Here is a 55,848-nt window from a genome sequence, read left to right on the forward strand (position 1 = left end):
AGAGGCGGATATTCGTTCCCTCAGCCAGGCCGGGGGCGTATCCGTGCGTACGTTGACGGCGAGATCGGTCAGATCCCGGCCGCGTACCTCCGCGTCACCGTGATGCCGCAGATCGTGCCCGCCCGCGCTGTTCACGTCGGGACTCTCAGTGGGAGTGTGCATGACTTCCAGGGGGGTGTGGGGGGCGAGTTGATGACCGTGGGTGGAGCGACAGCAGGACGACTATGTGCCCGCCACCGGGCTCCACGCAACGGTCGGATCCGGATGCGCGTGCTACGCCCGCCGGGCCACCGCACACGTCACCTTCCCCGTCCGCCCCCGGGGGGTCGACTTCCGCTTCGGTACGAGCAGTTCGTCCGCGCCGACGAGAGCCGCCGCCTCCGCGACCGACGGCGTGCCGACCGCTGCGAGCGACACACCCGACGGATTCGGCACCACGACCGCGGCCAGCTCGTCCGCTCGGTAGGCACGCACCGGTACGCCCAGCCGCGCCGCAGCGCCGACGATCCCCGGCTCGTCCGCCTTGGCGTCGACGGTCGCCAACTCCACGACGCTGCAGGGCGGGAGACCGGCCTCGCGCAGTACGGAAAGGACGAGCCCCAGCACTTCGTCGGCCGTCACACCGCTGCCCGCCCCGACCCCGACGACCAGCAGAGTCATGGGAGAGATCCTTTCGCGAACTCGAGGGACGGGACGGGTCAGGGGACGCGGGCAGCGGGGCCGATCGGCCGACAGGAGTCCGTGGCGGTGTTCGTCGCGCTCGGCGCGTTCCTGATGACCTCGGCGGGCGGCCGGGTCGCCCGTCGCGTCACCGGCCGTCGCCACCGTGGGCATCGCGGACCGACGGTGTCATCCCGCGGCCCGCTCGACGAACCGCCGGGCGATGCCCGGTGCCGAAGCCCAGTGCGTATGCAGATAGCTGGCATGGACGCCCTGTTGCACGAAGCCCTCGACACGCCGCTCCGGCAGATGCATGCCCCATGCGGGCGCGGAACCGGCACCCGGCTCCAGCACCGTCCGGTGGAACTCGTGCCCACGCAGCCGTGTGCCGACCGCGGCCAGCGCACTGTCGGTGATCGCGACGGCCTCCCGGTAACCGAGCGTCAGCCGCTTCGACATCCGGCCGTCGGCGTCGAGCACCCCGCACATCGGCAGTCCGTCGAGCGAACGCGACAGATAGAGCAGCCCGGCGCACTCGGCGGCGACGGGTGCCCCGGCGGCCGCGAGATCGGCAACGGCCTTGCGGAGCGGCTCGTTGGCGGACAGCTCGGGGGCGTACACCTCCGGGAACCCGCCGCCGATCACAAGCCCCCGGGTGCCCTCGGGCAGAGCCACGTCCCGCAGCGGATCGAACGTCACGACCTCCGCCCCGGCGGCGGCGAGGAGCTCGCTGTGCTCCGCGTAGGAGAAGGTGAACGCGGGCCCCCCGGCCACGGCGATGACGGGGCGGCCACGACCGGGCCCGTCCGGGCCACCACCCTCCGGCTCGTCCGGCGTCCGAGAACCGGGGCCGGGGGCGGAGCCCCGGTTCCGGGAGGGGCCGGGGAGGGGAACAGTCGTGTCGCGGGCATCCCCGCCCCCCACCGCACCCCGCACGGCCTCCACCGGGTCCCACGCCCCGGAGCCCGCAGGCGACCGGGGGGCCGACCGCGCCAACGCCATCAACGCATCCAGATCGCACCCGCCGCTCACCTGCGCGCCCATGGCCGCGACTGCGGCCACCGCGTCGCCCCGCCGCTCGGCCACCGGCACCAGTCCCAGATGCCGCGAGGGCGTGGCCACCTGCTCGGCCCGCCGCAGCACACCCATCACCGGCACACCGGACTCGTCGAGCGCATCCCGGAGCAGCATCTCGTGCCGGTCCGAGCCGACCTTGTTGAGGATCACCCCGCTGATCCGTACCTCCGGATCCCACGAGGCGAAGCCGTGCACCAGCGCGGCGACCGACCGCGACTGCGCCGACGCGTCCACGACCAGCACCACCGGCGCCTGCAGCAACTTCGCGACATGGGCGGTCGACGCCAACTCGCCCTGCCCAGCCCGTCGCCCGCCACCACCCTGCCTGAGCACTTCGCGCCCTGTTTGGATTCCAGCCCCGTCGTACAGCCCCATCACGCCCTCGATGATCGCCAGGTCGCACCCACGCGCCCCGTGCGCGAACAACGGAGCGACCAGCTCCGGCCCGCACATGTACGCGTCGAGGTTGCGCCCCGCCCGCCCGGTGGCCAGCGAGTGATAGCCGGGGTCGATGTAGTCGGGTCCGACCTTGTGCGGCGACACGGCGAGACCGCGCCGGGTGAAGGCCGCCATCAGACCTGTCGCCACGGTGGTCTTGCCGCTGCCGGAGGCCGGCGCGGCAATCACCAGTCGCGGAATCGTCACCACTCGATGCCCCTCTGGCCCTTCTGCCCGGCGTCCATCGGGTGCTTCACCTTCGACATGTCGGTCACCAGATCGGCGGCCTCGACGAGCTTCTCCGGGGCATTGCGCCCGGTGATCACCACATGCTGCGTGCCTGGGCGGTTGCGCATCACCTCGACCACCTCGTCGGTGTCGATCCAGCCCCAGTGCATCGGGTACGCGAACTCGTCGAGGACATACAGCTTGTACGTCTCGGCAGCCAGGTCACGCTTGACCTGCTCCCAGCCCTCCCGGGCCTTCTCCTCGTTGTCCGCGTTGTCGCCGTGCAGGCCGCGCTGCACCCACGACCAGCCCTCGCCCATCTTGTGCCAGGCGACCGTGCCGCCCTCACCGCTCGCGCCGAGCACCTTCAGCGCGTTCTCCTCGCCGACCTTCCACTTCGCCGACTTGACGAACTGGAACACCCCGATCGGCCAGCCCTGGTTCCAGGCACGCAGCGCGAGTCCGAACGCGGCCGTCGACTTGCCCTTGCCGATACCGGTGTGGACGAAGAGCAGCGGACGGTTGCGGCGCTGGCGAGTCGTCAGCCCGTCGTCCGGCACGGTGGTCGGCTGTCCTTGCGGCATCAAGCTGCCCTCCTGTTGGATCCGTTGGATCCCTTGGTTCCCTGGGTTCCCTGAACGTCCCTGACGAGTCCGGCGATCGAGTCGGCCCGCAGCTCGTCGAGCGTGACCGCGGTGCCGCCGAGATCGCGCGCCAACCGGCCGGCCAGCCCGAGCCGCACGACCCCCGACTCGCAGTCCACGACGACGGACGCCGTGCCCTCCGCCTCGTGCAACCGCGCGGCCCGCGCGGCCAGTGCCACCGGGTCCGGGCCACCGGTCGCCCGCCCGTCCGTCACCACGACCAGCAGCGGCCGCCGCGACGGATCGCGCAGCCGTTCCACCCGCAGCACGTCATGGGCCTTCAGCAGCCCGGCCGCGAGGGGGGTACGCCCACCGGTCGGCAGCGTCTCCAGGCGTGCGGCGGCCGTGTCCACGGACGACGTCGGCGGCAGCGCCACTTCGGCGCCCTTGCCCCGGAAGGTGATCAGACCGACCTTGTCCCGCCGCTGGTACGCGTCCAGCAGCAGCGACAGCACCGCGCCCTTCACGGCGCCCATGCGCTGCCGGGCGGCCATCGACCCGGATCCGTCCACGACGAAGAGCACCAGGTTCCCCTCGCGCCCCTCCCGGGTGGCCTGCCGCAGATCATCGCGCCGCACCACGAGGCCGCGCCCGGTGCGTCCGCGCGCGTGCTGGTGCGGGGCGGCGGCCTGCACGGTCGCCGTGAGATGCAGCTTGGTCAGCAGCCCCTCGGGCCGCCGCGCACCGGTCGTGCGACCGTGCTCGGTACGCGCCCGGGACCGCCGCCCCGCCGCACCCTCGCCGATCCCCGGCACGCTGAGCATCTTCGTCCGGAACGGCTCGGCAGCTCGTACGGGCTGCTGCTCACCGCCCCCGGCCGGGCGGCCCTGCGAGGGGAGTCCGGGCGTGTCGCCGTCCCCCGCCTCGGGCTGCGGCGGCGTGTCGGGCCCGTCCTCCCGCGGCGGCTGCCCACCCCCACCAGGCCCGTCCGGATCGGGGTCGTCCCCGCCGCCGTCCCCTTCACCGCTGTTCTGCTCCAGCGTGTCGTCGAGCTTGTCCTCGTCGAGACCGGGCGCGTCGAACGGGTTGCGGCGGCGCCGGTGCGGGAGCGCGAGGAGCGCTGCCTGCCGGACGTCCTCGGCGAGCACATCGGTACGTTCCGCCCACGCGGCAAGTGCGGTCGCGGTGCGGGCCATCACGATGTCGGCGCGCATCCCGTCGACCTCGAAGGCCGCACAGGTGGCGGCGATCTGCCGCAGGGCACGGTCCCCGAGGGTCACCTGAGGAAGCAGCGCCCGCGCGGCGACGATCCGCTCCCGCAACGTCCCTTCCTCGTCGGCCCACCGGGCGGCGAACCCGGCCGGATCGTCGTCGTACGCGAGCCGACGCCGCACCACCTCGACCCGCTGGTCGGTCTCGCGCGACGCCGCGACCTCGACGGTCAGCCCGAACCGGTCGAGCAACTGCGGCCGCAGTTCGCCCTCTTCGGGGTTCATCGTCCCGACGAGCAGGAACCGCGCGGCATGCCGTACGGAGACCCCTTCGCGCTCCACGTACGAGGCGCCCATGGCCGCCGCATCCAGCAGCAGGTCCACCAGGTGGTCGTGGAGCAGGTTGACCTCGTCGACGTACAGGATTCCGCGATGTGCATCGGCGAGGAGCCCCGGCTCGAACGCCTTGACCCCCTCGGCGAGCGCCCGCTCGATGTCGAGCGCCCCGACGAGCCGGTCCTCGGACGCGCCCACCGGCAGCTCCACGGTCCGAGCCGCCCGCGACACGCCGCCCCCGGCCTCGTGAGGCCCATCGGGACACGCGGGATCGGGCGACGCCGGGTCGCACGAGAACCGGCACCCGGAGACGACATCGACCTCGGGCATGAGCGCGGCAAGTGCCCGCACGGCGGTGGACTTGGCGGTGCCCTTCTCCCCACGCACGAGCACACCACCGACAGCGGGCGATACGGCGTTCAGCAACAATCCGAGCCGCAGATCGTCCTGCCCGACGATGGCAGTAAAGGGATACGGGGTACTCACAAAGCCTCCTTGACGACGTCATCCATCCACGGACCGCATTCCAGCCCGTCCGGCGTTCGAGGACCGGGGTCCGGGGCGGAGCCCCGGTTACGGGAAGGGGCGGGGCGGGGAGGAAAGCCCGCCGCAGGCGTTCCCTTCACGCCAACCCCCCAGGCACCCCGGGCTCGTCAGCGCCACGCGCACCAGCCACAACACCGCCCCCTCGGGCCGCCGGCACCTCCGGGGCGCCGGGGCCCACGAACGGCAGTCCTTCCGGCACCCCCGCCTCGATCAGCCGCATCAGCGCCCCCGTATCCGCATGCTCCTCGATCAAGTCCCCCAGCCGGTCCAACTGTTCCTCCCGCAGCGCCCCGAAACTCGTGTCCGGCGCCGGCACGAACCGCCGCCCGGCAGCCGCCGCGACCTCCATCAGGAACCGCCGCCGGAAGCCGTCGCTCTCCAGCGAGCCGTGCCAGTGCGTCCCCCACACCGCCCCCACCCGGCACCCGTCCAGGAACGGCTCGCCGCCCCGCACATCGGCGACCCCGTGATGGATCTCGTACCCCTCCACCGGCTCCCCGAGCGCCGAACCGACCGGCCGGGCCAGGGTCTTCTCCCGGTCGAACCGGATCCGTACCGGAAGCAGCCCGAGCCCTTCGACCTGCCCGGCCCGCGACTCCACCTCGTCCTCGATGCGCTCGCCGAGCACCTGGAACCCGCCGCAGATACCGAGCACCGGACGCCCCTGGGCAGCCCGCCGCAGCAGCGCGTCGGCCAGCCCGCGTTCGCGCAGCCAGGCCAGCGCCTTCACCGTGCCGCGCGTGCCGGGCACGATCACCAGGTCCGCGTCGGCGAGCTCCTCCGCCCGGTCCACGAACCGCACCACCACACCCGGTTCGGCGGCCAGCGCGTCCACATCGGTGAAGTTCGACATGAGCGGCACCGCGCACACCGCGACCCGCAGCACGTCCTCGCCGTGCGGCGGCGCGACGACCGATTCGCGTACGGCCCCGCGCAGCGAGACCCGCAGTCCGTCCTCCTCGTCGATGCCCAGGCCATGGGCGAACGGCAGCACCCCGTAGGTCGGCCGCCCGGTGAGCCCGTGCAGCATGTCGAGCCCCGGCTCCAGCAGCGACACGTCGCCGCGGAACTTGTTGACCAGATAGCCCGCGATCAGCGCCTGGTCCTCGGCGCTGAGCAGCGCCGTCGTACCGAAGAAGGAGGCGAAGACACCGCCACGGTCGATGTCGCCGACGACGACCACCGGGAACCGCGCGGCCCGCGCGATCCCCATGTTCACGATGTCGGTGCGGCGCAGATTGATCTCGGCCGGGCTGCCCGCCCCTTCGCAGATCACCGCGTCATACGTGCCCCGAAGCTGCTCCAGACAGTCCACGACCGTGGAGAGCAGCGACTCCTGCCGCCCCCCGTGGTAGCCGCGTGCACTCATCTCGCCCACCGGCCTGCCCATCAGGACGACCTGGCTGGAGCGGTCGCTGCCGGGCTTGAGCAGTACCGGGTTCATCAGCGCGGTCGGCTCCACCCGGGCTGCCTGGGCCTGCATCGCCTGCGCACGTCCGATCTCCGCGCCCTCGCGGGTGACGAACGAGTTCAGCGACATGTTCTGCGCCTTGAACGGCGCGACCTTCACTCCCTGGCGCACCAGCCAGCGGCAGATGCCTGCCGTGACGACGCTCTTGCCCGCGTCCGACGTGGTTCCGGCGACCAGCAGTCCGCCGCTCATTTTCCGCTCCGTCCCGCGGCCGGGCGCCGCCCCGTGGCCGACCGCCGTCCCGCGATCAGCCGGCCCGCCGCGCACACGCCGAGGGCCAGCACCCCCACCCGGCGCGACAGCCGCACCGCGCGCTCGATGTCCTCGGTCCGCACCGCACGGCCGGCCGCGCCGTTCAGCACCGGCCGGTGCTCGACTCGGCCGGCGTACGCGAGGGTCCCGCCCAGCCGTACGCCGAGCGCGCCCGCGAACGAGGCCTCCACCGGCCCCGCGTTGGGGCTCGGGTGCTTGCCGGCGTCGGCCCGCCAGGCCCGTACCGCCCGACGTGGATGCCCGCCGGCAACCACGGCGAGCACGGCCGTGAGCCGGGCACCGGGCCAGCCCACGACATCGTCCAGCCGGGCCGAGGCCCAGCCGTAGCGCAGATGGCGCGGTGATTTGTGTCCGACCATGGCGTCGAGGGTGTTGACGGCCCGGAAGGCGACGAGTCCGGGCACGCCGCCCACCGCGCCCCACACCAGCGCGCCGACCACCGCGTCGGAGGTGTTCTCGGCGACGGACTCCACCACGGCGCGTGCGATCTGCGGCCCGTCGAGGGAGTGCGGGTCGCGGCCGCACAGATGGGGGAGCCGCTCACGGGCCAGTGCGATGTCACCGGCGGCCAGCGCGCCGCCGATGGCGCGGGCCTCCCGCCCCAGCGATGTGCCGCCGACGACCGACCAGGTCGCGGCCGCGGTGAGGGCGACGGATGCGGCGGGATGACGGCGTACGGCACGGGCGGCCAGCGCGGCTCCGGCCGCGGCACCTCCGGCGCAGACCAGGGTGTGCAGCGCGCCCCACCCGCGGTGGTCGCGCCACAGGCGGCGCTCGACGGCCGCGGCGGCCCGTCCGAACGCGGCGACCGGATGCCGTCGGCGGGGATCACCGAGCAGCTGATCGCCGATCAGACCGGCCGTGGCGCCGTACGCGAAGATGCGGTCGGCTCGCACGGCTCAGCCGGCCGTTGCGCCTCGAAGGACCTTCGTACAGCCGGCTCCCGGTGGGAGCGGCACAGAAACGGACGACGACGCACGGCAGCCGGGCATGGCGATATGTCCTCACTCAGGGTCCGCGCCCTGGTTCGACGTGACCGGCGGCGAGAGTCTCCTGGCTCCCGGATCCGCAGTTCCCCCGGCCTTCCAGCCCGCCTGCGCGAGCCGTGACTTCCGGTGTGGGGGACTGCTCCCCGGTGACAGTGGCGGGACCGCGCCGGATTCGCACCGGCTTCCTCTGCTGTCGCCGTAAATGGCTCCGGCAGTCCACCACGCTCCGCGAATGCCCGTCAACCTGGCCTTGACCTGCGGCGGCGCAGTGTGCGCGGACGCACATCGGGCCGGCCACACGCGAGGTGTGTCCGGCCCGATGGAACCCCGATGACGGAGTGCGGCCAGGTGCTCAGGCGACGATCAGATAGATCCCGTACGCGACCGCGGCCGCGCAGAGCCCGAAGCAGAGGTACGCGCCGGTGCGGGCGAGTGCCAGGGAGCCTGAGGCGGAGCCGCCCTGCGCAGCCGGTTCCGGCTGCTTGGAGAGGCCGACGATGCCCAGGGTGAAGAGGCCCACCAGCGCCACGGTGACGACGAGGGAGACGCCGAAGACGGAGCCGAGAGCTGCCCAGTCGATGTTCATGGTGATCTGTCCTTACACCGTGGCGGGCCGCGCCGGATCGGCGACGGTTCCGGCCGGGGCCGGGATGGTGGTCTTGAGGTCCGTGGCTGCGGTCGCGTCCGCCGTGGTGGCCGGAGCCGCGGCCCCGGTGGGCGGCGGGGTGACGGCCGCGATGGCGGTGGTGATGACACCCGCCGGTTCGGCGGCGGGAGCGACATCGCCGTGACCGACCGGCTTGCGGCGGGACAGCAGCCAGATGGCGGCGGACCCGCCGATCAGCAGCATGGCGACGACGACGACACCCCAGGTGCCCTGCTTGGTGAGGAACTCCGCGCCCGCACCGACCAGACCGGCGGCCGGCAGGGTCAGACCCCAGGCGACGAACATCCGGGTCGCGGTGGACCAGCGGACCACACCGCCCCGGCGGCCCAGCCCCGCACCCATCACGGCGCCGGAGCACGACTGGGTGGTGGAGAGGGAGAAGCCGAGGTGCGAGGAGGCCAGGATGACCGTGGCCGCGCTGGTCTGGGCGGCGAAGCCCTGCGGCGGCTTGAGTTCGGTGAGGCCACTGCCCATGGTGCGGATGATGCGCCAGCCACCGAGGTAGGTGCCGAGCGCGATGGCCATGCCCGCGGAGACGATGACCCAGACCGGCGGGTTGGAGCCGGGGGACAGGACGCCGCCGGTGACCAGGGCCAGGGTGATGATGCCCATGGTCTTCTGCGCGTCGTTGGTGCCGTGGGCGAGCGAGACCAGTCCGGCCGAGGCGATCTGGCCGGCGCGGTAGCCCTTCGCGGTGGCCTTCTCCTGGGCGTCGTTACGGACCTTGCCGCCGATCCGGTACGTCAGCCTGGTCGCCAGCAGTGCGGCGAGACCGGCGACGACCGGGGCGGCGACCGCGGGGAGCAGCACCTTGGTGACGACGGTGCCGCCGTCGACCGAGGACCAGCCCGCCGACATCACCGCGGCGCCGATGAGACCGCCGAAGAGGGCGTGGGAGGAACTGGACGGCAGGCCGACCAGCCAGGTCAGCAGATTCCACAGAATGGCGCCGACGAGGGCCGCGAAGATGACTTCTGTCCGCAGCCCGTTCTCGTTGATGATCCCGCCGGAGATCGTTTTGGCGACCTCGACCGAGAGGAACGCGCCGACCAGGTTGAGAGCGGCGGACATGGCCACCGCTGTCTTGGGTTTGAGAGCGCCGGTCGAGATGGTGGTCGCCATCGCGTTGGCGGTGTCATGGAAACCGTTCGTGAAATCGAACACTAGAGCTGTCACGATCACAATCGCGAGGAGCAGCGTGATGTGTTCCATTTACCCAGGCAATCGTTCGACGTCATTGGCTCGTGGACCGTAGGCAACCTGGGTGAACGGAAGATGAACTGGACGGGGCTCTGTGGTGACTCAAAACGGAGTGGCGTTGATCGTTTCGTCCGCCACGCGACAGTCGGAGGCCACCGCAGGGCGTGCGGTGGCCGGAATCCCTCGCGGCGCCGCGTCCCGTGGACCGCCGATTCCGAGGGCGAATCCGCTGGAAAATCCGACAAAGAGATGTCGGTCACCCGACGCCCTCCTGCCGCACCCGCCCCGCTGACAGGATTGCCCCATGAGCGATCGGGATGAGGACGGAAGCGGCGCAACAGCCGCGCAGGACACACAGGATGCACACGCCGCACATGATGCACAGGACGCCGTCGAGCAGGCCTGGCACGGCGTCGTCGCCACCGCTCGCAGGACCGCGGCGGAGGGCCTGGTCGTCGGGACCTCGGGCAATGTGTCGGCGAGGGTCGGCGACCTCGTCCTGGTCACGCCGAGCGGTGTGCCCTACGACCGGCTCGGCCCCGGCGACGCCGTCGCCGTCGACCTGGAGGGCCGTCAGGTCCTCGGCGAACTGGCCCCGACCAGCGAACTCCCGCTCCACCTGGCGGTCTACCGCAACAGCGACGCGGCCGCCGTCGTGCACACCCACGCCGTACACGCCACGGCCGTCTCCACCCTCGTCCACGAGGTCCCGCTCGTGCACTACGCCGCCGCCATGCTCGGCGGCCCCGTCCGTACCGCGGCCTACGCGCGGTACGGAACGCAGGAGCTGGCCGACAACATGCTGGGCGCCCTGCGTGACCGCACCGGCTGTCTGCTCCGGAACCATGGGACCGTCACCTACGGATCCACCCTCGACGAGGCCTACGACCGCACCGCCCAGCTCGAATGGATGTGCAGGCTCTGGCTCACCTCCGTCTCCGTCCCCGGCCGTTCCCCGTCCCTGCTCACCCGGGCCCAGCTGGACGAGGTGCAGGACGCCCTGAAGGGATACGGACAGCCAGGCTGACCGGGAGGGGTGTACCGCACCCTGCCACCGGACGGCCCCCGCCCACTGGCAGGGTGCGGTACACCCCCCGACACTGAAGCGGTGCGCCCGGCTACAGCGACGGCAGCAGCCGTCATCACCGTCCTCGGCGTCGGCGCGGCAGTGGTCGCGGCCGGCCGGTACGCCAGCGACGCCGCCCTCAGGGTGCCGTCCGGCCGTCCCCTCCCCGCCGACCGCAAGCTCACCGTGCACGCCACAGCGGCCGGACAGGTCACGCTCACCCGCTCCTTCGCCGCGCTCCGGCCCGGTACGTACGGACTGATGGGCGACGGCGTCCACGCCGTCGTCGGCCCGGTGATCGAACAGGCGCCGCACGCCGCCGACGCCGTCGTGCGCCGACTGGAACGCGTCAACAGCGGCAGCCTGGAACCCGGCACCCAGGTCCGGATCACCCCCGCGCTGCACAGCGGCGACCCGAGCACCGCCCTCGGCCTCGACCACCAGGACGTCGAGATCCCGGGCGAGCTCGGCTCCATGCCCGCCTGGTTCCTGCCCGGCCCCCGGGACACCTGGGTCATCACCGTGCACGGCCTCGGCACCACCCGCGAACACCCCATGAATGTCATGGAATGCCTGCACGGGCTGCGGCTCCCGGTGCTCGACCCGGCCTATCGCGGGGACCCCGGAGCCCCACGTTCCCCGGACGGCCTCGCCCACCTCGGCGAGTCCGAATGGCGAGACCTGGACGCGGCGATCCGTTTCGCCGTGCGGTACGGCGCCGAGAAGGTCGTCCTGCACGGCTGGTCCACCGGCGCCTCGATGGCCCTGCACGCGGCCGTCAACTCCGCGCTCCGCGACCGGATCTGCGGCCTCGTCCTGGACTCCCCGGTGCTCGACTGGGCCACCACCCTGCGCGCCCTGGCCACCGCCCGCGGCGTCCCGTCCGCACTGATGCCGCTCGCCGTCCGCGCCGCCCAGGGCCAGACCGGACTGCACGGAGCCAGGCTCCTCGATACCTCCCTCCCGCTGGCTCTGCAGGTCCCGACGCTGATCTTCCACGGCCCCGACGACACCCTGGCCCCCTGGCAGCCGTCCCGCGATCTTGCCGCGCGCCGCCCCGATCTGGTCGCCCTGCACCCCGTACCGCAGGCTCCGCATGCGGCAATGTGGAATGCCGGCCCGGCCCGCTACGAAGAGGCCATGCGGCGCTTCCTCACGCCCCTGATGTGACCTGATGCGATGGATCAACCGGTTGGTCCGGCCCGGTCCACCGCCCCTTCCCTCGCGAATTCGGGTTCCGTTTGGGCTTTCGGGCCGTCAGAGGCAAGACTGCTCCCGTGACGTCCCGTACCCCGCGCGACTCCAGGCTGCGACTTGTCCGCCCGCGACCCCTTGCCACCGCCCGCAAGGTCGTGACGACCCGGCGCACCAGGCCGGCCCCCCGCCCGCCCGAGGGCACCCCGCCCCGTGCGGAACTGGCCCGCCAGGCCAGGGCCGCGCTGGCCGACGCCGTGCGGATCGCCCGCTGGGCCGCCGACGGCGCGAGCCCCGGCACGGCCCTGCTCGCCGCCCACGCTCTCGAACGGGCCGCGGCCGCACTGGAATTGTCCCCGGCACAGGTGCGCTCCGGCTGGGACCGGGCCCGCCTGGCCGGCCTCGTGGAGCTGCACGGCGATACCGCACGCCCGGGCTGGCGACTGCGCGCCTGGGACCGCGACGACTCCGCGGTGCTCCGCGGCTGGGTGGCGCTCTTCGACGCCTGGTCGCTCGTCCACCCGGCGCCCGAGGACATCGAGGCCACCGCGGTCGCCGAAGCCGTCGAGGCCGTGCCCCAGGTGCTCTCCCTCCTCCAGCTCTCGGCAGGCCCGGTCACCGTGCCCGCCCTGCTGGATCTTCTCGGCCAGCGCGTCGCGGAACTCCACGAGGAGCGCTGCGAGGTGCCGTACGGGCCGCAGGCGCCGCCCGAACCCGCCGAACCGGCCCCCACCGCACACCCCGCCGCCCTGGTGGCGCGCCTCCTCGACTGGGCCCTGGAGGGGCTGGCAGCCGTCGGCGCTCTCACGCTCGGCGTCGGCCACGCCACCCTCACCCCGCTCGGCAACTGGGCGGTCTGGGTCAAGCTGGAACAGATCTGCGTCGCCGCCCAGAGCCCGGCCGGGAACATCGAGCAGTCCGCCGCCGACATGCTGCTCGGCTGCGCCCGGCTCACCCCGGGGCCGGCCCGCGCCGAGTACCGTGCCTGGCTCGCCGCCCGCCCCGTCGGCAGCGCCGTCGCCGAACTGCTCGCCGTCGCCCGCGGTGAGGACGCACTGCTGCGCGGACTCGCCTTCGAAGCGCTCCGGGTCGTCGGCGCCCCCGCCGAGCCCGTCGTGCGTTCCGTCGTCACCGATGCGTCGCTGCGCCCGTACGCACTGATCTGGCTGGCCGAGTACGACGGAGCCGACCCCGAGGACGCCCAGGAGGTCCTCAGCCGCGAGGAATCCACCTGGCTCTGGGTCGACACCGCGGCGGCCGTCGCCGACCACGGCGAGACCGCGCTGCTGGTCCGACACCTCGACTCGGCCGTCCAGGGCACCGTCCCGGCACTGCTCGAAGAGGTACGGGCCGTCGGCCACCCGCGCACGGTCCAGGTGCTGGTGGCGCTGGCCGCCGCCCACCCGGATCCGGCGCTGGCCAAAGCCGTCCGCCGGGCGGCGTTCCAGGTGCACACCGGCGGTGCCTGACCGACCCGCAGCAGGCCGTCCGGGGACGCGGACGCGTCAGCGCCTGTCCTCGGCCGCGGGCCGGGCCGAGGACACAGGTGCTCAGTCCGCGGACCCCGGGGCGTACGTCCCGAAGCTCCACACATTGCCCTCCGTGTCCCGCGCCATGTAGTCGCGCGAGCCGTAGTCCTGGTCCGTGGGCGGCATCAGGATCTCCACCCCGTGCTCCACGGCCCGGGCATGGTGCGCATCGACCTCGTCCACCACGACGTACACACCGCTCGGCCCCGCGCTCGCCATCGCCTTGGCGAAGACCCCTTCGCGGCCCTTCGACCCCAGCATCACCCTGCCGTTGCCGCAGGACAGCTCCGCGTGCAGCACCGTGCCGTTCTTGCCCTCGTACACCGCCTCCTCGGTGAACCCGAGGCCCTCCGTGAGCGTCTTGATCGCGGCCTTCGCGTCGTCGTACAGAATCGTCGGATAGATCGTCGGAACCCCGGCCGATGCGCCTGCCATGGCGCTCACCCCATTTCGCACTCCGCTTGACCCTCTGCTGTGATCTGCGTCTCAGTCTTTCATCGGCCACTGACAACGGCCCGGACCGGCTCAGCGGAAGGTGTTGCAGTCGGCCATGTCGCCGCTGCGGAAGCCGGTGGTGAACCACTGCTGGCGCTGCGCTGCCGAGCCGTGCGTCCAGGACTCGGGGGTGACGCGGCCCTGGAACCTCTCCTGGATCCGGTCGTCGCCCACCGCCGCGGCCGCGTCGAGCCCGTCCCGGATGTCCGTCGGCGTCAGCGACGTGATCAGCGGCCGACCGGTCAACTCGTCCGGCGTGGTCGTCGCGTGGTGCGCCCAGACCCCGGCGTAGCAGTCGGCCTGCAGCTCCACCTTCACCGCGTTGCTGTTCGAGCCCGTCCGGCCGTCCTGCGACCGGCTCAGCGTCCCCATCTGGTCCTGCACATGGTGGCCGTACTCGTGCGCGACGACGTACGCCTCGGCGAACGGGCCGCCGCTCGATCCGAACTTCGTCCGCAGATCGTCGAAGAACCCCAGGTCCAGATAGACCTGCCGGTCGCCCGGACAGTAGAACGGCCCGACCGCCGAGGTCGCGGCACCACAGGCGGTGCCGATCCGGTCGGTGAACAGAACCGTCTTCGCGTCCGCGTACCGCGCGCCCCGCCGGGCGAACTCCCGGCGCCAGAAGTCCTGCACGCTGTTGACCACCGCGACGGTCCGGCAGTCGTCCCGGGTGTTCGCGTCCTGGCCGGTCCGGCAGCTCTGCTCGACCTGCGCCGCCGAGGACGCGGTCGCCGTGGTGCCCGAGTCGCCCGACGAAAGGCCCAGCTGGTCGGGGCCGACACCGAAGAACAGTCCCAGGAGCAGCGCGATGACACCGATGAGGCCGCCGCCCACCGTCGCCTTGCCGCCCGGGATCCGGCTGCCTCGAACATCCCGGACCTCGGACGTGTCCAGATCGGCGTCGTCGTCGAACTGCATGGGACACCACTCTCCGCTCCGGCCGCGGCTGCCTCACCGCCGTGCGCCGAGTATCGGACAGTTCATCCGCACCTGCCCCTTTTTGGTAACAGGGTGCAGTGGGCCGGCCGCACTGGGCGAGCGACCGGCGAGCCCGGCGTGAGCACGCGGAAAAGCAGTTGCACACCGCCAGTAGACTGACCCCTATGGCAATTCTCCTTGTGCACTAGACGGCGTCGAGATAACTCCGCCCGTCGTCCCGCCCGCCGTCCATACCGCCCTGGAGTTTTACCCGTGATCACCGCTTCCGGCATCGAGCTGCGCGCCGGCGCCCGCATCCTCATCGAGTCCGCCTCCTTCCGTATCGCCAAGGGCGACCGCATCGGTCTCGTCGGCCGCAACGGGGCGGGCAAGACCACCCTCACCAAGTGCCTCGCCGGCGAAGGCGTGCCCGCCGGCGGCACCATCACCCGGTCCGGCGAGGTCGGCTACCTCCCGCAGGACCCGCGCACCGGCGACCTCGAAGTCCTCGCCCGCGACCGCATCCTCTCCGCCCGCGGTCTCGACGAGATCCTGCGCAAGATGCGTGAGAACGAGGAGCGGATGGCGAACGGCAAGGGCGCCACCCGCGAAAAGGCCATGAAGAAGTACGAGCGGCTGGAGACGGAGTTCCTCACCAAGGGCGGTTATGCCGCCGAGGCCGAGGCCGCCACCATCGCCGCCGCGCTCAGCCTGCCCGACCGGGTGCTCGCACAGCCGCTCCACACGCTCTCCGGCGGTCAGCGCCGCCGTGTCGAGCTGGCACGCATTCTCTTCTCGGACGCCGACACCCTGCTCCTCGACGAGCCGACCAACCACCTCGACGCCGACTCGATCGTCTGGCTGCGCGACTACCTGAAGAGCTACCGCGGCGGCTTCATCGTGATCTCCCACGATGTCGACCTCGTCGAGACGGTCGTCAACAAGGTCTTCTACCTCGACGCCAACCGCTCGCAGATCGACGTCTACAACATGGGCTGGAAGCTCTACCAGCAGCAGCGCGAGGCCGACGAGAAGCGCCGCAAGCGCGAGCGCCAGAACGCCGAGAAGAAGGCCGCGGCCCTCAACTCGCAGGCCGACAAGATGCGCGCCAAGGCCACCAAGACCGTCGCCGCGCAGAACATGGCCAAGCGCGCCGAGCGGCTGCTCTCCGGCCTGGAGGCCGTCCGGGTCTCCGACAAGGTCGCCAAGCTGCGCTTCCCCGAGCCCTCGCCGTGCGGCAAGACCCCCCTGATGGCGGAGGGGCTGTCCAAGTCCTACGGCTCGCTGGAAATCTTCACCGACGTGGATCTCGCCATCGACAAGGGCTCCCGCGTCGTCATCCTCGGTCTCAACGGTGCGGGCAAGACCACCCTGCTCCGGCTCCTCGGCGGCGCCGAGAAGCCGGACACCGGCGAGGTCATCGAGGGCCACGGGCTCAAGCTCGGTTACTACGCACAGGAGCACGAGACCCTCGACCCGGAGCGCTCCGTCCTGGAGAACATGCGCTCCGCCGCCCCGGACCTCGACCTCGTCGAGGTCCGCAAGACGCTGGGTTCGTTCCTCTTCTCCGGCGACGACGTCGACAAGCCGGCCGGGGTGCTCTCCGGCGGTGAGAAGACCCGCCTCGCGCTGGCGACCCTGGTGGTGTCCTCCGCGAATGTGCTGCTCCTCGACGAGCCGACGAACAACCTCGACCCGGCCAGCCGCGAGGAGATCCTCGGCGCGCTGCGCACGTACAAGGGCGCGGTCGTTCTCGTCACGCACGACGAGGGTGCGGTCGAGGCACTCCAGCCCGAGCGGATCATCCTGCTGCCGGACGGCGTCGAGGACCTGTGGGGCGCGGACTACCGGGACCTGGTCGCGCTGGCCTGATCCACTTCGACTGGATCATTCGGCCCAGACGTGATCCATCATCTGTGTGAGGACCTCTCATACCTCGGCGCGGCGCCCGGCAGATACCTGCCGGGCGCACCCATGTGGGGCCGAAGCCCCCCGTACGGCCCTGACCTGGCCGTTCATCTCGGACCCGCGGCCACTCGCCCCCATCGCCCTACGGAATGCCGGATTCCGTTTGTGATGGCGTATTCCCGGGGCGCCAAACCGGTTGTACGGACCTTGCCGAATGGGTGGCCAGGAAGCCCGCGAGGGGTGATCATGAGAGTCCAGAGCGCACTTCCCATGAGGAGGCACGGGTGGCCGAGACTCTGAAGAAGGGCAGCCGGGTAACCGGCGCCGCGCGCGACAAGCTCGCGGCAGACCTGAAGAAGAAGTACGACTCCGGTGCGAGCATCCGGGCGTTGGCCGAAGAGACCGGCCGCTCCTACGGATTCGTCCACCGGATGCTCAGCGAGTCCGGAGTCACGCTGCGAGGGCGTGGCGGAGCGACACGAGGCAAGAAGGCCGCCGCGGCCTGACGGCCGTCGGCGGATCGGGACACGTCGCTGGACGGACGCGTTCCGAGGGCTCACCGGTTTCGGCGGTGGCCACCCGGTAGATCGCGTGATCGACCGGGTGGTTACTGTTCAGTCACTTAGCTCGATCTGCTGACTGCACCCGATCCCGGAGGCGCCCCATGACCTCGCTCGACTCTGTGCTCGACCAGGACGGCGTACGACTCACCGTCGATGACGCGGTTGCCACGGTGTCCCTGACCAACCCGGCCAAGCGCAACGCTCAGTCCCCCGCTCTGTGGCGGGCGTTGTCGGCGGCCGGAAGGGCACTGCCAGGCAGCGTGCGGGTCGTCGTGCTGCGCGGCGAAGGGAAATCCTTCTCCGCCGGCCTCGACCGGCAGGCGTTCACCCCTGAGGGGTTCGACGGTGAGCCGTCGTTCCTGGACCTGGCGCGCGGTTCGGAGTCCGACCTCGACGCGACCATCGCCGAGTACCAGGAGGCGTTCACCTGGTGGCGCCGCAATGACATCGTGTCGATCGCGGCCGTGCAGGGACATGCCATCGGTGCCGGCTTCCAACTCGCCCTCGCCTGCGATCTGCGGATCGTCGCCGAGGACGTGCAGTTCGCCATGCGCGAGACCAGCCTGGGCCTGGTCCCGGACCTCACCGGCACGCACCCTCTGGTGAACCTGGTGGGGTATGCCCGTGCGCTCGAAATCTGCGCCACCGGCCGCTTCGTGCACGCGGAGGAGGCCGAGCGCACCGGTCTCGCCAACCTTGTCGTCCCCGCCGACCAACTCGACGAGGCGGCCCGGGACCTGTCCGCAGCACTGCTGGCGGCCCCGCGCGACGCCGTCATCGAGACCAAGGCGCTGCTGAGCGGTGCCGTCTCGCGCACGTACGAGGACCAGCGCACCGCCGAACGCGCGGCGCAGGGCCGCCGGTTGCGTGACCTGGCGGGCGTCACCGACTGAGAGCACGGCACCGGCCGGGCGACGAGCCGCCCGGCCGCCCCTCTCAGTCCTGCTCAGTCCTGCTCCACCACGGCGGTGACCAGCACGGTGACCGGCGGGTGCCCGTGCACGGCTTCCGACACCGCGGTGCGCACCGCCAGCGCCACGTCGAGTGCCCGGTGATCCCCGGACGTCGCCAGTTCGACCCGCACATGGTCCGGGGCCGTATGCACCGCGCTCCCCAGCACCCGGGTCAGTGTCGCGACGCCGGGGACCCCGGCGGCCGCGGTCCCCGCCAGGCCCTCCGGCTCCGCTCCACGCACCGCGGACGACTCCGGTGCCGACCGTTCGGGGGCCGTGTCCAGCAACTCCGTCACCCGTAGGTCCACCTCGCCGACCACCAGGCCCAGCCGTTGAGCGGCGGCTGTCAGCAGCGCCGAGCGCAGTGCGGCAGCGGCGGTGGGCAGCGGCCGGTCGGCCGTTGCCGACATCGTCGCCTCGATCCGCAGCGGCCCGGGCGGCAGCGCACTGGGCGGGGACGGCAGCGCCGGCTCCGGTGCGGAGTCGGGATCCGCCACCGCGATCCGTACCTCACCGAGCACCGGGCCGGGCCCGGGCGTGTCCGCCGTCCTGCGCAGCACCGCGACGGCGGCCCGCTCGGAGATCCACGCGCCGTCCGCCGGACCGCCCAGAGGGAGCAATCGGCCCAGGCCGAGCCTCTGCCGTACCGCAGCTGTCCATCCGTCGGCCCTGTGCGGGCTGTCAGCCGTCGTCATTGCCCCAGCCTGCCGCATCCGCGGCGCGAGATGGGGCAAGCGCACTTAATGTGGGCAGCGAAGTCCGACCCTGCCCTGAAGGGAAGTGTGGCGATGACCGACACCCCACAGCGGAACCGGCCCGAGAACCCCGACCAGGCGACGGGGGACGACAGCAGAAGGAGCCCGCTGACCAAGCGCGGTGGGGGAGATCCCGCCACCCGTGGCCGTACCACCATCGCCGACGGTGTGGTCGAGAAGATCGCCGGCATGGCGGCGCGCGACGTGATCGGTGTCCATGCGATGGGAAGCGGCCTCTCCCGTACCTTCGGCGCGGTGCGTGACCGGGTCCCGGGCGGCGGCAAGTCCGTGACCCGCGGCGTGAAGGCGGAGGTCGGCGAGTCGCAGACCGCCCTCGACCTGGAGATCGTCGTCGACTACGGCGTCTCGATCTCCGATGTCGCCCGTGATGTTCGGGAGAACGTCATTGCGGCGGTGGAACGTATGACCGGCCTCGAGGTCGTCGAGGTCAATATCGCGGTCAGCGATGTGAAGCTGCCCGACGAGGAGGACGACGACCAGTCCGAGCCACGTCTCCAGTAGGCCTCCCACCCGAGGCAGTTGAGGAGCGCACGATGAGCATGGCTGTGGTCGGCCTGGTGGCCGGCATGGCGCTCGGGTTCGCCGGGTACTTCGGCGGATTTGGGGCCTTTCTGCTGGTCGCGGCGTTGGGAGCGGTCGGCTTCATCGCCGGTCGTTTCCTCGACGGCGATCTGGAACCCGGCGACTTCTTCCGGAGTCGCGAGCGCGGCGACCGACGGCGGTGACGGCGTTGTCGGGGGTACTCGGCCGGATCCCCGCCGCGGAACGCGGGGAGACCAGGATCGCCGACCGGGTGGTCGCGAAGATCGCCGCACAGGCGGCGAAGGAGACGATCGACGAGCCGCCGAAGGAGGGTGCGTCCCCGCGTGCCACCGTCACGGTGCACCGTGACACCGCACGGGTACGGGTCAGTCTGGAGCTCGGATACCCCACCGACATCGGCCGCCAGTGCGGTGCCGTGCGTCGGCGGGTCATCGAACGGGTAAGGGCGTTGGCGGGGATGGAAGTGCCCGAAGTGGCCGTACAGGTCGAGCGTCTGCACCCCGCGGGAGCGAGCGCCGCGGCACAGGGGAGGATCCGATGACCGAACCCCAGGACCCGGGGAACAGCACGGGGCGCCTGCCCACCGACGACCGTGCGGAACACGGCGGGGCAGTCGCCCTGGACCAGTCGGCCTCCGCCGCCTCGTACGACCCGGCGCCGACGAAGGAAGGCGGCGGCAGTGCCGGCCGCTTCTGGTCCGCGCGCCGGATCCCCGCCGGTCTCGTCGCGCTGGTGGTCCTCGGCGGCGCCGGCCTGCTGCTGTACGACGTGGCGGCGGTACGGGCCGACCATCCGGCGATGCGGTGGCGCCGCTCGCTCGCCGACGAACTGGCGCAACGCCCGCTGAACGACGTGTGGGTGCTGGCCGGAGCGGGGGTCGCCATGGCGATCGGCCTGTGGCTGATCGTCCTCGCCGCCACGCCCGGCCTGCGCGACCTGCTGCCGATGCGCCGCGACCGTCCCGGTGTACGGGCCGGGCTCGACCGGACCGCCGCCGCCCTGGTCCTGCGCGACCGGGCGGTGGAGGTGTCCGGCGTGCAGTCGGTGCGGGTCCGGATGGGGCGTGCCAAGGTCGCGGTGCGCGCCGTGTCGCACTTCCGTGAACTCGACGACGTACGGGCCGACTTGGACACGGTACTGACCACGGGCATCGACGGACTGGGCCTGGCGAAGCCGCCGAGCCTGTCGGTGCATGTCCGCCGTCCGGCAAAGAAGGGGTGACCGCGGTGCTCAGTACCGTCAACCGGGTACTGCTCGGGCTCGCCGGCCTGGTGCTGATCTGCGGCGGCGGCGCGGTACTCGCCGCCGGGCTCGGTCTCTCCGTACCGTCCTGGTGGCCGTGGAGCGGCAGGACCGATGTGCTGCTCTCCCAGGCCGACCGGGACCGCTGGCGCGCCGACAGCTGGTGGTGGCCGACCGTGATCGTGGTCCTCGCCGTGCTGGTCGTCCTCGCGCTGTGGTGGTTCCTCGCCCAGCTCCGCCGCGCCCGCCTCGCCGAGGTGCTGGTCGAGAGCGGCGACGGCGAGGGGGCGCTGCTGCGCGGCCGGGCCCTGGAGGGCGTGCTCGCCGGGGAGGCGGGGACGCTGGACGGGGTGGCCCGTGCTCAGGTGATGCTGGTCGGCCGGCGCACTTCGCCGCAGGCCCGGATCAGCCTGCTCATGGAACCGCACGCGGCACCGGGCGAGGCGCTCGGCCGCCTCACGGACGAGGCGCTGGCCCATGCGCGGGACTCTGCGGGACTGGCGCAGCTACCGGCCGAGGTGCGGCTGCGGGCCGTCAAGCACCGTGCGGAACGCGTGAGTTGACGGCGGGGACGTCCGGCGGAGGAGCGATCCTGCCCGCCGAGGGGTCTCCCGTGCCCCTGAGACCATGGGGGAGGTCGAGGACAGGCTCGGCCACCGGACGGCCCCGGCGCTCGCTCAGAACCCGTGCCGTACCCCGCCGTCCACCGGCACCATGATCCCCGTCAGATACGACGCCGCGGGCGACAGCAGGAACGCCGCCGTCCGGCCGAACTCCTGAGGCGTGCCGTACCGGCGCAACGGAATGCGCGCCTCGGCCGCCGCACGGGACGCCTCCGCATCGCCGGACAGCGCGTCCAGCTCACGCACCCGGTCCGTGTCGATCCGAGCCGGCAGCACGCCCACCACGCGGATGCCCCGCGGGCCGAGCTCGTCGGCCAGGGACTTGGCGAATCCGGCCAGGCCAGGTCGCAGACCGTTCGAAATGGTCAGCCCGGCGATCGGCTCATGGACCGAGCCGGACAGCACGAAGCCGATCACCCCGCCCTCGCCGAGCGCCGCGGCCGCCGTACGGGCCAGCCGCACGGCACCCAGGAACACCGAATCGAATGCCGACTGCCACTGCTCGTCCGTGTTGTCCGCGACGAAGCCGGGGGCGGGCCCACCGACGCTGATCAGGATGCCGTCGAGCCGCCCGAACCGCTCATGGGCGGCGTCCACCAGCCGCTGCGCGGCGGCGGGCTCCGCATTGTCGGCGGCGAGACCGACGGCGTCCGGCCCCAGTTCGGCGGCGGCCGCCTCGACCCGCTTCTCGTCGCGGCCGGTGATGATCACCTTCGCGCCGTCCGCCACCAGCTCCCGCGCCGTGGCGTTGCCCAGCCCCCGGGTCGCGCCCGTGACGATGTACACACGATCCTTCAATTCAAGATCCATGGCCCCTATCCTGCCGTCTCGGCCTCCAGGATGTCCTCCCCGGTCAGTGCGATCGCGGTGCCCACCAGTCCGATATGGCTGAATGCCTGCGGGAAATTGCCCAACTGCCGCCGCGCCACGGTGTCGTACTCCTCGGCGAGCAGCCCGACATCGTTGCGGAGCTCGAGGAGCCGCTCGAAGAGTTCGGTGGCCTCCTCGGCGCGCCCGGTCAGGCGCAGCGCGTCAGCCAGCCAGAACGAGCACGCCAGGAACGCCCCTTCGCCGCCCGGCAGCCCGTCGATCGAGACACCCTCCGTGCTGTAGCGGCGGACCAGACCGTCGCTGCCCAGCTCGTCACGGACCGCGTCGACCGTGCCGACGAGACGCGGATCGTCCGGCGGCAGGAATCCGGTCCGGGCGATCAGCAGCGTCGCGGCGTCCAGGTCCCGGGAGCCGTACGACTGCGTGAACGTGTTCCGTACGGGGTCGTACCCCTTCTCGCACACCTCCCGGTGCACGGCGTCCCGCATCACCCGCCACCGTTCGGCGTCCCCGGCCAGCGACGGGTTCGCCTCCAGGGTGCGCACCGCGCGGTCTGCGGCGACCCAGGCCATCACCTTCGAGTGCACGAAGTGGCGGCGCTGGCCGCGGATCTCCCAGAGCCCCTCGTCCGGCTCGCGCCAGGTGGACTCCAGGAACCCGAGCAGGCTGAGCTGCAGGCTCCAGGCGTGCGGTTGATCGGCCAGGCCCGCCTCGCGCGCGAGCCGGAGCGAGTCGATGACCTCTCCGTACACATCGAGCTGCCGTTGCCGGACCGCCGCGTTGCCGATCCGGACCGGGCTGGAGTTCTCGTATCCGGCCAGCCATGGCAGCTCCGCCTCGGGCAGCCGCCGTTCGCCCGACAGGCCGTACATGATCTGCAGGTCGGCGGGGTCCCCGGCGACCGCGCGCAGCAGCCAGTCCCGCCAGGCGGCGGCCTCCCCCACATAGCCGGCCGAGAGCAGCGCGTTGAGCGCCAGGGTGGAGTCCCGCAGCCAGCAGAAGCGGTAGTCCCAGTTCCGTACGCCGCCGATCTCCTCCGGCAGCGATGTGGTGGGGGCCGCCACGATGCCGCCGGTCGGGGCGAAGGTGAGCGCCTTGAGGGTGATCAGCGAGCGGATCACGGCTTCCCGGTACGGTCCCCGGTACTTGCAGCGGGCCGACCACTCGGCCCAGTCGGAGAGGGTGTTCTTCAGCGCCTCGTGCGGATCGACGAGATCGGGGCGCGGCGAGTGCGACGGGTGCCAGGTCAGTACGAACGCCACCTGCTCGCCGGCGGAGACGGTGAACGACGAGCAGGTGGAGAACTCCTGGCCCCAGGTCTTGACCGGTGGCTCGCTGCGCAGCCAGACCGAGTCGGGTCCGGCGACCGCCACCCGGTGGCCCTGCGAACGGCGCATCCACGGCACGATGGAGCCGAAGTCGAAGCGCAGCCGGATCACCGAAGTCATGTCGACGGTGCCGCTGATCCCCTCGACGATCCGCATGACATCGGGTTCCTGGTCGCGCTGCGGCATGAAGTCGATGACCTTGACGGTGCCGGTGCGGGTCTCCCAGAACGTCTCCAGGACGAGGGAGTCACCCACGTAGCCGCGCCGGGTGCAGGTGTCCGCGCCCTTCGGGGCGATGCGCCAGTGGCCGTTGTCGTCGTCGCCGAGCAGGCCGGCGAAGCAGGCGCCCGAGTCGAAACGGGGTAGACAGAGCCAGTCCACAGAACCGTTCCTGCCGACCAGGGCGGCTGTCTGCAGATCGCCGATGAGGGCGTAGTCCTCGATGCGTGGGGTCACGTTCTGCCGTGTTCCCGAACCGGGGCCTCGCTAAGCAGCCGGTGTCCCACGGGCGGCCGCAGACTCCTGCAGCGGAACCGGTCGAGCGGCCATCGGTCAGGCTGTCGTGGGCGCCGTGTCAGGCAGTCGCCGGCTCGGGCTGCTCCGGCTCCGACTCCGGCTCTCCGGAGGCCTCGGCCTTGGCCGCGGCCTCCACCCGGTCGCGCTTCTCGCGCCGGGCCAGCACCACATATCCGACCGGGACGCCCGAGGCGAACAGCCACCACTGGACCGCATACGCCATGTGCGGACCGATGGAGCTGTCGTCGGGGGCCTCGATCAGCTCGGGGACGTCGCCGGACGGTTCGGGGCCGGTCTGCTCGATGTAGCCGCCGAGGACCGGCCGGGAGAGAGCCTTGGCCTGCTGGGCGCTGTTGATCAGCATCACCTGGCGGTCCGGCAGGTCCGACAGGTCCTTGATTCCGCTGGTTCCCGTCGTCTCGTCGGCCTTGAGCCGCCCTGTGACGGTCACCTCGCCCTTGGGTACGGCCGGGACGTCCGGGAAGGCGCGCTGGTCGTCGGCGGCGGGGACCCAGCCGCGGTTGATCAGGACCGTACCGCCGCCCTTGAGGTCGAGCGGGATCAGTACGTGGAAACCGATGCTTCCGTCCGTGGAGGTCCGGCGGCGCACCACGACCTCGTGCTCCGTGTCGTACGTCCCCGTGGCCGTCACCGCACGCCAGTAGTCGGAGCGCGGGATGGTGTGACCCGGGGAGGTGAGTGTGGCGACCGGAACCGGCTTCGCCTTGAGGTTGTGCGAGATCAGAGCGTTCTGCGCCACCCGGTGCTCATGCCGGTGCAGCTGCCAGAAGCCCAGCTCGACCATCGTGGGAATGAGGACGAGGGTGAGGAGGGCGAGGATCAGCCACTGCCGGGTCAACAGGAAGCGGTACACCCCACGACGGTACAACTGCGTCATGGGGTGCCTCGCGGAGGGGGTGGCGGAACGGACCGTGCGGCCGGTGGTCAGACCTTGTCGATGATGCCCACCTTCCCCTCCGCCCGGGCGCAGTGACCGCCGCAGAACCAGTGCCCGTCCACCTCGACACCCTGGCCGATGACCTGGACCCGGCAGTGCTCACAGATGGGCGCCATCCGGTGAATGGCGCAGGAGAAGCAGTCGAAGACATGCACCGCGCCCTGCGCGTGCACCTCGAACGACATGCCGTAGTCGTTTCCGCAAACTTCACAACGTGCCATGCGCCACAGGGTGGGATGCGGGGGCGCCGGGCGGCGAGCGGCGGACGGGCGAGTCGCCCCCGGTTCACTCCGATGACGGCGTCGGCAGGGCGGGGGCCACCGGGGCCCCGGTCGTCGTCGACACCTGTGCCACATCCCGCAGCAGATGGGTGAAGGCGCTCTCGTCCACGATCGGTGTGCCGAACGCCTTTGCCTTCACCGTCTTCGACGTCGCCGCGTCGGGGTCGTTGCTGACCAGCAGGCTGGTCAGCCGGGAGACGCTGGTCGCCACATGCAGCCCGGCCTCGATCGCCCGGTCCTCCAGCAGCTCACGGTCGATGGAGGTGTCCCCGGAGAACGCCACCCGCATGCCCTGCATGAGCGGTTTGTCCTTGTCGTACCGCCCCGGGTTCGGATACGGGCAGGCCGGCCGCTTGCGCGAAGGGCGCCAGCTGCTCTGGCTGCCGTACGACGGCTGGTGGCCGACCCGCGGGGTGACCGGGGATTCCGACCACTCGGTCAGCGGGCGGCACTCCAGCAGTGGCAGCCGCACCCCGTCGCGCGCCGCCGCATGCAGACTCGGCCGGAACGCCTCGGCCAGCACCCGGGCGTCGTCCAGCGCGTGGTGTGCACGCTGCTGTACGACTCCGAAGTGTGCGGCCAGCGACTGCAGCTTGTGGTTGGGCAGCGGCAGCCGGAGCTCCTTGGAGAGCGCGATGGTGCAGAGCCGGTGTTCGACCGGGGCGACGACCGCGGCGCGCGCGTACTCCCGGGCCAGCATCGACCAGTCGAAGGCGGCGTTGTGCGCGACGAGCACGCGGCCCGCGAGACGCTCGGACAGATCGGCGGCGACTTCCGGGAAGAGCGGGGCGCCCTCCAGGACATCACTGGTCAGGCCGTGGATCCAGACGGGGCCGGGGTCCCGCTCCGGGTTGACGAGGGTGTACCAGTGGTCCTCGACGTTGCCCTGCGCGTCCAGCCGGTAGACGGCAGCGGACACTATCCGGTCGTCCCGGGCGAGTCCGGTGGTCTCCACGTCGACGACCGCGTACCCCTGTGGGTAGGCGGTCGGCCACGGTGCTGCGGTCTGGCGGTCGTCGAGCATGGTCACAGAGAATACGGGCCGGGACTGACAGCCCCCCATCCGGGAGCGTTCTGTTCGAGCCGCCCGGCGAGGCGCCGCTAGCTTCCACCGGTGGCGAGCAGTCCGTTCACCAGTGCCCGCATGGACGCCGTGAACAGTCGTTCCTGGTCGGCGGGGAGGGCGAGCGCGCGGGCCAGCGCCGGGTCGTGCTCGGCCGTGACCACGTCCCAGAGATCACCCTCGCCGGGGGACTGGACCGGGGAGCGTTCCCGGTTGCGTTCGACGAGCAGGAAGCCGACGGTCTGGAACTGCACCGCCCGTACCGCGTCGGCGGCCCGCGCCCCGCGCAGCCCCGCGGCGTGCACCTCGTGGACGAGGGCCTGCTGCGCGGGCAGGAACATCCGCTCCGTGAGACCGCGTTCATGGACGATCGCGATCAGGTGGGGGCGGGCGCGCAGTTCGCGGCGCAGCCCCCGGGCGACGGAGACTATCCGGGCCACCGGGGTCCGGCCGGCCGGCCGGACGGCGCCCATCTCCTGGACGGTGCGCTCCACCAGGGCGTCGAGCAGCGACTCGCGATTGCCGACATGCCAGTAGATCGAGGTGACCGCCGTGCCCAGCTCGGCGGCCAGCTTGCGCATCGTGAGGGCATCCGGGCCGTGCTGCCGCACCAGGGCGGCAGCGGCCTCCAGAACCTCTTCGCGGGTCAGCGACGATCGCGCCACAGTGCTCCCAGCTTTCCGAACTCCGTTACGTGCATGCCTATTTACCCTTCATTCCGGCCGGTGTAACTGTGTTACAGAACCCGGGCACGGACAACCGAGAAGGGTGGTACGTCCATGGCACGTGTACGGTACGGCGCGCGCACCGACGCCGAGCTGGCGGCGGCCCGCACAGCCCGCTCCGAACTCCCCGACATCTGGTCCACCGGCGTGGTCGCCGTCTGGGAGAGCGACCCCGACGCGGTCGCGGCGGTCCTGCCACCGCCCCTCAAACCCGCCGAACGCCCGCTCGTCCGCGCCGCCATCAGCAAGGTCGACCTCCCCGGCTATCCGCTGGGTGCGGGCTCCGTCGCCGTCGCCGCCGTCCACGACGGGCACGAGGGCTGGTATCCGCTCGTCATGCCGATGACCCACGAGCGGGCACTGATCGGCGGCCGTGAGGTCTTCGGCGAACCGAAGAAGCTGGGCGAGGTGACCGTCGAGCGTGACGGACCCGTCGTCCGGGCCGCGCTCGTCCGGCACGGCATCGCGTTCGTCGAGGTGCGCGGCGCGGTCGGCGAGCAGCTGCCGCTGCCCGAACCGGCGGAGAAGCTCGACTTCTACTTCAAGTTCCTGCCTGCCGCGGACGGTGAGGGCTTCGACGCCGATCCCGTACTGATCCACTGCATCCGCCACGAGAAGGTCCGCAAGCTGGAACGGATCTCGGGCGATGTGGTGCTGCGCGAGTCGGTGTACGACCCGGTCGCCGACCTCCCCGTACACCGGCTGATCGATCTGACCATCGGCGAGAAGACCAGCGACCAGCGGGGCAGGGCCGTCGAGCGGGTGAGCGCCGAGGCGCTGCTGCCGTACATCCACCAGCGTTACGACGACCCGCAGCAGATCCACGACGGCCCGCCGCAGGGGAGTGTCCGATGAGGCTGGGGGAGGGGCAGGTCGCCGTCGTCACCGGCGCCGCGAGCGGCATCGGGCTCGCGATGGCCCGCAGGTTCGCGGCCGAGGGACTGAAGGTCGTCCTCGCCGACGTGGAGGAGGGCGCGCTCGACAAGGCGGCGGGCGAGCTGCGCGAGGACGGCGCGCAGGTGCTGGCGCGGGTGGCCGACGTCAGCGAGCGGGACTCCGTCCAGGCTCTCGCCGACGCCGCGTACGACACCTTCGGCGCCGTCCATGTGCTGTGCAACAACGCGGGCGTCGGCTCCGGTGCCGAGGGCCGGATGTGGGAGCACGAGCCGAACGACTGGAAGTGGGCGTTCGCCGTCAATGTGTGGGGCGTCTTCCACGGCATCCAGGCCTTCGTGCCCCGGATGATCGAGGGCGGCGAGCCCGGCCGGGTCGTCAACACCTCGTCCGGCGACGGCGGCATCGCCCCGCTGCCGACCGCCTCCGTCTACGCGGTCACCAAGTCCGCCGTCGTCACGATGACCGAGTCGCTCTACGCGCATCTGAAGGCGGAGGGCGCGGCGGTCGGCGCCTCGGTGCTCTTCCCCGGCCCGCACATGCTCCGTACCGGACTGTGGGAGTCGCACCGCAACCGGCCCGAGCGATACGCCAAGGAGCGGCCCCGCCGGACCCCGTACCGCAGCCTCGACCAGTGGGAGTCCGCCATGAGGGCGGCGGGCCACGAGGTCGAGTTCACACCGGTGGAGGAGGTCGCGGGCACGGTCGTGGACGGGATCCGCGCCGACCGCTTCTGGCTGCTGCCGCCGAGCGAGCACAGCGACCGGCAGATCCGCGCCAGGTCGCGGTCGATGCTCGACCGGGCGAACCCGTCGTACCTGGAGAGCTTCATACTCGACTGAGGGGCGAGCGATGACCGACCCGTATCTGATCATCTCCTCCGACTGCCACGCCGGACTGCCCACCGAGGAGTACCGGCCCTATCTGGACGCCCGCTTCCACCGGGAGTTCGACGACTTCCTTGCCGGGCGCGACCGCCGCCGTGAGGAGATGACCCGCCTCGGCGTACGCAACGAGGCCTTCGCAGACAAGTGGTTCCACGACAACGAGGAAGGGCTGAGGGGTGGTTGGGACGCCGCGCAGCGGCTCAAGGAGCTCGACGGCGACGGAGTGGCGGCCGAGGTCGTCTTCCCGGACGCGGACGCCGTCGACAGCCGGACCGCCGCCCCGTTCGGGGTCGGCCTCGGCCTCTCCGGCGACCAGGACCCGGAGCTCGGCATGGCCGGCGCGCAGGCCCACAACCGGTGGCTCGCCGACTTCGTCTCGCAGAACCCCGAACGGCACTGCGGAGTCGCCCTGTTGCCCGTCACGGGTGAGGTCGACCGTGTCGTCGCCGAGATCCACCGGGCCAAGGAGTCCGGTCTCGGGGCGTTGATGATCCCCTCCATGTGGGTGGACAAGGCGCCGTACCACGACCGCCGTTACGACCCCGTGTGGGCGGCCGCCGCCGGGACGGGGATGCCGGTCGTCACACACTCCGGCGCGGCCCCGCGCCACGAGTACGGCGACCACCTGGGGATCTACGTCTCCGAGGTCACCTGGTGGCCGTCCCGCCCGCTCTGGTTCCTGCTCTGGTCGGGCGCCTTCGAACGCCACCCGGGGCTGAGGTTCGGCGTCGCCGAGTCCGGCTGCTGGTGGCTGCCGAACCTGCTCTGGTTCATGGACCGGCTCTACCTGGGCGCCCACGGCGGAAAGAAACTCTCGCCGTTCGCCGAGCTGAAGCGGCCCCCGCACGAATACCTGGACCGCCAGGTCTTCATCTGCGCCACCAACACCAAGCGCCGCGAGCTCGCCCAGCGGTACGAGATCGGCGTCGACAACATCCTGTGGGGCAGCGACTTCCCGCACCCCGAAGGCACCTGGCCGAACACCGCCGACTGGCTGCGCACCACCTTCCACGACATCCCGGTGGCCGAGACCCGCCGGATGCTGGGACTCGCCGCCGCCGAGGTCTTCGGCTTCGACACGGCGAAGCTCGCGCCGATCGCCCGGCGCATCGGCCCGACCCCGCAGGAGCTGGGCCAGAGCGCCGACCAGACGGCGGTCGAAGCGTCCTGGGCACGCTCGCGCGAGGTCGGCCGGCACTGGCTGACGGACCACGACTTCCCGGTCCTGGGGGTCGGCTGATGTCCCGCGAGCGCTACACCGTCATCTCCGCCGACTGTCACGCGGGCGCCGACCTGCTCGACTACAAGCCGTATCTGGAGGCGAAGTACCACGACGATTTCGACGCATGGGCGGCGGCGTACGTCAATCCGTACGCGGACCTCCTCGCCGACACCGCCGACCGCAACTGGAACTCCGCCCGCCGCCTCGCCGAGCTGGCGGCGGACGGCATCGTCGCGGAGGTCGTCTTCCCCAACACCATCCCGCCGTTCTTCCCCTCGGCCTCCCTGATGGCCCCCGCCCCCTCACCGCAGGAGTACGAACAGCGCTGGGCGGGCCTGCGCGCCCACAACCGCTGGCTCGCCGACTTCTGCGCCGACGCACCCGGCCGGCGGGCGGGCGTGGCGCAGATCCTCCTCAACGACCCGGCGGAGGCGGTCCGCGAGGTCCGCCGCGCCAAGGAGGCGGGGCTCACCGGCGGCATCCTGCTGCCCGGCACCCCGCCGGGATCCGGCATCCCGGAGCTGTACTCCCAGGTGTACGACCCGCTGTGGGCGGTCTGCGAGGAGCTGGACGTGCCGGTGAACCACCACGGCGGATCGGCCTCCCCGCCGCTCGGCGACGAACCGGCGGCGCGCGCCGTCTTCATGGTGGAGACGACCTGGTTCTCCCACCGGGCGCTGTGGCACCTGATCTTCGGCGGGGCCTTCCGCCGCCACCCCGGGCTGAAACTCGTCCTCACCGAACAGGGCTCCGGCTGGATCCCGGGCGTCGTCGAGATGCTCGACTACTACCACGGCCGCCTGGTCGCTGCGGCCTCCCGGGCATCCACCGCCGAGTCCAAGTTCGGTGCGGGGCTTGCCGCTTCGATGGGAGCTAGCCCCGGCGAGGTCTGGCGCGACAACTGCTTCGTCGGCGCCAGCTTCATGCGCCCCCACGAGGTGCCGCTGCGCGACCGGATCGGCCTCGACAAGATCATGTGGGGCAGCGACTACCCGCACGACGAGGGCACCGCCCCCTATTCACGGGAAGGGCTGCGGATCGCGTACGCCGGACTCCCGCCCGACGAGATCGCGGCGATGGTCGGCGGTAACGCGGCCCGCGTGTACGGTTTCGACCTGCCCGCGCTCGACCGCATCGCCGCGACGGTCGGCCCGACGGTCGACGAGATCGCCGAGCCCCTGAAGGAGGCCCCGGCCGACGCGACCAGCCCGGCCTTCGCGCCGGGCGGCTCGGTCCGCGTCTGGTGACGGGACCCGGTGGGAATGAGACCATCCCCGGGTGACGGATACCCAGGCGCATGACGAGTCCCACGGCAACGGCCTCGGCGCGCGGCTGAACTGGCTGCGCGCCGCGGTGCTCGGCGCCAACGACGGCGTGGTCTCCACGGCGGGCATCGTCGTCGGCGTCGCCGGCGCCACCGGTGACCGCGGTGCCCTGCTGACGGCGGGCCTCGCCGGGCTGCTGGCAGGCTCCCTGTCGATGGCGGCGGGCGAATACGTGTCGGTGTCCACCCAGCGCGACTCGGAGCAGGCCGCGCTGGCGACGGAGAGACGGGAGCTGCAGGAGACCCCGGAGGCGGAACTCGCCGAGCTGACCGGCCTGTTGGAGGGCAAGGGGCTGAGCCGGGAAGTCGCCCGCGAGGCCGCCCTCCAGCTCACCGAACGCGACGCGCTGCGCGCCCACGCGGAGGTGGAGCTGGGGATCGACCCGGACGACCTGACGAACCCCTGGCACGCCGCCGGCGCGAGCTTCCTGGCCTTCACGGCGGGAGCGCTGCTGCCGCTGCTGGCGATCGTGCTGCCGTCGTCGTCGCTGCGGCTGGTCATCACGGTACTGGCGGTACTGGCGGCGCTGGCGCTCACCGGGTGGTGGAGCGCGCGGCTGGGCGCCGCGGCGGTGGGGCGCGCGGTGCTGCGGAACATGGGCGGGGGAGCGGTGGCCATGGGAGTCACCTATGCGGCGGGGGCGTTGCTGGGAGCGGTCGGGGTCTGATCCGGTCCGTGTTGGCAGAAGTCACCAAAGGTTGCTGACATCGCGTCTCGCATACTTGTTGGTAACAACGTCTAGTCCTCGGCCGACCCCCCGCTCTACGGTGCTCGCATGGAGCCGAACCTGCCCGATGTCGTGCTGTGGTCCATACCGGCCTTCGTCCTGCTCACCGTTGTCGAAATGGTCAGCGCCCGCATCCACCCCGACGAGGACGCCGCCGGGTACGAGACCAAGGACGCCGTCACCAGCGTCACCATGGGGCTCGGCAGTCTCGTGTTCGATCTGCTGTGGAAAGTGCCCATCGTGGCCATCTACACCGCGGTCTACGAGCTGACCCCGCTCCGCGTTCCCGTCCTGTGGTGGACGATCCTGCTGATGCTGCTCGCGCAGGACTTCTTCTACTACTGGTCCCACCGCGGCCACCACGTCATCCGGATCCTCTGGGCCTGCCATGTGGTCCACCACTCCAGCCGGAAGTTCAACCTCACCACCGCGCTGCGTCAGCCCTGGACCTCGCTGACCGTCTGGCCGTTCTACGTTCCGCTCATCGCCTGCGGTGTCCATCCGGCGGCGCTGGCCTTCTGCTCGTCGGCCAATCTCGTCTACCAGTTCTGGGTACACACCGAACGGATCGACAAGCTGCCCAGGCCCTTCGAGTACGTGCTGAACACGCCCTCCCACCACCGGGTGCACCACGCCTCCCAGGGTGGCTACCTCGACCGGAACTTCGGCGGCATCCTGATCCTGTGGGACCGGCTCTTCGGCTCCTTCGCCGCGGAGACGGAGCGGCCCGTCTACGGGCTCACCAAGAACATCGCCACCTACAACCCGCTGCGCGTCGCGACGCACGAGTACGCCGCGATCGCCCGGGACGTGCGGGCGGCGGAGAGCTGGGGCGAGCGGGCCGGCCGGATCTTCCGCGGGCCGGGCTGGCAGCCGGCGTCGACGGCCGCCTCGGCCACCGCCTCCGGTACTGCCTCGACCACCGCCTCCACCGCTGTTCCCGTCCCGGAGAGCACCGGATGACCGCCGGAGCCGTCACGGACGCCCGGGCACGGTTCGTACGCCCCCTGCTCATCGCGTTTCTCGTCGCCTCCGCCGTCGACCTCGTCGGCGTGCTCGCCGACGTGCGTCTCGCCCACCTCGTCGCCAAGCCGCTGCTGATGCCGCTGCTCGCGGGGTACGCCGCCGCCCGCCGCGGACCCCGGCTGCTCGTCGCCGCGCTGCTCTTCGGCTGGGGCGGCGACACATTCCTGCTGCCCGACGCCGATGCCGCCTTCCTCATCGGCATGGGTTGCTTCGCCGCGGGCCATGTCTGCTATCTGTGGCTCTTCGGGCGGGCCCGCAGCTCCCTGCTGCTCGGTGCGGGGTACGCCGCGGTCCTCGTCGGCTTCGTCGCCCTCATCTGGGGCGGGCTCCCCGCGGACCTGCGGATCCCGATGGCCGGCTACAGCCTGCTGCTCGCCGCGATGGCCTACCGGTCCAGCACCCGCGGCCGGTACGCCGCGCTCGGAGGGGCGCTCTTCCTGCTGTCCGACGCGCTCATCGCCACCGGCATCGCCGACTGGCCGCAGCTGCCCGCGCCGGACTTCTGGGTCATGCTCACGTACATCGCGGCGCAGTTCCTGCTGACCGTCGGGGTGCTCGCAACGGGCCCGGACGAGGCCGCTGCCGCCCCCGGGGCGTACGGTGAACGGAGTATCAGCATCTGAGATCAGCAAGGACCCCCACGCATGCGCGCCACTGTCATCCACGCCCCCCACGACATCCGTGTCCAGGAGGTGCCGGACCCGACGATCCAGCAGCCCACCGATGTGGTGCTGCGGGTCCTGCGGGCCTGTATCTGCGGCAGCGACCTGTGGGCGTACCGCGGCGAGGCCGCCCGCCAGCCCGGCCAGCGCATCGGCCACGAGTTCATCGGGATCGTCGAGGAGGCGGGACCGGAGGTCAGCGGCTTCGCGCCCGGTGACCTCGTCGTCGCCCCCTTCGTCTGGTCCGACGGCACCTGCGAGTACTGCGCCGAGGGCCTGACGACGTCCTGCCCGCAGGGCGGCTTCTGGGGCTCGGTCGGCTCCGACGGCGGGCAGGGAGAGGCCGTGCGCGTCCCGTTCGCCGACGGCACGCTGGTCAAGCTCCCGGCCGCCGCCGCGTCCGACGACCGCCTGCTCACGGCGCTCCTGGCGCTGTCGGACGTGCTCGGCACGGGGCACCACGCCGCCATCGGCGCGGGCGTGAAGCCCGGCACCACGGTCGCGGTCGTCGGTGACGGGGCGGTCGGCCTGTGCGGCGTCATGGCCGCGAAGCGGCTCGGCGCCGAGCGGATCATCGCGCTCGGCCGCCACCAGGTGCGCACGGACATCGCCCGCACCTTCGGCGCCACGGACGTCGTCGCCGAGCGCGGCGAAGCAGCCGTTGCCGCCGTACGGGAACTCACCGGCGGCGCGGGCGCCCACGCCGTGATCGAGGCCGTCGGCACCGAGCAGTCGATGCGCACGGCGGTCGGGATCACCCGCGACGGCGGCTCGATCGGCTACGTCGGCGTGCCGCACGGCAGCGGCACCGGCCTGGACCTCGGCGTCATGTTCGACCGGAACATCGCTCTGCGCGGCGGCGTCGCCCCCGTGCGCACGTACATTCCGGAACTGCTCCCCGACGTCCTGGCCGGCACGATCGACCCGTCGCCCGTCTTCGACCTGACCATCGGCCTCGACGAGGTCCCCGCCGGCTACAAGGCCATGGACGAGCGCACGGCGCTGAAGGTCCTCATCAAGCCGTAGTGGTACGCCACTTCGGCGCATCCGCGCCCAACCGGCCCGGCGGACGCGACCAGTCCGCCGGGCCGCCCGCGAAGGAGACCGGCGGCAAGGCATACCGCAGCCGGCCCAGCGCGCTGTCCGTGGAGCCGAGATGCTTCTCGGGGTCGTACGTCTCCGAGAGGCCGTACGTCTCCGACGGGCCGTACGGGTCCTGGGTGCGCGTGAGGCCGCCGCAGAGCCAGCGCGCCGTCTGCCCGAGTGCCAGCCGCAGCAACCGCGAACCGCCGTCCTCGTGCTGCTCGGTCAGCGCACGCAGCACGCCCGCCGCCAGCAGATAGCCGGTGCCGTGGTCGAGGGCCTGTGCGGGCAGTGCGCCCGGCGTCCCGGCCTCCCCCTCCACGGCCGCGATCCCGGTGGCCACCTGCACCAGACTGTCGAAGCCGCGCCGTTCGTGCCACGGCCCGTACCGCCCCCACGCGGACACCTGAGCAAGGACCAGACCGGGACGGCGTACGGCGAGCGCCTCCGGCGTCAGGCCGTACGCCTCCAGCGCGCCCGGCCGGTATCCGGTGACCAGCACATCGGCGGCGGTGAGCAGCTCGTCGAACGTCGCCCGGTCCGCCCGGTCGCCCAGATCCAGCGAGACCGACCGTTTGCCGAACCCCGTGTCGTTGTGGGCGTCCTGGCTCTCCGGCAGCTGCGGCGCATCGATCCGCAGGACGTCCGCGCCCAGCAGCGCCAGCGTGCGGGTGGCCACCGGACCGGCCAGGACACGGGTCATGTCGAGAACCCGGAGTCCGGCGGCGGGCAGCAGCGGCGAACCCGACACGGCGGGAAGGCGGCGTGCACCCACCTGCCCCGGCCCCTCGGTCCGGTCGAGCGTCAGCAGCGGGCGTGTGGCGATTGCGGCGCCCTGCTCGTGCGCCGCCCACTCCTCCGGGGTACGCAGTGCGACGGCCAGACCGCCCGCGGCGTACACCGTCTCCTCGATCTCCACAGCCCGCCGCTCGGCGAGCACCGCGGCCACGGCGTCCACGCCGGTATCGGCGGGCAGGCCGAGAGCGGCGAGCAACCGGGCCCGGTGGTGCGGGTAGTTGGCGTGGGTGCGGACCCAGCCGTCGGCCGTCCGCCAGAACCGGGACAGCGGGGCGAAATTGGTCGGCGCACGCCCGTCGACCCGCAGATGGCGCTCGCTGAGGAACGCGGTGGCCACCGCACCGTCGTCGACCCGGACCCGCTCCACCGGCCCGCCGGCGCTGCCTGCACGGCGCGCGGCCAGTTCGGCCGCGGCCAGCGCGCAGACCGCGACGGTGGAACGGGCCAGCTCCATGACCGGCAGCCGCGCGGGCAGCAGCCCGGCCGGTCCACCGCCGTCGATACGGTCCAGAAGTGCCGGATCGCCGCCGAGGGCGGCCCATGCCTGCTCCGTCCCGGAGCTCCGCGTGTCGATCACATCTGCCATGACCGCACTATGGCACCCAGTGCCACCACAATGCGAGGGAAGGGCCGAGGACAGTAGTCCTCGGCCCTTCCCCCGATACGCGTGGTGACTACCTGCGGACCGCGTCCAGCGCGTCCACCACACCGGCACCGTAGAAGCCGTTGTGGTTCCTGGGGCCCTCGCAGACGGCGTCGATCTTGCCGTCGCCGTTGATGTCGTACGGGTCGCCGCACGCGGTGGCGTCCGCCTCGTGCACCAGCAGCGCCTTCACCGCGGCCGCCGAGGCGTGCGGGTGCGACGACTTGATCAGGGCCACCACACCCGCGACATGCGGGGAGGCCATCGACGTACCGGCCTTGTAGCCGTACTTGCCGCCCGGCAGCGTCGACAGGATCAGCCCGCTCGTGGCCGGCGGTGCGGGCGTCTGGTAGATCGTCGAGTCGCCGCCCGGGGCGGCCACATCGATGATCCCGTCACCGTAGTTAGAGTACGAGGCCTTCAGGCCCTTGGCGCCGGTCGCGGAGACCGTGACGACACCCGGCAGCATCGTCGGGATGTCGAGGCACTCCCGCGGGTCGATCGTCCGCGTCACCGGCGTGGTGTCGTTCGGGCTGGTCGAGTCCTCCAGCGTGTCGGCGGCCAGGTCCTCGCTGCTGTTGCCGGCCGCGGCGACGTTGACCGTGCCCTTGCGCTCCGCGTACCGGCTGGCGCGGGTGACCGCTTCCACCAGGGCGCCCTGGTCGGGGTCGTTCTTGCAGTTGTACAGCCAAGGGTCGGTGTAATAGCTGTTGTTCGTGACATCGACGCCGTGCTCGGCGGCCCAGACGAAGCCGCAGACGACGGCCTCGGTGTAGAAGAACCCGCTCGAGGTCGCCACCTTGATGCCCGCCACCTTGACGCCCGGCGCGACACCGGTCACGCCGATGCCGTTCTTCGCGGCTGCGATGGTGCCCGCGACATGCGTGCCGTGGTCGCTCTCACCGGTCTGCGGACGCCAAGCGCCGTCCGCCGTGTCCGGCGCGCCGCTCACACAGTTCGCCGATGCCCCGCGGTCGAAGTTCGGAGCCAGGTCCGGGTGCGTGTCGTCGACACCCGTGTCGATGACCGCGACCGTGACCTTCTTGCTCCCCAGCGACACCCGGTGCGCCTGGTCCGCCTTGATGGCGGGCAGATCCCACTGGAGCGGTTCCATCGGATCCTGGTCCGCCGTCGCCTCCGCGGCCGCGGCCCGCGCCTGCCCGGCGGAGAGCGACTGCTCGACCCCGATGTCCTTGGTGGCCTGCGGAACGATGGGGTTGGTGCGGGTGGCCCCCGCGGAGTCGACCCCCCTGACCCGGCGGATCGACTGCGCGAACTCCGGGTTCTGCGAGTGGACGACGATGACACCGATCTGCTCGTAGGCGATCACCACTGTGCCACCGGCCCGGGCTATCGCCTTCTTCACCTGCTTGACGGTGCCATGACCGCCACGGGTGTTGACGACGTACGACAGCTTCGGGCCGTCCGTCGAGACCGCCGCCGTGGGCAGTCCGTCCGACGGGGCGGCGGATGCGGCACTCGTCGGCAGGAAGCCGAGCGAGGCCGTGAGGGCCAGTCCGACGGGCAGCGCCAGTGCGCGCGTCCGTCTGGATCCCAGATGAGCCATGGGGTCTCCACATCATCCGTGCCAGGCGGCCGGACACGGGGTGTGTTCGGCCGTGTACATGAAGAGCGAAGCTATCGCTGATCATCCCGGCTCATCAACGAGTTGACGGAACTCCGTTCGGGAGTGAGTCCGACCGGATGAGTTCAAGAACAGGCAAACCGCGGTGAACCACTTCGCCGTTCTCTCCGTGCCGTTGTCAGGGGAGGCGCACCACCGGCCCCCCGACATCGAGGTCCTCCTATGAAATCCACCGTCCCCACCACCGCATCCGCATCGCGAGGAGATTCCGTGGCTACCGATGCATCGCCGCCCAAGGCCAGTCCTGACACCGGCCCTGCCCAGCCCACGACCGAGGAGTTCGTAGAGGTCCAGAAGAGCGCGGAGTTCGCCGAACTGCGCACCGCGCACCGGTCGTTCGCCTTCCCACTGACCATCGCCTTCGTCCTCTGGTACCTGCTCTACGTGCTCCTGTCGAACTATGCGGGCGGCTTCATGGGCACCCGGTTGTTCGGCAACATCAACGTGGCTCTCGTCTTCGGTCTCGCCCAGTTCCTCACCACGTTCCTCATCGCCTGGTTCTACTCCCGCCACGCCGCCACGAAGCTCGACCCGAAGGCCGCCGCGATCAAGTCCCGTATGGAGGCCGACGCATGAGCGCCGCCCACGCCGCGTACCCCACCGTCCAGCTCGCCGCCGAAGGCGCGAGCGAGCACCGGCCGCTGATCATCACGCTCTTCGCCTGCTTCGTCGTCGCCACACTGTTCATCACCGTGTGGGCAGGCCGACAGACCAAGGACGCCTCCGACTTCTACGCGGGCGGCCGCCAGTTCACCGGTTTCCAGAACGGCCTCGCGGTCTCCGGCGACTACATGTCCGCCGCGTCGTTCCTCGGTATCGCGGGCGCCATCGCGCTCTTCGGCTACGACGGCTTCCTGTACTCCATCGGCTTCCTCGTCGCCTGGCTCGTCGCCCTGCTGCTGGTTGCGGAACCGCTGCGGAACTCCGGCCGCTACACGATGGGCGACGTCCTCGCGTACCGCATGCGCCAGCGCCCGGTCCGTACCGCGGCGGGCGCCTCCACCATCGTCGTCTCGATCTTCTACCTGCTCGCGCAGATGGCGGGCGCCGGTGTGCTCGTCTCGCTGCTGCTCGGTATCACCAGCGACGGCGGCAAGGTCGCCATCGTCGCCCTGGTCGGTCTGCTGATGATCGTGTACGTCACCATCGGCGGCATGAAGGGCACCACCTGGGTGCAGATGGTCAAGGCCGTCCTGCTCATCGCGGGCACCGTGCTCATCACCTTCCTGATCCTGCTGAAGTTCCACTTCAACCTCTCCGACCTGCTCGGCACCGCGGCGGAGAACAGCGGCAAGGGCAAGGCGTTCCTGGAGCCCGGACTCAAGTACGGCGCCACCAGCACGTCGAAGCTGGACTTCATCTCGCTCGGTATCGCCCTCGTCCTCGGCACCGCCGGGCTCCCGCACATCCTGATCCGCTTCTACACCGTGCCGACCGCCAAGGCCGCCCGTAAGTCGGTGAACTGGGCGATCGGCATCATCGGCGCCTTCTACCTGATGACGATCGTGCTCGGCTTCGGCGCCGCGGCGATCCTCAAGCCCGGCGACATCATCGCCTCGAACAAGGCGGGCAACACGGCGGCCCCGCTGGCCGCCCTGGAGATCGGCGGCGGCTCCGGCTCCACCGGCGGTGCAATCCTGCTCGCCGTCATCTCCGCGGTCGCCTTCGCCACCATCCTCGCCGTCGTCGCCGGCCTGACCCTGGCGTCCTCGTCGTCCTTCGCGCACGACATCTACGCCAACGTCATCCGCAAGGGCAGGGCCACCGAGAAGGAAGAGGTCCGCGCGGCGAAGTGGGCGACCGTTGCCATCGGCATCGTCTCCATCGGCCTCGGCGCCCTCGCGCGCGATCTGAACGTGGCCGGACTGGTCGCCCTCGCCTTCGCGGTCGCCGCCTCGGCGAACCTGCCGACCATCCTGTACAGCCTGTTCTGGAAGCGGTTCACCACCCAGGGCGCCCTCTGGTCGATCTACGGTGGTCTGGCCTCGTCCGTCCTGCTGGTGCTGTTCTCCCCGGTCGTCTCCTCCAAGCCCACGTCGATGTTCCCCGACGCCGACTTCGCCTGGTTCCCGCTGGAGAACCCGGGCCTGATCTCCATCCCGCTGGGCTTCCTGCTCGGCTGGCTCGGCTCCCTGCTCTCGAAGGAGGAGCCGGACAAGGGCAAGTACGCCGAGCTGGAGGTCAAGTCCCTCACCGGCGTCGGCGCCCACTGACGAGAAGGAATTCGCGTCACACACCGCGCGGATCCCGTGGCCGCGTCGTAGAGTCCTACGACGCGGCTACGCCGCCCCTCGTGTCAAACGGGCCACCTCCCTGTCACAGGTGTCGCGTAGTCTCGGGAGAGTCAGATCCGCAACCGGGGATGCACCGGGGGAGGGGGCCCACCATGCTCATCGACACCTACGATCGGGTCGCCACCGACCTGCGCGTCTCACTGACCGACCGCTGCAATCTGCGGTGCACGTACTGCATGCCCGAAGAAGGCCTGCAGTGGCTGGCCAAGCCGGACCTGCTCAGCGACGACGAGATCGTCCGGCTCGTCCGTATCGCCGTGACCCAGCTCGGGATCAACGAGGTCCGCTTCACCGGCGGTGAGCCGCTGCTGCGCCCTGGCCTCGTCTCCATCGTCGAACAGTGCGCGGCACTGACCCCCCGGCCGAAGATGTCGCTCACCACCAACGGCATCGGGCTGAAGCGCACGGCGGCCGCCCTCAAGGCCGCCGGCCTCGACCGGGTCAACGTCTCGCTGGACACCCTGCGCCCCGACGTCTTCAAGACCCTCACCCGCCGTGACCGCCACCACGACGTACTGGCAGGCCTCGAAGCCGCCCGCGACGCCGGCCTCACCCCGGTCAAGGTCAACACCGTCCTGATGCCCGGGCTCAACGGCGACGAAGCCCCCGACCTGCTCGCCTGGGCCGTGGAACACGGTTACGAGCTCCGCTTCATCGAGCAGATGCCGCTCGACGCCCAGCACGGCTGGAAGCGCGACGGCATGATCACGGCAGGCGACATACTCAGCTCCCTGCGCACCCGCTTCACGCTCTCGGCCGAGGGCGACGGCGAGCGCGGCTCAGCCCCCGCCGAGCGCTGGCTCGTCGACGGCGGACCCCACCGTGTCGGTGTCATCGCCTCCGTCACCCGCCCGTTCTGCCGGGCCTGCGACCGCACCCGGCTCACCGCCGACGGCCAGGTGCGGACCTGCCTGTTCGCCCGCGAGGAGACCGATCTGCGCGGCGCGCTGCGCTCCGGGGCCCCGGACGAGGAGATCGCCCGGATCTGGCGGCTCGCGATGTGGGGGAAGAAGGCCGGATCCGGTCTGGACGACCCGTCCTTCCTGCAGCCCGACCGCCCGATGTCGGCGATCGGCGGCTGAGCGCCGTCCCGTAATCCCTGGCGGGCGCACGACGACAGCTACGGCACCTCTCCCCCGTAGCCTCAACGGCACGGGGGTACCCCCTCCGTTGTCGGAACGCCCGAATACGCCCGGTACGAGGACGCTCCTCCGCCTTGCGATGCACCGCATCCGACGCCGCGCGCCGATCCACCAGGGGTTACGGGACAGCCCTTAGGGTCTTTCGTTTGGATCAGGCGCGACCTCAGCATGATCCAAACGAAAGGCCCTAGGACGGGCGTCAGTCCCCGGAGGCCGAAGACTCCCACTCCGCCAGCGTCACGACATCCTTCAGAAAACCGCGCACCCCCAGGAACGAGGAGAGATGTTCCCGGTGCTCGTCGCAGGCCAGCCAGGTCTTACGGCGCTCCGGGGTGTGCAGCTTCGGGTTGTTCCAGGCCAGCACCCATACGGCGGCCGCACGGCAGCCCTTGGCGGAACAGATCGGCGCGGCGGAAGCAGCGCTCTCGGCGGCATTTTCGGGGGAGTCCGGGAAGTTCACGGACTCAACCCTAGGCCAGCCGCGAGGTCGGCCCACTGACGCATCCCCTGCCGGAGAAAAGCGACGCCGAGCAGCCACGGGGGGAGCTGCCCGGCGTCGGTCTGTCGCTCCGACGGGGGATGCGGAGCGCGTAGGAAGTATGTCACGCGGACCGGGGTGCGGTGCACCTGAACTTCATGATTGATCTGAGCTTTTCTTGAGGATTCGGCGTGCCGTGAGCTCAGCTGTGCTCATGCGGATCCGGGGCGCTGTGGGCGCGGTCGGAGTCCGCCGGACCGGCCGGCGGGGCGGCCTCGAGCGCCGGTCTGGCGGGTGGCGGCACGAAGGTCGAGGGCAGTGAAGGAGTGTTCTCCCGGCCCGCGTTGGCGAGGACCACCGCGACGTACGGGAGCAGCGCACCCAGCGCGAGCGCCACGATGGCCACAGGCTTCTCGATGTTCCACAGCACGGCGGCCAGGACCACCGAAACCGTCCGTACGGACATCGAGATCACATAGCGTCGCTGCCTGCCGCGGACATCGTCCGCGAGGCTCTGCCGGGCTCCCGTGATCCGGAAGACCTCCGCACCACTCTGCTTCCGCATCACGTTCCCGTCACCCTTCCCCTGGCTCTTCACGAGCCGTTCCACGGTACGCCCGGCATCCGGAGGCATCGAGACCGGGGCACGCAGTATTCGTGCACATCAGCACACTCATGGCACGTATGGACCTGTCCGACATGCGTCGTACGGCCTGTGCGCCAAGACTTGCGCACATGCGCGACACCGCGCCGCACCAGGAGGCGACATGAGTTGGCTGTGGGCAATCATCGTGGGTCTGGTCCTCGGCCTGATCGCGAAGGCGATCCTGCCGGGCAAGCAGCAGATCCCACTCTGGCTGACAACCATTTTCGGCATCATCGGCAGCATCATCGGCAATGCCGTCGCGACGTGGATCGGCGTCAACGAGACCAGAGGCATCGACTGGACGCGCCATCTGCTCCAGCTGATCGGCGCCGTGGTCATCGTCGGCGTCGGCGACATGCTCTGGACATCGATGCGCGGTACCAGAAAGCAGAAGGCCTGAGCGCAGGCGCGGCCGCAGGACGTCCGACGCGGCGACGGCCGGGCACGCATGTCGCGTGCCCGGCCGCCGTGTGCTGTCCGCTGCCGGTCAGCCGGCCGTGACCTCGATGGCCGCGAGGTTCTTCTTGCCCCGGCGCAGCACCAGCCAGCGCCCGTGCAGCAGCTCCTCGCGGGCCGGTGCGGCCTCGCCGTCCACGACCTTGACGTTGTTCACGTAGGCGCCGCCCTCCTTGACCGTACGGCGGGCCCCCGACTTGCTCGGCGCCAGACCGACCTCCACCAGGAGGTCCACCAGCGGACCCAGCTCGGTGACCTCGGCGTGCGGCACCTCGGAGAGCGCCGCGCTCAGCGTCGCCTCGTCCAGATCGCCCAGCTCACCCTGGCCGAACAGTGCCTTCGAGGCGGCGATGACCGACGCGCACTGCTCGGCGCCGTGCACCAGCGTCGTCAGCTCCTCCGCCAGCGCCCGCTGCGCCGTCCTGGCCTGGGGACGCTCCTCGGTGAGCTTCTCCAGCTCCTCCAGCTCGGCGCGGCTCCTGAAGCTGAGGATGCGCATGTACGGGGAGATGTCGCGGTCGTCCACGTTCAGCCAGAACTGGTAGAACGCGTACGGCGTCGTCATCTCCGGGTCGAGCCAGACGGCCCCGCTCTCGGACTTGCCGAACTTGGTACCGTCCGCCTTCACCATCAGCGGCGTGGCCAGTGCGTGCACCTCGGCGCCCGGCTCCAGGCGGTGGATCAGGTCGATGCCCGCGGTGAGGTTGCCCCACTGGTCGCTGCCGCCCTGCTGGAGGGTGCAGCCGTAGCGCCGGTACAGCTCCAGGAAGTCCATGCCCTGCAGCAACTGGTAGCTGAACTCCGTGTAGCTGATGCCCTCCTGGGACTCCAGCCGACGGGCGACCGAGTCCTTGGTCAGCATCTTGTTGACCCGGAAGTGCTTGCCGATGTCGCGCAGGAACTCGATCGCGGACATGCCCGCGGTCCAGTCCAGGTTGTTCACCATGACCGCGGCGTTCGCGCCCTCGAAGGAGAGGTACGGCTCGATCTGGGAACGCAGTCGCGTCACCCAGTTCGCGACCGTCTCCGGGTCGTTCAGCGTCCGCTCGGCCGTCGGCCGCGGGTCACCGATCTGGCCGGTGGCCCCGCCGACCAGGGCGAGCGGCCGGTGCCCGGCCAGCTGCAGCCGACGCACGGTGAGCACCTGCACCAGGTGGCCCACGTGCAGACTCGCCGCGGTCGGGTCGAAACCGCAATAGAACGTGACGGGACCGTCCGCGAGAGCCTTGCGCAATGCGTCCTCGTCAGTGGACTGGGCGAACAGCCCGCGCCACTTCAGCTCGTCGACGATCTCCGTCACTGTTCTGTGTCTCCCTGTTACGTGTGCTGATCTGCCACGGTCAGTCTAGGGTCACACCCCGAGGCTGACCGAACTCATATTGAAGTCCGGGATCCGCAGCGCAGGCATCGCGGCCCGGGTGAACCAGTCGCCCCACTCGCGCGGCAGCGTCTTCTCGGTGCGGCCCGCCTCGACGGCCCGCGACAGAAGATCGACCGGCGACTCGTTGAACCGGAAGTTGTTCACCTCGCCGACCACCTCGCCGTCCTCCACCAGATACACCCCGTCCCGGGTGAGTCCGGTCAGCAGCAGCGTCGCCGGATCGACCTCCCGGATGTACCAGAGGCAGGTCAGCAGCAGGGCCCGGCCGCTCGTCGCCGCCACCATCTCGTCCAGCGACCGCTCACCACCGCCGTCGAGCACCAGGTTGTCGATCGCCGGAGCCACCGGCAGCCCGGTCAGTCCGGCCGTGTGCCGGGTGGTCGTCAGACGGTCCAGCCGGCCGTCCCGGATCCAGTCGGTCGACGACAGAGGCAGCCCGTTGTCGAAGACGGAAGCGCCGTCCCCTGAGGAGTGGGCGATCACGAACGGTGCGGACTCGAGCCCGGGCGCGTTCGGGTCGCTGCGCAGGGTCAGCGGCAGCTCGGACAGCGTCTCGCCGAGCCGGGTGCCACCCCCCGGCTTGGAGAAGACCGTCCGGCCCTCGGCGGCGTCCCGGGCCGTCGACGACCACAGCTGGTAGATCAGCAGATCGGCCACGGCGGTGGGCGGCAGCAGCGTCTCGTACCGCCCGGCGGGCAGCTCGATACGGCGCTCCGCCCAGCCCAGCCGCTGCGCCAGCTCCGCGTCCAGCTCGGCCGGGTCGACATCCTTGAAGTCCCTGGTGGCCCGGCCCGCCCAGGCGGATCGCGACCGGTCGGGGGACTTGGCGTTCAGCTCCAGCGTCCCGTTCGGCTGGTCGTGGCGCAGCCGCAGCCCCGTCGACGTGCCCAGATACGTCGAGGTCAGCTGGTGGTGCGCGAAGCCGTACAGCTCGCGGCCGCCGGCCCGGGCGCGGGCGAAGGCGTCACCGAGCGCCGGGGCGAACTCCGCGAACACCTCGGAACTCGTCTCGGCCGGGGCATCCGTGAAATCGGGGGACGAGGGCACGCCGGTGACCAGCGGCTGCGCGTCCTCGGCGGGTCCTGCCCCGCGCGCGGCGGCCTCGGCGGCCCGCACCAGCGGTTCCAGGTCGTCGGCGGTGACCGCGGAACGGGACACCACACCGGACGCCGCGCCCTCGGCGCCGTCCACCGTCGCGATGACCGTCAGGGTCCGCCCCCGGGTCACCCCGTTCGTGGTGAGCGCGTTGCCCGCCCAGCGCAGATTGGCGGAGGAGTCCTCGTCGGCGATGACCACACAGCCGTCGGCGGTGGACAGTTCGAGCGCGCGCTCGACGATCTCGTACGGCTTGCTGACGCGGCTCATCGGCCCGCCTCCTGCGTCGTGTTGAGGATGTTCACGCCTCGGAAGAGGGCGGAGGGGCAGCCGTGCGAAACGGCGGCGACCTGGCCCGGCTGGGCCTTGCCGCAGTTGAAGGCGCCGCCCAGGACGTACGTCTGCGGGCCGCCGACCTTCTCCATCGAGCCCCAGAAGTCCGTCGTCGTCGCCTGGTATGCGACATCGCGCAGCTGGCCGGCCAGCTTGCCGTTCTCGATGCGGAAGAACCGTTGCCCGGTGAACTGGAAGTTGTAGCGCTGCATGTCGATCGACCAGGACCGGTCGCCGACCACATAGATGCCGCGCTCCACGCCGCCGATCAGATCCTCCGTGGACAGCCCGCCCGGATCCGGCTGCAGCGACACGTTCGCCATCCGCTGTACGGGGACGTGGCCCGGCGAGTCGGCGTACGCACACCCGTTGGACCGGCCGAGGCCCGTCAGCTTCGCGATCCTCCGGTCGAGCTGGTAGCCGACCAGCGTCCCGTCCTTGATCAGGTCCCAGGACTGGCCCTCGACACCCTCGTCGTCGTAACCGATGGTCGCGAGACCGTGCTCGGCGGTGCGGTCGCCCGTCACATTCATCACGGGCGAGCCGTACGCCAGCTTGCCCAGCTGGTCGAAGGTGGCGAACGAGGTCCCGGCGTACGCCGCCTCGTACCCCAGCGCCCGGTCCAGTTCGGTGGCATGGCCGATCGACTCATGGATCGTCAGCCAGAGATTCGACGGATCGACGACCAGGTCGTACGTCCCCGCCTCGACGCTCGGCGCCCGCATCTTCTCGGCGAGCAGCCCCGGGATCCGCTCCAGCTCGGAGTCCCAGTCCCAGCCGGTGCCCGTGAGGTACTCCCAGCCGCGGCCCACCGGCGGCGCGATGGTCCGCATCGAGTCGAACTCGCCGGTCGTCCCGTCCACGGCGACGGCTGTGAACTGCGGATGCAGCCGCACCCGCTGCTGGGTGGTGACGGTGCCCGCCGTGTCCGCATAGAACTTGTTCTCGTGGACGGTCATGAGCGAGGCGTCCACATGCGCGACACCGTCCGCGCCGAGGAGCCGACTGCTCCACTCGGCCAGCAGCCCCGCCTTCTCCTCGTCCGGTACGGAGAACGGGTCGACGTCGTAGGCCGACACCCAGGTCCGCTCGCCGTGCACCGGCTCGTCCGCCAGCTCCACCCGCTCGTCGGACCCGGCCGCCGCGATCACCTTGGCCGACAGCTTCGCCATGGCGACCGCCTGGGACGCGACCTTCGCCGCCGCGTCCATGGTCAGATCGACGCCGGACGCGAACCCCCACGCCCCGCCGTGCACCACACGCACCGCGTACCCGAGATCGGTGGTGTCCGAAGTCCCGGCGGGCCGGGCGTCCCGCAACCGCCAGGACGCACTGCGCACCCGCTCGAAGCGGAAGTCCGCATGGACGGCGCCCAGCGCCCGGGCCCGGGCGAGCGCCGCGTCGGCGAGGGCCCGTAGTGGCAGGGCCAGGAATGACTGATCTACCTCATGGGGCACGTCGGCTTTCCCCTTCTCGACCTGTGCGATGTGTCTCCGCAGTGAATCATGCGGTGCGAGCCCGTCCGGGGCCTCTGGTTTTCCCGTATTTTTCCGAAACGGATCCAGCGGCGCGGGGCGAGGCACTGTAGGAACCCCACAGTGCCTCGCGGAAGCCACTGTCAGGGGCCGATTCCCCGCGGAGCGCCTGGTACCGATAGGTTTTCGAGGTACCAGACCGCTATCGAAAGGGTGATCCGTTGAGCCGCTCGGTTCTCGTCACCGGAGGAAACCGGGGCATCGGCCTCGCCATCGCCCGCGCTTTCGCCGACAACGGCGACAAGGTCGCGATCACGTACCGCTCGGGCGAGCCGCCCCAGGCCCTCACCGAGGCCGGCGTTCTGGCCGTCCGGTGCGACATCACCGACGGCGAGCAGGTGGAGCAGGCCTACAAGGAGATCGAGGAGAAGCACGGTCCGGTCGAGGTGCTGGTCGCCAACGCCGGTATCACCAAGGACCAGTTGCTGATGCGGATGTCCGAGGAGGACTTCACGTCCGTACTCGACACCAACCTCACCGGCACCTTCCGGGTCGTCAAGCGCGCCAACCGCGCCATGCTGCGCGCCAAGAAGGGCCGCGTCGTCCTCATCTCCTCCGTCGTCGGTCTCCTCGGCTCGGCGGGGCAGGCCAACTACGCCGCCTCCAAGGCCGGTCTGGTCGGCTTCGCCCGGTCCCTGGCGCGCGAGCTCGGCTCGCGGAACATCACTTTCAACGTCGTCGCGCCCGGCTTTGTCGACACCGACATGACCCAGGTGCTCACCGAGGAGCAGCGCAAGGGCATCGTCGCCCAGGTGCCGCTGGCCCGTTACGCGCGGCCCGAGGAGATCGCCGCCGCGGTGCGCTTCCTCGCCTCCGACGACGCGTCGTACATCACTGGAGCCGTCATCCCCGTTGACGGCGGATTGGGCATGGGTCACTGACCACCATGATCGGAATTCTCGACGGCAAGCGCATCCTCATCACCGGTGTGCTGATGGAGTCGTCCATCGCCTTCCACACCGCCAAGGTGGCCCAGGAGCAGGGTGCCGAAGTCATCCTGACCGCATTCCCCCGGCCCACGCTGACGGAGCGCATCGCCAAGAAGCTGCCCAAGCCCGCCAAGGTCATCGAGCTGGACGTGACCAACACCGAGCACCTGGACCGGCTCGAAGGCCTGGTCCGTGAGGAGCTCGGTTCGCTGGACGGCGTCGTCCACTCCATCGGCTTCGCGCCGCAGGACGCGCTCGGCGGCAACTTCCTCAACACCCCGTTCGAGTCCGTCGCCACCGCGATGCACGTCTCGGCGTTCTCGCTGAAGTCGCTCGCCATGGCCTGCAAGCCGCTGATGAGCGAGGGCGGCTCGATCGTCGGCCTCACCTTCGACGCACAGTTCGCCTGGCCGCAGTACGACTGGATGGGCCCGGCCAAGGCCGCGCTGGAGGCCACCTCCCGTTACCTCGCCCGCGACCTGGGCAAGGAGGACATCCGCTGCAACCTGATCTCGGCGGGTCCGATCGGCTCGATGGCCGCGAAGTCCATCCCGGGCTTCTCGGAGCTCGCGGACGTCTGGAACACCCGTTCCCCGCTCGCCTGGAACATGGCCGACCCGGAGCCGGCCGGCCGTGGCGTCGTCGCGCTGCTGTCGGACTTCTTCCCGAAGACCACGGGCGAGATCATCCACGTCGACGGTGGCGTGCACATGATGGGTGCCTGACCTCGTAGAACCCTGTACGAAACGGCCGCGTACCACCTCCGAGCAGGTGGTGCGCGGCCGTCGTGCGTCCCCGCCCGGCCGTTCGCCGCTCAGGTCGAAAAGATGGTCGATGCACCGCAGAATGTGGTGGAACCGGACTTTTGGTCAGGCTGCGGGGAGGAGGTCGCTGTGCGCCCCATACGTCGCCGAACCTGGGCCCTGCTGGCGGCCTCGGTCGCCGTCGCCGCACTTGTCGTCCCCCTGGGCATATCCGGCCTGGGGTGGCCCGGGGCGTCCGCGCCGACCGCCCCGGTCCCGGACCCGCACGGCGCCGACTGCCGTACGTCGGTCCAGGGCTCCTGGGTGGTTGCCTACTGCCACAACCCGTACCCCACCAACGACCGGGTACAGCTGCACACCGAATGCGACCGCTGGTGGGACGTGGACGCGGACGGCATACCCGTCGACGTCGCCCCCGGGCAGACGGTACGGCTCGACGATCGCTGCTGGAAGGAGGTCGCCTCCGTCTGGATCACCCACCAACGGGTCTAAGGGCTGTCCCGAAATCCCTGGCGGGCGCGCGACGACAGCTACGGCACCTCGCCGCGTTGTCGGAACGCCCGAATACGCCCACTATGAGGACGCCCCTCCGCCTTGCGATGCACCGCATCTGACGCCGCGCGCTTATCCACCAGGGATTACGGGACAGCCCTTAGACGAAGGAATCCCTCTTCCGGCTCTTCCGGAACATTCGGATCAGACCCGGTCCACCAGGCAGCTGAGCGCATGACTCGCGGCCTCGGTGGCCGCCGTCTCCGCGTCACCGGCCCGGATCGCCTCGACCAGCCGCGCATGGTCCATATGGTTCTCCGGCCGTAGCTCGTGCCCGACATCGACCCGCAGATAGTCGCGCAGCAGATCCCCCAGGTCGGCGTAGAGGCCCGTCAGTACGTCATTGTGCGAGGCGGCGACCACGGCCAGGTGCAGCGTCGCATCCGCAGCCACGAACGCCTCGGCGTCGCCCGCGGCCCAGGTCTCCTCGCGACGCGCCATGAGCGCGTCGAGCTGCTTCAGGTCCCGCTCGGTGCGGCGGGCGGCGGCCAGCCGGGCCGCTGACGACTCCAGCGTCGACCGCAGCTCGGCGACATGATGCGGGTCGGCGGAAGCGAACCGGCGGTGCATCACGCCGGCCAGCTCACTGGTGGCGACGACATATGTGCCCGACCCCTGCCGGATGTCCAGCAGCCCGTTGTGCGCGAGCGCGCGCACCGCCTCGCGGACGGTGTTACGGGCCACGCTCAGCTGCTCCACCAGCTCGGGTTCGGTCGGAATCCGCGAACCGACGGGCCACTCGCCCGAGGTGATCTGATTCCTCAGCTGTGCGATCACCTGGTCGGCGAGTGCCGACCGTCGCGGGGACGTCAAAGCCATGATGCTCCTTGCTCGGATCCTCGGGGCTTCCGGATTCTCCGGTTCCCGGGCTTCCCGGAGGTTTCCGAAGGCTCTCGGACGAGTGGACAACCAATCATCCCATGATTCTATGATGGACCTCATGCCCGAAGACGAGACCCAGCCCCAGACCCGGACCGCTACCCGGCCCCAGAGTCCGCACACCGCCACGGCGACCGCCTCCGCCATGGACTCCCCGGCACCGCAGACCGCGCAGACCGCCTCCGGCCCGACCCCCTGGGCGCTCCGTCTGGTCGCCGTCGGTCTCGTCCTCACCGCGCTCAACCTCCGCCCCGCCATCACCAGCCTCGGCGCCCTTCTCGAAGAGGTACGGGACGGGCTGCACATGAGCGGCAGCGTCGCCGGTGTCCTCACCTCCGTGCCGCCGCTCTGTTTCGCGGTCTTCGGCATCATGGCGCCGCGTCTCGCCCGCCGCTTCGGCCCCGGTGCGGTCGTCTGCGCAGGGATGGTCGCCATCGCGGCCGGTCTGGTGATCCGGCCGTTCGTCGGCTCCACGGCCGGGTTCCTCGCCGCCAGTGCCCTCGCCCTGATGGGCATAGCCGTCAGCAACATCCTGATGCCGGTGATCGTCAAGCGCTGGTTCCCGGACCGGGTCGGCTCCATGACCGGCCTCTACTCGATGGCGCTGGCCCTCGGCACCGCGCTCGCCGCAGCCGTCACCGTGCCCATGACCGATGCGCTCGGTGGCAGTTGGAAGGCCGGCCTCGGAGTCTGGGCCGTGCTCGCCGCAGTCGCGGTCCTGCCCTGGATCCCGCTGATGCGGGAAGGTCGCGGCGCCCCCGGACACGCCACGGCCCAGCAGCACGGTGATGCCCCGGCACTGCGGATCACCCGCAGCCGCACGGCCTGGGGCCTCGCCTGCTTCTTCGGTCTGCAGGCCACCGCTGCGTACATCGCCATGGGGTGGATGCCGCAGATCTTCCGCGACGCCGGGGTCTCGGCAGGCACGGCGGGCGTCCTGCTCGCCGTGACCATGGCCATGGGTGTGCCACTCGCCTTCGTCATCCCGCGGGTCGCCGCCCGGATGAAGAACCAGGGCCCGATCGTCGTCTTCCTCTGCGCCTGCGGCCTCGTCGGCTACGCGGGCCTCTACTTCGCACCGGCCGCCGGCGCCTGGGCCTGGGCGCTGCTCCTCGGCATTGCCAACTGTGCCTTCCCGCTCGCCCTCACCATGATCGGCATGCGGTCCCGCAGCGGCGCCGGAGTGGTCCGGCTGTCCGCGTTCGCCCAGTCCACCGGCTATCTGATCTCGATCCCCGGTCCGCTGCTCGTCGGCGTGCTGTACCAGCACAGCGGCGGCTGGGGACTGCCGATCGCGCTGATGGCGGGCCTGATGGTGCCGCAGATGGTGGCGGGGATCCTGGCCGGGCGGGACCGGACGATCGAGGACGAATGCTGAGATGCGAGACTGGCCCCATGCCAGTTCTCGATCCGAATCCCCAGAACGGTCAGAAGAAGCTTCTCCTCGTGCTCGGGGCGATGCTCCTGATCACGGTGATCATCGGAGTGATCGCCTCGGTCGCCTCCCCCTGACGCCTCCCGCCGCCGCCTCGGACCGCCGCCGCCTCCTTCCCGGCCCGCACTCCTCGCGCGTTCCGCCGCCGGGGCCGATGGTGGGGCCAGCACCACCATCCCCTAGGGGGCCAGGGTCAGGGTGAAGTGGGTGGGTCGCCGGATGGGACCGGCACCCCCGCATCCGTAAGTTCTGGGTATCAGAACCGACTGGCCCACGGAGGCGGACATGGCGGCCCGTACCCACACCCGATCCCCCCGCCCGGCCTCGGCCGGTGTCGAGGTCAGGCTGCCGTGGTGGGCCGTCGCGCTGCCCGCGGTCGGCTTCGCCGCACTGCTGCTGCTGATCTCCGGATCCGGCGAGGCGCACGCCGCGACGGGCGACTCGGCGATCGGTCAGCTGCTCGAGCGAATCGTGGACCTGCTGGCCCGCTGACCCCGTTCACCCGCAGTGGGGGAGCCCTCCAACACCCTGCGCCGGGCGGCTCATTTCGTGCGAAGCTGAGGTGTATGAGCGTCGATACACCTCGCAGGATCGTCCTACTCAGGCATGCAAAGGCGGAATGGTCGCAGGACTCCGACCATGAGCGGCCGCTCGCGGAGCGTGGCCGCAAGGATGCGCCCGTGGCAGGCCGCAAACTCGTCGACTCCGGCATCGTCATCGATCTGGCCCTGTGCTCGACCGCCGTCAGGACGCGCGAGACCTGGAAGCTGGCGGTGCACGAGATGCCTCACCGGCCCAGGACGGTGTACGAGGAGCGACTGTACGAGGCCTCCCTCGGCGAGCTGATCGCCCTGCTCAACGAGACCCCCGACGACGTACAGAACCTGCTCCTCATCGGCCACAACCCCGGCATGCATGCCGTCGCGGACGCCCTGGCCGGTTCGGCGGAGGGCGAGACCATGGCCCGGATGACCCGTGGCGGCTTCCCGACCGCCGCGTTCGCCGTGATCGAGTTCTCCGGTTCCTGGAAGGGCGTGGAGCACGGGGTGGGCAAGCTCGTCGAGTACTGGACGCCGAACGACTGACCACGCCGCAGTACGCGGAGAGGCCCCGGCACGGGACACATGGTCACGTGCCGGGGCCTCTCCCGTACGCGAGGCACGAGACCGGTCGGTCAGTCGACGAGACCGTCGGCGGCCTCGACCTCCTCGCGGGTGATCCCGAGCAGATACAGCACGGTGTCCAGGAACGGCACGTTCACCGCGGTGTGCGCGGCCTCGCGGACGACCGGCTTGGCGTTGAAGGCGACCCCGAGGCCGGCCGTGTTCAGCATGTCCAGGTCATTCGCGCCATCACCGATCGCGACGGTCTGCGCAAGCGGGACCCCGGCCTGTTCGGCGAAGCTGCGCAGCAGCCTGGCCTTGCCCGCCCGGTCCACGATGTCGCCGACGACCCGGCCGGTGAGCTTGCCGTCGACCACTTCCAGAGTGTTGGCAGAGGCGAAGTCGAGCCCGAGCCGTTCCTTCAGATCGTCGGTGACCTGGGTGAACCCGCCGGAGACCACGCCTACTTGGTAGCCGAGCCGCTTCAGCGTACGGATCAGCGTGCGGGCGCCGGGCGTCAGCCGCACCTCGGCACGCACCTTGTCCACCACCGACACGTCGAGCCCCGCCAGCAGCGCCACCCGTGCGTGCAGCGACTGCTCGAAATCGAGCTCGCCGCGCATCGCCTGCGCGGTCACCTCGGCGACCTTGTCCTCACAGCCGGCATGGGCCGCGAACAGCTCGATGACCTCGTCCTGGATGAGCGTCGAGTCGACATCCATGACGACCAGCCGCTGCGCACGGCGGCTCAGTCCGGCCGATACGACGGCGACGTCGACCCCGATCCCGGCGGCCTCGGTGGCCAGTGCGGTCCGCAGCTCGGCGGTGGCGGTGCCGGACACGGCGAACTCGACGGCCGTGACCGGGTACTTCGCCAGCCGGAAGATCCGGTCGATGTTGCCGCCCGTCGACGTGATCGTGGCCGCTATGGCCGCGGTCGACTCGGCGGTCAGCGGGTGTCCGAGCACGGTCACATGGGAGCGCCCGTAACCACGCGGCCGGTTGTCACCGGTCCCGGAGATGATCTCGGCCTGCAGCTTCAGCGATTCGGCCCAGCTGTGCACGGTCGCCCGCAGATCGCCCTCGGTGGTGCCGGCCGCGGCGCTGCCACCGGTAGGAGCGGTGACCAGCGCGCACAGGACGATGCGGCCACGGGTGACGACCTGCTCGATGTCGACGACATCGACCGCGTAGGCGGCGAGCGTGTCGAAGAGCCCGGCGGTGATGCCGGGACGGTCCTTGCCGAAGATCTTGACGAGAAGGGTGGGGGTGTCGATGCCCTGACGGGCCTCAGGGGGCTCAGGAGACGGGGAAGACTGAGGGGGCTGAGATGCGCTCATGGTGCCTCCACCGTATCGGTCCGCCTCACACGCCCGAAGCCCCGTCCCGCGGACCGGACACCGGGAAGGGATTCCCGACCGGCGCGTTTCCAAGCCGGTCCGGCGCTCGGGAACGGAGCTTTCACCTGGCGTTCTCGCGCCCGCCCGACGGTCGGGGAGACACGTTCACCCCCGCGCGGGCGGCCGGTCGGGCGGTACACCGTCCCGCGGCGCCGGCCCGGGCCCCGGGGGCGGCACCTTCGGCGCGGTGGGCGGGACGATCGGACCCGCCACCGTCGGCGCCCCATGGATCGCGTCCGCCGGATGCGGGCGCAGATACGGGTTGGTCTCCTCGTGCGACGGCCGGTACGGCCGCGACGGCGTGTACGGCCCGGGCACCGGATCACCTCCACCGCCCTCGTCGCCACCCCGGCCCGACGACCGCGCCGGAACCGCAGGCACCGCTCCCGCCCCGCATGCCACCAGTGCCCCCACCCCACCCGCACCCGCACCCCACACCGCACCCAGCACCGCCGCCGCCCCCGGATGCCCGTGCAGCTCGATCCCGGCCCCGAACGCATCGAAGCCCAGCACCGAAAGCGATCCGTCCGCGGACACCTGCGTCAGCCACACCAGCAGCGGCAGGGCCGCCGCCGTCACGCCTGCGAGCCGCAGCGCACACCGCCCCGCGAACCGGGCGGCGGTCGCCTCTCCCCGGTCGGTACGTGTCGCAGCCAGCACCCCCGCGTACAGCATCATCACCGCGGCGGCGACCGCCAGCAGCCAGACCCGGTGGTCCAGTTCGGCCAGCCGCCCGACCGTCACCGGTTCGTCGGCGGAGATCCGCAGCAGTTCGTCCAGCGGATCGGGAAGCAGCTCGGCCAGCTCGCCGGTCGCCTGTCCGTCCCACGGCACGAAGAGGCCGAGCGGCACCCCGAGCCACGTCCCGTTCGGCGCCCCGAGCAGCGCGGCGCCCGCGATCCGCTTCGGGTGGTCGTCACCGGCCGCCGCGTACGCCGCGGCCGCGCACCCGGCCACCACCGCCACGAGCAGCACCGACACCAGCGCGGACACCGCCGGACGTACGGTCCGGTGCAGCCGTGCCGGACGGGACGGCAACGGCGTACGACGCGAGGCCAGAACTGCGATCACCAGCACCCCGAGCACCCAGCAGGCCCCGCCCGCCAGCGACTTCACCGTGTCGACCGTGAAGCCGACATGGGCCTGCGCCCTTGCGAGATCCGCCAGCCGGTCCGGCAGCAGCCCGCCGAGGTCACCCAGATCGCCGAGCCCGCCGGGCAGCAGGTCCCCGATGCCCCCGGCCGCACCGGGGACATCGCCGTCCGCCCCCGGCACCTCGTCCAGACCCAGCGACGCACCGTCGATCGTCACGACATCGT

General features: G+C 71.2%; 56 protein-coding genes, 2 pseudogenes and 1 riboswitch (2 of these 59 cut by a window edge). Of the genes and pseudogenes, 31 read left to right on the plus strand and 27 right to left on the minus strand.

Annotated elements, in window-relative coordinates; genetic code table 11:
• Nucleotides 1-660 (minus strand): annotated as a pseudogene (cobC, locus tag OHB49_RS31970) (Rv2231c family pyridoxal phosphate-dependent protein CobC) (it extends 918 nt beyond the left edge of the window).
• An 81-nt stretch (nt 661-741) separates the two neighbouring features.
• Between cobC and OHB49_RS31975 the strand changes: the two are divergent.
• A pseudogene (locus OHB49_RS31975) lies at nt 742-825 on the plus strand (permease); the annotation flags it as partial.
• Nucleotides 826-849: 24 nt separating this feature from the next.
• Here the strand turns inward: OHB49_RS31975 and OHB49_RS31980 are convergent.
• The 7 genes from OHB49_RS31980 to OHB49_RS32010 form a co-directional block, all read right to left on the minus strand.
• On the minus strand, nt 850-2,385 hold the full coding sequence (locus OHB49_RS31980; RefSeq protein ID WP_329164432.1) for a cobyrinate a,c-diamide synthase: 1,536 nt from the start codon (nt 2,383-2,385) through the stop codon (nt 850-852).
• Complete coding sequence (gene cobO / locus OHB49_RS31985; protein ID WP_030920034.1) at nt 2,379-2,987, minus strand: cob(I)yrinic acid a,c-diamide adenosyltransferase; 609 nt, start codon at nt 2,985-2,987, stop codon at nt 2,379-2,381. Before cobO ends, OHB49_RS31980 begins: the two co-directional genes overlap by 7 nt.
• On the minus strand, nt 2,987-5,020 hold the full coding sequence (locus OHB49_RS31990) for a putative cobaltochelatase (RefSeq protein ID WP_329164434.1): 2,034 nt from the start codon (nt 5,018-5,020) through the stop codon (nt 2,987-2,989). Before OHB49_RS31990 ends, cobO begins: the two co-directional genes overlap by 1 nt.
• A gap of 136 nt (nt 5,021-5,156) precedes the next feature.
• Nucleotides 5,157-6,743, minus strand: coding sequence for a cobyric acid synthase (locus OHB49_RS31995; protein ID WP_234432906.1), 1,587 nt, complete (start codon nt 6,741-6,743; stop codon nt 5,157-5,159).
• The gene (locus OHB49_RS32000) at nt 6,740-7,720 is read right to left on the minus strand and encodes a cobalamin biosynthesis protein (protein WP_329164438.1); all 981 of its coding nucleotides are present in this window, start codon (nt 7,718-7,720) and stop codon (nt 6,740-6,742) included. The genes OHB49_RS31995 and OHB49_RS32000 overlap by 4 nt, the downstream gene beginning before the upstream one ends.
• 151 nt (nt 7,721-7,871) lie before the next feature.
• Nucleotides 7,872-8,000: riboswitch (cobalamin riboswitch) on the minus strand.
• A 165-nt stretch (nt 8,001-8,165) separates the two neighbouring features.
• Nucleotides 8,166-8,399 carry a hypothetical protein gene (locus tag OHB49_RS32005; protein WP_313936657.1) on the minus strand — a complete coding sequence of 78 codons (234 nt, stop codon included), beginning with the start codon at nt 8,397-8,399 and terminating at the stop codon, nt 8,166-8,168.
• 12 nt (nt 8,400-8,411) lie between these two features.
• The gene (locus OHB49_RS32010; RefSeq protein ID WP_329164441.1) at nt 8,412-9,692 is read right to left on the minus strand and encodes an inorganic phosphate transporter; all 1,281 of its coding nucleotides are present in this window, start codon (nt 9,690-9,692) and stop codon (nt 8,412-8,414) included.
• A 292-nt stretch (nt 9,693-9,984) separates the two neighbouring features.
• On the opposite strand from OHB49_RS32010, the gene OHB49_RS32015 reads away from it, so the two are divergent.
• From OHB49_RS32015 to OHB49_RS32025, 3 genes are all read left to right on the plus strand, one after another.
• Nucleotides 9,985-10,707: a class II aldolase/adducin family protein gene (locus tag OHB49_RS32015; RefSeq protein WP_329164442.1), complete on the plus strand. Its 723-nt coding sequence runs from the start codon at nt 9,985-9,987 to the stop codon at nt 10,705-10,707.
• Between the two features lie 81 nt (nt 10,708-10,788).
• Complete coding sequence (locus OHB49_RS32020) at nt 10,789-11,916, plus strand: alpha/beta hydrolase (RefSeq protein WP_030974535.1); 1,128 nt, start codon at nt 10,789-10,791, stop codon at nt 11,914-11,916.
• Nucleotides 11,917-12,098: 182 nt separating this feature from the next.
• Complete coding sequence (locus OHB49_RS32025; RefSeq protein ID WP_329166685.1) at nt 12,099-13,409, plus strand: hypothetical protein; 1,311 nt, start codon at nt 12,099-12,101, stop codon at nt 13,407-13,409.
• 81 nt (nt 13,410-13,490) lie between these two features.
• On the opposite strand, the gene OHB49_RS32030 is transcribed toward OHB49_RS32025, so the two are convergent.
• Nucleotides 13,491-13,904 carry a VOC family protein gene (locus OHB49_RS32030; protein ID WP_329164445.1) on the minus strand — a complete coding sequence of 138 codons (414 nt, stop codon included), beginning with the start codon at nt 13,902-13,904 and terminating at the stop codon, nt 13,491-13,493.
• Nucleotides 13,905-13,994: 90 nt separating this feature from the next.
• Nucleotides 13,995-14,885 carry a KPN_02809 family neutral zinc metallopeptidase gene (gene ypfJ / locus OHB49_RS32035; protein WP_329164446.1) on the minus strand — a complete coding sequence of 297 codons (891 nt, stop codon included), beginning with the start codon at nt 14,883-14,885 and terminating at the stop codon, nt 13,995-13,997.
• 273 nt (nt 14,886-15,158) lie between these two features.
• Between ypfJ and OHB49_RS32040 the strand changes: the two genes are divergently transcribed.
• The 3 genes from OHB49_RS32040 to OHB49_RS32050 all read left to right on the plus strand — a co-directional run bounded on the left by OHB49_RS32040 (nt 15,159) and on the right by OHB49_RS32050 (nt 18,249).
• Nucleotides 15,159-16,757, plus strand: coding sequence for an ABC-F family ATP-binding cassette domain-containing protein (locus OHB49_RS32040; RefSeq protein WP_329164447.1), 1,599 nt, complete (start codon nt 15,159-15,161; stop codon nt 16,755-16,757).
• 320 nt (nt 16,758-17,077) lie between these two features.
• Nucleotides 17,078-17,299, plus strand: a complete 222-nt coding sequence (locus OHB49_RS32045) for a helix-turn-helix domain-containing protein (RefSeq protein ID WP_007263382.1) — start codon at nt 17,078-17,080, stop codon at nt 17,297-17,299.
• 158 nt (nt 17,300-17,457) lie between these two features.
• The gene (locus OHB49_RS32050) at nt 17,458-18,249 is read left to right on the plus strand and encodes an enoyl-CoA hydratase/isomerase family protein (protein WP_030974523.1); all 792 of its coding nucleotides are present in this window, start codon (nt 17,458-17,460) and stop codon (nt 18,247-18,249) included.
• A 53-nt stretch (nt 18,250-18,302) separates the two neighbouring features.
• Here the strand turns inward: OHB49_RS32050 and OHB49_RS32055 are convergent, their stop codons facing one another.
• Nucleotides 18,303-19,004, minus strand: coding sequence for a hypothetical protein (locus OHB49_RS32055; protein WP_030974521.1), 702 nt, complete (start codon nt 19,002-19,004; stop codon nt 18,303-18,305).
• Nucleotides 19,005-19,097: 93 nt separating this feature from the next.
• Between OHB49_RS32055 and OHB49_RS32060 the strand changes: the two genes are divergently transcribed.
• The 5 genes from OHB49_RS32060 to amaP are packed head-to-tail and all read left to right on the plus strand — an operon-like array spanning nt 19,098 to nt 21,433.
• Nucleotides 19,098-19,586, plus strand: a complete 489-nt coding sequence (locus OHB49_RS32060; RefSeq protein WP_030974519.1) for an Asp23/Gls24 family envelope stress response protein — start codon at nt 19,098-19,100, stop codon at nt 19,584-19,586.
• Between the two features lie 32 nt (nt 19,587-19,618).
• Complete coding sequence (locus OHB49_RS32065; RefSeq protein WP_030920082.1) at nt 19,619-19,810, plus strand: hypothetical protein; 192 nt, start codon at nt 19,619-19,621, stop codon at nt 19,808-19,810.
• Between the two features lie 5 nt (nt 19,811-19,815).
• Complete coding sequence (locus OHB49_RS32070) at nt 19,816-20,169, plus strand: hypothetical protein (RefSeq protein ID WP_329164449.1); 354 nt, start codon at nt 19,816-19,818, stop codon at nt 20,167-20,169.
• Nucleotides 20,166-20,849: a DUF6286 domain-containing protein gene (locus OHB49_RS32075; RefSeq protein ID WP_329164451.1), complete on the plus strand. Its 684-nt coding sequence runs from the start codon at nt 20,166-20,168 to the stop codon at nt 20,847-20,849. The genes OHB49_RS32070 and OHB49_RS32075 overlap by 4 nt, the downstream gene beginning before the upstream one ends.
• Nucleotides 20,850-20,854: 5 nt before the next feature.
• Nucleotides 20,855-21,433, plus strand: coding sequence for an alkaline shock response membrane anchor protein AmaP (amaP, locus tag OHB49_RS32080; RefSeq protein WP_392754592.1), 579 nt, complete (start codon nt 20,855-20,857; stop codon nt 21,431-21,433).
• A gap of 114 nt (nt 21,434-21,547) precedes the next feature.
• Here amaP and OHB49_RS32085 read toward each other — a convergent pair whose 3' ends face one another.
• The 6 genes from OHB49_RS32085 to OHB49_RS32110 all read right to left on the minus strand — a co-directional run bounded on the left by OHB49_RS32085 (nt 21,548) and on the right by OHB49_RS32110 (nt 27,135).
• Nucleotides 21,548-22,303, minus strand: coding sequence for an SDR family oxidoreductase (locus OHB49_RS32085; protein ID WP_319739336.1), 756 nt, complete (start codon nt 22,301-22,303; stop codon nt 21,548-21,550).
• A gap of 5 nt (nt 22,304-22,308) precedes the next feature.
• Nucleotides 22,309-24,108, minus strand: coding sequence for a glycoside hydrolase family 15 protein (locus OHB49_RS32090; protein WP_329164456.1), 1,800 nt, complete (start codon nt 24,106-24,108; stop codon nt 22,309-22,311).
• Nucleotides 24,109-24,226: 118 nt separating this feature from the next.
• On the minus strand, nt 24,227-25,042 hold the full coding sequence (locus tag OHB49_RS32095; RefSeq protein ID WP_329164457.1) for an SURF1 family cytochrome oxidase biogenesis protein: 816 nt from the start codon (nt 25,040-25,042) through the stop codon (nt 24,227-24,229).
• A gap of 71 nt (nt 25,043-25,113) precedes the next feature.
• Entirely contained in the window at nt 25,114-25,347 is a 234-nt protein-coding gene (locus OHB49_RS32100; RefSeq protein WP_078852816.1) for a hypothetical protein, read from the minus strand.
• Between the two features lie 64 nt (nt 25,348-25,411).
• Nucleotides 25,412-26,437 carry a DEDDh family exonuclease gene (locus OHB49_RS32105; RefSeq protein WP_329164458.1) on the minus strand — a complete coding sequence of 342 codons (1,026 nt, stop codon included), beginning with the start codon at nt 26,435-26,437 and terminating at the stop codon, nt 25,412-25,414.
• Nucleotides 26,438-26,508: 71 nt separating this feature from the next.
• Nucleotides 26,509-27,135 (minus strand): TetR/AcrR family transcriptional regulator, encoded by a 627-nt coding sequence (locus OHB49_RS32110; RefSeq protein ID WP_329164459.1) that lies wholly within the window; start codon nt 27,133-27,135, stop codon nt 26,509-26,511.
• Between the two features lie 114 nt (nt 27,136-27,249).
• Here OHB49_RS32110 and OHB49_RS32115 point away from each other — a divergent pair, with 114 nt between their 5' ends.
• The 8 genes from OHB49_RS32115 (at nt 27,250) to OHB49_RS32150 (ending at nt 34,964) form a co-directional block, all read left to right on the plus strand.
• Nucleotides 27,250-28,050 carry an acetoacetate decarboxylase family protein gene (locus tag OHB49_RS32115; protein ID WP_329164460.1) on the plus strand — a complete coding sequence of 267 codons (801 nt, stop codon included), beginning with the start codon at nt 27,250-27,252 and terminating at the stop codon, nt 28,048-28,050.
• Nucleotides 28,047-28,931 (plus strand): SDR family NAD(P)-dependent oxidoreductase, encoded by an 885-nt coding sequence (locus OHB49_RS32120; RefSeq protein WP_329164461.1) that lies wholly within the window; start codon nt 28,047-28,049, stop codon nt 28,929-28,931. The genes OHB49_RS32115 and OHB49_RS32120 overlap by 4 nt, the downstream gene beginning before the upstream one ends.
• 10 nt (nt 28,932-28,941) lie before the next feature.
• The gene (locus OHB49_RS32125) at nt 28,942-30,216 is read left to right on the plus strand and encodes an amidohydrolase family protein (RefSeq protein ID WP_329164463.1); all 1,275 of its coding nucleotides are present in this window, start codon (nt 28,942-28,944) and stop codon (nt 30,214-30,216) included.
• A complete protein-coding gene (locus OHB49_RS32130) occupies nt 30,216-31,445 on the plus strand; it encodes an amidohydrolase family protein (protein ID WP_329164464.1) in 1,230 nt (409 codons plus the stop codon). Before OHB49_RS32125 ends, OHB49_RS32130 begins: the two co-directional genes overlap by 1 nt.
• Before the next feature lie 31 nt (nt 31,446-31,476).
• Complete coding sequence (locus OHB49_RS32135; protein ID WP_329164466.1) at nt 31,477-32,190, plus strand: VIT1/CCC1 transporter family protein; 714 nt, start codon at nt 31,477-31,479, stop codon at nt 32,188-32,190.
• 108 nt (nt 32,191-32,298) lie between these two features.
• On the plus strand, nt 32,299-33,213 hold the full coding sequence (locus OHB49_RS32140) for a sterol desaturase family protein (protein WP_030974493.1): 915 nt from the start codon (nt 32,299-32,301) through the stop codon (nt 33,211-33,213).
• Entirely contained in the window at nt 33,210-33,899 is a 690-nt protein-coding gene (locus OHB49_RS32145; protein WP_329164467.1) for a lysoplasmalogenase, read from the plus strand. The genes OHB49_RS32140 and OHB49_RS32145 overlap by 4 nt, the downstream gene beginning before the upstream one ends.
• Before the next feature lie 21 nt (nt 33,900-33,920).
• Entirely contained in the window at nt 33,921-34,964 is a 1,044-nt protein-coding gene (locus tag OHB49_RS32150) for a zinc-dependent alcohol dehydrogenase family protein (protein WP_329164469.1), read from the plus strand.
• Here the strand turns inward: OHB49_RS32150 and OHB49_RS32155 are convergent.
• Complete coding sequence (locus tag OHB49_RS32155) at nt 34,954-36,405, minus strand: CoA transferase (protein WP_329164471.1); 1,452 nt, start codon at nt 36,403-36,405, stop codon at nt 34,954-34,956. The genes OHB49_RS32150 and OHB49_RS32155 overlap by 11 nt on opposite strands.
• Before the next feature lie 88 nt (nt 36,406-36,493).
• On the minus strand, nt 36,494-38,029 hold the full coding sequence (locus tag OHB49_RS32160; RefSeq protein ID WP_329164473.1) for a S8 family peptidase: 1,536 nt from the start codon (nt 38,027-38,029) through the stop codon (nt 36,494-36,496).
• 288 nt (nt 38,030-38,317) lie between these two features.
• On the opposite strand from OHB49_RS32160, the gene OHB49_RS32165 reads away from it, so the two are divergent.
• The 3 genes from OHB49_RS32165 (at nt 38,318) to moaA (ending at nt 41,483) form a co-directional block, all read left to right on the plus strand.
• Nucleotides 38,318-38,683: a DUF485 domain-containing protein gene (locus tag OHB49_RS32165; RefSeq protein ID WP_329164474.1), complete on the plus strand. Its 366-nt coding sequence runs from the start codon at nt 38,318-38,320 to the stop codon at nt 38,681-38,683.
• Entirely contained in the window at nt 38,680-40,320 is a 1,641-nt protein-coding gene (locus tag OHB49_RS32170) for a solute symporter family protein (protein WP_329164476.1), read from the plus strand. The genes OHB49_RS32165 and OHB49_RS32170 overlap by 4 nt, the downstream gene beginning before the upstream one ends.
• Before the next feature lie 173 nt (nt 40,321-40,493).
• Entirely contained in the window at nt 40,494-41,483 is a 990-nt protein-coding gene (gene moaA / locus OHB49_RS32175) for a GTP 3',8-cyclase MoaA (protein WP_329164478.1), read from the plus strand.
• 259 nt (nt 41,484-41,742) lie between these two features.
• On the opposite strand, the gene OHB49_RS32180 is transcribed toward moaA, so the two are convergent.
• Nucleotides 41,743-42,003 (minus strand): hypothetical protein, encoded by a 261-nt coding sequence (locus OHB49_RS32180; RefSeq protein WP_030974477.1) that lies wholly within the window; start codon nt 42,001-42,003, stop codon nt 41,743-41,745.
• Between the two features lie 220 nt (nt 42,004-42,223).
• Complete coding sequence (locus tag OHB49_RS32185) at nt 42,224-42,586, minus strand: DUF3099 domain-containing protein (RefSeq protein WP_329166686.1); 363 nt, start codon at nt 42,584-42,586, stop codon at nt 42,224-42,226.
• A 202-nt stretch (nt 42,587-42,788) separates the two neighbouring features.
• Between OHB49_RS32185 and OHB49_RS32190 the strand changes: the two genes are divergently transcribed.
• The gene (locus OHB49_RS32190; protein ID WP_030974473.1) at nt 42,789-43,067 is read left to right on the plus strand and encodes a GlsB/YeaQ/YmgE family stress response membrane protein; all 279 of its coding nucleotides are present in this window, start codon (nt 42,789-42,791) and stop codon (nt 43,065-43,067) included.
• A gap of 87 nt (nt 43,068-43,154) precedes the next feature.
• On the opposite strand, the gene tyrS is transcribed toward OHB49_RS32190, so the two are convergent.
• Genes tyrS through OHB49_RS32205 form a run of 3 tightly spaced genes read right to left on the minus strand, consistent with a single transcriptional unit; the run spans nt 43,155 to nt 47,389 of the window.
• Nucleotides 43,155-44,423: a tyrosine--tRNA ligase gene (tyrS, locus tag OHB49_RS32195; RefSeq protein ID WP_030974471.1), complete on the minus strand. Its 1,269-nt coding sequence runs from the start codon at nt 44,421-44,423 to the stop codon at nt 43,155-43,157.
• A gap of 51 nt (nt 44,424-44,474) precedes the next feature.
• On the minus strand, nt 44,475-45,869 hold the full coding sequence (locus OHB49_RS32200) for a metallopeptidase TldD-related protein (protein ID WP_030974469.1): 1,395 nt from the start codon (nt 45,867-45,869) through the stop codon (nt 44,475-44,477).
• The gene (locus tag OHB49_RS32205; RefSeq protein WP_326744081.1) at nt 45,866-47,389 is read right to left on the minus strand and encodes a TldD/PmbA family protein; all 1,524 of its coding nucleotides are present in this window, start codon (nt 47,387-47,389) and stop codon (nt 45,866-45,868) included. Before OHB49_RS32205 ends, OHB49_RS32200 begins: the two co-directional genes overlap by 4 nt.
• Nucleotides 47,390-47,628: 239 nt before the next feature.
• Here OHB49_RS32205 and fabG point away from each other — a divergent pair, with 239 nt between their 5' ends.
• The 3 genes from fabG to OHB49_RS32220 all read left to right on the plus strand — a co-directional run bounded on the left by fabG (nt 47,629) and on the right by OHB49_RS32220 (nt 49,652).
• On the plus strand, nt 47,629-48,348 hold the full coding sequence (gene fabG / locus OHB49_RS32210; protein ID WP_030974465.1) for a 3-oxoacyl-[acyl-carrier-protein] reductase: 720 nt from the start codon (nt 47,629-47,631) through the stop codon (nt 48,346-48,348).
• Between the two features lie 5 nt (nt 48,349-48,353).
• Nucleotides 48,354-49,121, plus strand: coding sequence for an enoyl-ACP reductase FabI (gene fabI / locus OHB49_RS32215; protein ID WP_030920165.1), 768 nt, complete (start codon nt 48,354-48,356; stop codon nt 49,119-49,121).
• 168 nt (nt 49,122-49,289) lie between these two features.
• Entirely contained in the window at nt 49,290-49,652 is a 363-nt protein-coding gene (locus tag OHB49_RS32220; RefSeq protein WP_313936620.1) for a hypothetical protein, read from the plus strand.
• Between the two features lie 204 nt (nt 49,653-49,856).
• On the opposite strand, the gene OHB49_RS32225 is transcribed toward OHB49_RS32220, so the two are convergent.
• Complete coding sequence (locus tag OHB49_RS32225; protein ID WP_329164481.1) at nt 49,857-50,531, minus strand: FadR/GntR family transcriptional regulator; 675 nt, start codon at nt 50,529-50,531, stop codon at nt 49,857-49,859.
• 205 nt (nt 50,532-50,736) lie between these two features.
• On the opposite strand from OHB49_RS32225, the gene OHB49_RS32230 reads away from it, so the two are divergent.
• The 4 genes from OHB49_RS32230 (at nt 50,737) to OHB49_RS32245 (ending at nt 53,111) form a co-directional block, all read left to right on the plus strand.
• Nucleotides 50,737-51,969: a CynX/NimT family MFS transporter gene (locus OHB49_RS32230; RefSeq protein WP_443079680.1), complete on the plus strand. Its 1,233-nt coding sequence runs from the start codon at nt 50,737-50,739 to the stop codon at nt 51,967-51,969.
• Between the two features lie 17 nt (nt 51,970-51,986).
• Nucleotides 51,987-52,103: an SGM_5486 family transporter-associated protein gene (locus tag OHB49_RS32235; protein WP_267005888.1), complete on the plus strand. Its 117-nt coding sequence runs from the start codon at nt 51,987-51,989 to the stop codon at nt 52,101-52,103.
• Nucleotides 52,104-52,311: 208 nt separating this feature from the next.
• On the plus strand, nt 52,312-52,518 hold the full coding sequence (locus OHB49_RS32240) for a hypothetical protein (RefSeq protein ID WP_030974456.1): 207 nt from the start codon (nt 52,312-52,314) through the stop codon (nt 52,516-52,518).
• A 74-nt stretch (nt 52,519-52,592) separates the two neighbouring features.
• Nucleotides 52,593-53,111 carry a SixA phosphatase family protein gene (locus OHB49_RS32245; protein WP_030920180.1) on the plus strand — a complete coding sequence of 173 codons (519 nt, stop codon included), beginning with the start codon at nt 52,593-52,595 and terminating at the stop codon, nt 53,109-53,111.
• An 89-nt stretch (nt 53,112-53,200) separates the two neighbouring features.
• Here the strand turns inward: OHB49_RS32245 and serB are convergent, their stop codons facing one another.
• Together serB and OHB49_RS32255 are read right to left on the minus strand one after the other, a co-directional pair.
• On the minus strand, nt 53,201-54,469 hold the full coding sequence (gene serB, locus OHB49_RS32250; protein ID WP_030974454.1) for a phosphoserine phosphatase SerB: 1,269 nt from the start codon (nt 54,467-54,469) through the stop codon (nt 53,201-53,203).
• Nucleotides 54,470-54,634: 165 nt separating this feature from the next.
• Nucleotides 54,635-55,848 carry the 3' portion of a streptophobe family protein gene (locus tag OHB49_RS32255; RefSeq protein WP_329164484.1) on the minus strand. The gene runs 442 nt beyond the window's last position, so the window shows 1,214 of its 1,656 coding nt (coding positions 443-1,656); the start codon falls outside the window, past its right edge — the gene reads right to left on this strand; it ends in the stop codon at nt 54,635-54,637.

This window comes from Streptomyces sp. NBC_01717 (genome assembly GCF_036248255.1).
Lineage (GTDB): Bacteria > Actinomycetota > Actinomycetes > Streptomycetales > Streptomycetaceae > Streptomyces.

What these genes read in the sequence shown, in the direction of transcription:
- OHB49_RS32245 (WP_030920180.1), top strand. Translation starts at nt 52,593, where the DNA reads ATGAGCGTCGATACACCTCGCAGGATCGTCCTACTCAGGCATGCAAAG.
- OHB49_RS32240 (WP_030974456.1), top strand. Translation starts at nt 52,312, where the DNA reads ATGGCGGCCCGTACCCACACCCGATCCCCCCGCCCGGCCTCGGCCGGT.
- OHB49_RS32190 (WP_030974473.1), top strand. Translation starts at nt 42,789, where the DNA reads ATGAGTTGGCTGTGGGCAATCATCGTGGGTCTGGTCCTCGGCCTGATC.
- OHB49_RS32170 (WP_329164476.1), top strand. Translation starts at nt 38,680, where the DNA reads ATGAGCGCCGCCCACGCCGCGTACCCCACCGTCCAGCTCGCCGCCGAA.
- OHB49_RS32030 (WP_329164445.1), bottom strand. Translation starts at nt 13,904, where the DNA reads ATGGCAGGCGCATCGGCCGGGGTTCCGACGATCTATCCGACGATTCTG.
- OHB49_RS32075 (WP_329164451.1), top strand. Translation starts at nt 20,166, where the DNA reads ATGACCGAACCCCAGGACCCGGGGAACAGCACGGGGCGCCTGCCCACC.
- OHB49_RS32115 (WP_329164460.1), top strand. Translation starts at nt 27,250, where the DNA reads ATGGCACGTGTACGGTACGGCGCGCGCACCGACGCCGAGCTGGCGGCG.
- OHB49_RS31995 (WP_234432906.1), bottom strand. Translation starts at nt 6,743, where the DNA reads ATGAGCGGCGGACTGCTGGTCGCCGGAACCACGTCGGACGCGGGCAAG.
- ypfJ (WP_329164446.1), bottom strand. Translation starts at nt 14,885, where the DNA reads ATGCAGTTCGACGACGACGCCGATCTGGACACGTCCGAGGTCCGGGAT.
- cobO (WP_030920034.1), bottom strand. Translation starts at nt 2,987, where the DNA reads ATGCCGCAAGGACAGCCGACCACCGTGCCGGACGACGGGCTGACGACT.
- OHB49_RS32050 (WP_030974523.1), top strand. Translation starts at nt 17,458, where the DNA reads ATGACCTCGCTCGACTCTGTGCTCGACCAGGACGGCGTACGACTCACC.
- OHB49_RS32055 (WP_030974521.1), bottom strand. Translation starts at nt 19,004, where the DNA reads ATGACGACGGCTGACAGCCCGCACAGGGCCGACGGATGGACAGCTGCG.
- fabI (WP_030920165.1), top strand. Translation starts at nt 48,354, where the DNA reads ATGATCGGAATTCTCGACGGCAAGCGCATCCTCATCACCGGTGTGCTG.
- OHB49_RS32145 (WP_329164467.1), top strand. Translation starts at nt 33,210, where the DNA reads ATGACCGCCGGAGCCGTCACGGACGCCCGGGCACGGTTCGTACGCCCC.
- OHB49_RS32065 (WP_030920082.1), top strand. Translation starts at nt 19,619, where the DNA reads ATGAGCATGGCTGTGGTCGGCCTGGTGGCCGGCATGGCGCTCGGGTTC.
- OHB49_RS32160 (WP_329164473.1), bottom strand. Translation starts at nt 38,029, where the DNA reads ATGGCTCATCTGGGATCCAGACGGACGCGCGCACTGGCGCTGCCCGTC.
- OHB49_RS32235 (WP_267005888.1), top strand. Translation starts at nt 51,987, where the DNA reads ATGCCAGTTCTCGATCCGAATCCCCAGAACGGTCAGAAGAAGCTTCTC.
- OHB49_RS32005 (WP_313936657.1), bottom strand. Translation starts at nt 8,399, where the DNA reads ATGAACATCGACTGGGCAGCTCTCGGCTCCGTCTTCGGCGTCTCCCTC.
- OHB49_RS32200 (WP_030974469.1), bottom strand. Translation starts at nt 45,869, where the DNA reads ATGAGCCGCGTCAGCAAGCCGTACGAGATCGTCGAGCGCGCGCTCGAA.
- moaA (WP_329164478.1), top strand. Translation starts at nt 40,494, where the DNA reads ATGCTCATCGACACCTACGATCGGGTCGCCACCGACCTGCGCGTCTCA.
- OHB49_RS32230 (WP_443079680.1), top strand. Translation starts at nt 50,737, where the DNA reads ATGGACTCCCCGGCACCGCAGACCGCGCAGACCGCCTCCGGCCCGACC.
- OHB49_RS32015 (WP_329164442.1), top strand. Translation starts at nt 9,985, where the DNA reads ATGAGCGATCGGGATGAGGACGGAAGCGGCGCAACAGCCGCGCAGGAC.
- serB (WP_030974454.1), bottom strand. Translation starts at nt 54,469, where the DNA reads ATGAGCGCATCTCAGCCCCCTCAGTCTTCCCCGTCTCCTGAGCCCCCT.
- OHB49_RS32125 (WP_329164463.1), top strand. Translation starts at nt 28,942, where the DNA reads ATGACCGACCCGTATCTGATCATCTCCTCCGACTGCCACGCCGGACTG.
- OHB49_RS32150 (WP_329164469.1), top strand. Translation starts at nt 33,921, where the DNA reads ATGCGCGCCACTGTCATCCACGCCCCCCACGACATCCGTGTCCAGGAG.
- OHB49_RS32060 (WP_030974519.1), top strand. Translation starts at nt 19,098, where the DNA reads ATGACCGACACCCCACAGCGGAACCGGCCCGAGAACCCCGACCAGGCG.
- OHB49_RS32185 (WP_329166686.1), bottom strand. Translation starts at nt 42,586, where the DNA reads ATGCGGAAGCAGAGTGGTGCGGAGGTCTTCCGGATCACGGGAGCCCGG.
- OHB49_RS32155 (WP_329164471.1), bottom strand. Translation starts at nt 36,405, where the DNA reads ATGGCAGATGTGATCGACACGCGGAGCTCCGGGACGGAGCAGGCATGG.
- OHB49_RS32010 (WP_329164441.1), bottom strand. Translation starts at nt 9,692, where the DNA reads ATGGAACACATCACGCTGCTCCTCGCGATTGTGATCGTGACAGCTCTA.
- OHB49_RS32140 (WP_030974493.1), top strand. Translation starts at nt 32,299, where the DNA reads ATGGAGCCGAACCTGCCCGATGTCGTGCTGTGGTCCATACCGGCCTTC.
- OHB49_RS32225 (WP_329164481.1), bottom strand. Translation starts at nt 50,531, where the DNA reads ATGGCTTTGACGTCCCCGCGACGGTCGGCACTCGCCGACCAGGTGATC.
- OHB49_RS32085 (WP_319739336.1), bottom strand. Translation starts at nt 22,303, where the DNA reads ATGGATCTTGAATTGAAGGATCGTGTGTACATCGTCACGGGCGCGACC.
- OHB49_RS32130 (WP_329164464.1), top strand. Translation starts at nt 30,216, where the DNA reads ATGTCCCGCGAGCGCTACACCGTCATCTCCGCCGACTGTCACGCGGGC.
- OHB49_RS32100 (WP_078852816.1), bottom strand. Translation starts at nt 25,347, where the DNA reads ATGGCACGTTGTGAAGTTTGCGGAAACGACTACGGCATGTCGTTCGAG.
- OHB49_RS32120 (WP_329164461.1), top strand. Translation starts at nt 28,047, where the DNA reads ATGAGGCTGGGGGAGGGGCAGGTCGCCGTCGTCACCGGCGCCGCGAGC.